Raw genomic sequence first — 57,434 nt, forward strand, 5'->3', positions numbered from 1 at the left:
CCCTGCCTTCATGCGCGTACCGCCGAAAGATCACCCGACCAGGAACTCTGTTCGATCCACACGCTCCAAGATCGGTTGAGATACGGCTTCTAAGGGCAGCGGCGAGACCAGTGTGGCCGTGGCGGAGCAGCAGTGCCACCTGTTCCGACAGCGCGTGGTCGATCCAATCCGGGCTGATCAGAATATCGGCCAGGGCGTGGGCATGACGGGCCAGGGCCGAGTTCCGTAGGATGCCGTCCGCCCTCGCCAGGGACTTCGCGGTCAACGTCAGTGCCTCCGCCTGGTCAGCCGCTCGTGGCAGGAGATCAAGGGCAGCCAGTGCGCGGGGAGTTGAACCGGCTTTCGCCCATACGGTGGCGATCGGCGCGGCAAGGCGCGCAGCACGCGGAGACGAAGCCAAGTGCCCCACGAGAGATAGTGCTTTGTCATCCTCCCCGCGCTCGGCGAGACCTCCCGCGATGGCCGCGAGGACCTCCGCCCGGATCCAGTTCTGCTCAACGGTGTCGGCTACGGCGTCCGCCGCGTCGTCCTGCCCGTCCTTGGTGAAGGCCTTGGCAAGTGCGGCAAGGGCTGCTACGCGGTGGTCGCTTGACACGAGGGTCATTGGCGGTAGACCGTTCTCGATCTCTCGCATCTCCTGGATCAGGCTGGCCGCCACGCCCATGGAACCACGCCGGGCCGCCGCCGCTGCCACCCAGCCGAGCGCTTGTGCCCGGCGCCAGGGGTCCTCGATCGCGCGGGCGATGTCCGCGCCCTGGTCCGGCTTGTCGGAAACTGCCGCGACGGCGGCCGCTTTCCTGAGAGCCATGGCCTGCCCGTCCGGCTCGTCAATCTTCCGGGCGGCCTCAACGGCAAGGCCCGGAGCGCCCGCCCGGGCAAGGACCACGGCCAGTTCGGCGACGTGATGGACGTCGCCCCACCCGGTGTTTCCCCGGGTCGCGTCCGAAGCTTCCTGCGCCAGGACCTGTGCCCGCGCACGGTCTCCGGCCGCGAGGTGGGCGGCCGCCAGGTACGCCAACGCCCGGCTACGGCTGCGGGGAGAGCTCAAGCTGTGGGCCAGTTCAGTGGCCCACTCGAGATCGTCCGACATCTCTGCCAGTCCCCTCACCATGTCCGCCGCAGCGTCTTCCCGTGCCGCAGTCGCCGTAAGGGGAGCCAGCAATTCGACAGCCGACTTGTACTGTTGGGCCAGAGCCAGAGCGAGTGCGGCCATCGTGAGACCGTCGGCGCGCTGGTTGTCCGCGGTCACCTCATCCGCGAGGGCAGCGGCCTCGTGGGCCAGGTCCGCTGCTTCGCCGACCTCGCCGGAGGTGACCAGCAACGCTGCGACGCGAGCCAGGGATGTCATTCGCTTGTACGGGTCGGACAGCGACCGGCAGATCTCGGCTGCCCGCCTCGGTTCACCGGCATAAGCGAGGACGAGAGCAGCTGGGACCAGGGCACGCTCTCCTCCCTCCGCGAGGGCTTCGGCGAGGGCTTCCTCGGCCACGACGAGCGCATCGGTATGCCCGTCCTCGACCATCGCCGAGGCGGCATTTGCCAGCAACTCAGCCCGCAGGCCGCGGTCACGCACCGTCCGGATGACTGCCACAGCCTGCGGACAGTCGCTGTCCAGCATCATGGCCTGCGCCGCTATGACCGGCACTGCGTCGGGAAGGCTGTACCGCCTGTACCACCAGCAGACGAAGAACATTCTGTGTAGCTACTCCCCCAAAAAGCTTGGATTCTTCTAGAGAGCCAGGTCCGGATCGGCTGGAAGCCAGGAAGGGCGGCGGCGGTTGCGACCACCGCCGCCCGTCACGGCCGGACCGTCAGGAGTCCTCGATGGTGATGAAGGGGTCCCATTGGAAGTACCCCTTCAACTGCCGGTGCCGGTCGAGGATCTGGAAGTAGAAGTGGTACACGACCTTGCCGACGCTCTTCACCGTGGTGCGCCAGTAGTGGTCCTGGTACTTCTGCGTCACGAAATCCGGACTGCCCTCGCTGCCCTCCTGTGGCAGCGGATAGACGCCGTCGACCACCTCGATCTCCGGTGTCCTGATGAGGGTGTGATCGCGGTCGCTGCTCACGTACCGGTACAGCAGCGCCTTGTAGTCGCTGCCCAGCGACAGCGTCGTCTCCCGCCACCGGACGGTGTCCCCGGGCTCGGCCCGCAGGTTCAGCTCGGCGCCCGAAGTGCCGACGATGTGGTCGTGCCGCGTCGTCATGTAGATCAGGCTCTGGTCGACGTAGGTCGGCGCGTCGGGATTCCGTGACGCGTTGGGATTCTGTTCGACGATCGTGGCCGCGTCGAATGCGATCAGGACGTTCAGATCAGCCATTGCATTCCCCCTGGGAATTCGAGATTGTCTGTTGCGAGGATTTCGGGCACGAGAATTCCGGTCACGAGGTTGTCGGTCACGAGGTTTTCGGCACCTTGTACGCCATGGCCCGCGGATAGTCGTGCCGGTGCAGTCGGACGCGGACCAGGAGGGGTCCGGCGTTGACCGGGTCGCGCGGGTCGCCGAGTCGGGCCAGCAGGTCGTCCAGCTCCGTGGGGCGGGCGACACTGAGGCCGCTCGCCGGGGTGTCCTGGCCGGCGAAGACCGCCGTGAGGCGGTCGTAGTGCCAGGGGTGCAGGACGTTGTAGAAGTCCGGCTCGGCGGGGCCCTGTCCGGCGTAGTAGGCCGGGTGCACCAACATCTGCTCGATGCCGTAGAAGGACTCGTTGTCCAGGACGAACACCACCGAGCGCAGCCCGAGCCGGGTGTGCGTGGAGATCTCCTGGCAGGTCTCCTGGAAGGCGCCGTCGCCGACGAACACCATCGGGCGGGCGCCCGCGCGTTCCGGGGCGAGCGCGGCGCCGGTGGCCGCGCCGACCGACCAGCCGATGGACAGCCAGCTGACCTGGGACAGGAATCCTCCCGCGGACAGGGACAGGTTCATCGAGCCGATGAGGGAGAACGCGGCGTCGGACACGACCGTCCAGTCGTCCGTGGTCTCCTGGCCCAGGAAGTGGTTGACCCGATCGAACACGCCGTCGTAGGTGAGCCGTTCGGCGTCCCGGGACCGCGCACCGCTGACGCTCAGCGAGGCGCGGTACTGCGCCAGGCCGGCGGGGCGGTCGTCCCGCGCACCCTGGTAGCTGTAGGACTCGGCGTAGTAGTCCGCAAACAGGCCCTCGGAGCCGTAGGCCTTCACCAGCGCATCCTGGAGGGCGGGCAGCAACCGGGCGAGTTGGACGTCGGGGAAGTAGGAGGTGCCGACGCTGACGCCGCCGTGCGCCGCCATCACCCAGTCGGTGCCGACGCTCTGCTCACCGCCGAGGTTCTTCGACGTGGACCAGGCCCCGAGCCCGATCCGGCAGGTGGCCCAGTCCTTGAAGATCGCGTTCACGTCCGGATGGCTGGCCTTGCCGTTGTATACGCCGTGGAACTGCGGCAGGTCCTCGTCCACGACGGCCTTGGCGCCGACGGTCGTGCAGAACGGGACGCCGGTTGCCTCCACCAGGTCGACGAGTTCCCGGCCGAGCCGGTACCGGTCGATCTCCTCGCCGGCCCACACGATCGGGCGGGGCCTGCCGTCCGGGCCCGGGTGCTGCTCGATCAGGGTGAGGATCGCGTGCACGGCCTGGTCCAGCATGGTCTGGTTGCGCTCACTGAAAGGCCGTTCGCGGCGGACGATCGGCTCCGTCGGCTCGGGGCAGGGCTCGTCCCACAGGTCCTCCATGACCTCCAGGTAGACCGGTCGGCGCTCGGAGACGCAGGCGGTGAGCGCGGCGTCGATCTGGGCGGGCGCCAAGCCCGGGTGGGAGATGACCTGTGCGTCCACGGTGACCTGCCGGTAGACGTCCAGATTGCTCTCGGCACGGGGGCTCATGTGCGAGGTGAGCAGCCCGACGGCACGGAAGTTCTGCCACTGCTCGTACGGCGGGCAGGCGTTGACGGCGATGAGCGGGACCTGCTCGACGTACGCGCCGCCGCAGGCGTTGAGCAGGTTGAACGCGCCCACGCTGTACGTCACCGCCGCGGCGCCCACGCCGTGGATGCGGGCGTAGGCGTCGGCGGCCTGGCCGGCGCCGCCCTCGGTCGGAGTGCCGACCCACTCGATGTCGCCCTCGGCCCGCAGTGTGGTGAGGAACGGGCCGAGGTGGTTGCCGGGGACGCCGAACAGATGGGTGATGCCCAGCTCGGCCAATCGCACGGCGAGATAGCGGGCGACCGTGCAGGCAGGGGTGGTCGCGCTCACGAGGACTCCCCTTCCCGGTCCGCACCCGGGACGTCCTGGTCCGGGCCCTTCCTGTCGGTGACCGGCGGGGCCTGATGGACGGCGAGGGCGGCGCGGACGGCGCTCTCCAGGGCTCCCTCGATCCAGGCGTGCTTGAGGGACGTGTGCTCGCCGGCGAAGTGCACCGGGCCCTCGGGCCGGGAGACGTCCAGGTGGAAGCTGGTCATCTGGTGGGCGGTGTAGATGGCGGCCTCGCCGAAGGCGTACGGGTCGCGGGCCCAGCTCTGGGTGGCGCCCCTGCCGGTGAAGAACACCTCCACGCGACGGCCGTGTACGGCCTGGAGGTTGCGCAGCGCGTAGAGGTAGCGCTCCGCCTTCGGCATGGAGTCCCACCGCGCGGCGTCGTCGGACCAGGAATACGAGGCGAGGACGACGCCGCCGCCCGTGCTGTCCGCGATCGGGTGTGAGGGGTAGTACATGAACCGGTTGGGGTTGTCGGCGGCGGAGCCCCCGCCGAAGCAGTGGGTGGCGGGCCGGACGGCGGGGCCACGCAGCGGCAGACTCCCGTCGATCCGCCGCATCTCCTCGGTGACGAGGCTGTCCTTGACCGCGGCGCCGAGCAGCCCGGCCTCCGGCTCGGGCAGCGTGGGCACGGACAAGGTCCCGGTCTCCGCCTCGTGCCCGCGCCGGTAGTACTCGTACAGGCCGGGCGCGATGCCGTCCAGCGTGTCGCGCCACTCGTCCTCGGTGAACTCCCACCAGCGGTGGCTGAATTCGAGCAGCACCTTGGTGGCCTGGTCATAGTGGGTCTCGATGATGGCGCGACGCTTCTTGTACGACATCGAGGGGACGATCTCCACGAAGCGCAGCGCGGAGAACGGGATGGTGACGACCGCCAGGTCCGCCGTCCACAGTCGGGGCAATTCCTTCGGGTCTTCCTCGTCTACGGTCTGTACGGCCACGCCCCACCCGTCGGGTCCGACCGCCCCGGTGCCTTCGGGGTCGGTGTCGCGGCTGGGGTCGTGGTACTCGAGGCGGATCATGCGCTGGCCGAGCCGCACCTCGTCGCGCAGGCCCTGGTACAGCGCGTGCGGCAGGCGCCAACTGCCGCCGGGGATCTCCCAGTAGCGGACGGCCGGGTTGATGTCGGTGCGGCTCAGGAAGCTGTGGAAGAAGGAGAGGTAGAGCCGCGAGGACATGTTCTCCAGGGTTCCGACCGCCTCCACGGCCTCGTCGCTGAGCCCGGCGCGGTCCCGCAGGAAGGACCCCATCGAGTAGCCGTCGAAGTCGCGGATCACCCGCGCCCAGCCCTCGACCCACTCGTCGAACGGCTTGTTGACCCGCTTGCCGTCGACGACGTCGGAGTAGTAGTCACGCACGCTCTCCAGCGCCTCGTCCACCATCCGCGCGACGGGGGCGCGGACCTCGTCGTCGGTGAGGTGAAAGCCCTCGTTGATCCGCTCGGGTCCGGCGGCGTAGTCGGCGCGCCGCACCTGGACGCGGTTGGCGCGGATCCAGGAGTTGCCGCGCTTGTCGGGTTCGGCGAAGTCCGGGCTGTCGTCGCCGTACGTCCACGTCCGGCCGGTGAAGGAGGTGTACGTCACCGGAGGGACGGGCACGTCGGGGCCGCTGCCGGTGTGGGGATCGATGTCCACGTTGTAGAACTGGCGCCGGCCGAGCCCCAGTTTGTCGACCAGGGCGAGAACGAGCGGGTGGAAGTCGGGCAGCCGCATGGCACCGGCCTCGGCGTACTGGGCCGGGTCGGCGAACGGCTGGTGGTGCTTGGTGGTGCGGAAGGTCTTGATGCGTCCGCCGACACGGTTGGCGTTCGCCTCGAGGATGGTGACGTCGTGCCCCGCGTCCTTGAGGAGGCGGCCGACGACGAGGCCGGTGATGCCGGCGCCGACCACGAGGACCTTCTTGCGGGGGTGCCGGGTGGTACCGAGGCTGCCCGCGTCTATCAAAGCGTGCAGGTATTCGAGTTTGAGGTCTTTTCCGTCGGGTCCGACGAGGAGGAGTTCACGGGCGAGCCGGAGACAGGTCTGCCAGCGGGCACGGGTGGCGGAGTTGTCCCGTGGAGTGACGGTCATAGTCTGCGATCGTAGATATGCCGAAACGATTTCTCGGTTCAGCCGGAGGACAAAGTCCTGAAAGCACCGAGAGGACTTGGTGGCGCGATTTCCACTTGCCCGACTTCTCGACGAGGAAGCGGAAAATTCAGGAGGGACGGAAGGGAAGTCAGACGCAACTGAGCCAGTAATTCATTATGGAATGTGACGCTCCTGGGACGAGGGGGTGCCGGCCTCGCCCACCGATCCGACGGTAAACCGCCACCCACTCCCCCGACTGACCGTCAAATCAGAGACGTTGACCTATGCATCCGGCCAACGTGTACCTGCCTCAGCGACATAAACACCGGTCGGGCGGCGTTCTCGGTATTGGACATACGTTCACCGAACTTATATTCCCAAGGGGTCGTCCCCATGAACGCCGGCCCGGTCGGCCCAAGGGCGACCGGATACAGTGCGCAGGACGGCAGCCTGGTCAGAGGGGAAGCGTGACCGACACCCGCAACACCCGACCCGCCGACAGCGAAGCGCGGTCTCCGCGGCAGAGCCGACTGCACCGCCTGATGCGCTACCTCCCCCTGATCGCGCCCGTACTTCTGTGGACCGTGCCCTGCTGGGTGCTCGTGTACAGCGGCCAGCGCTGGCCGCTGCCCGTCACGCTGGTCGGCACCGCCCTGTTCGTCATCGGCCTCGTCGGGATGCCGCTCGCGATGGTGCGCGGCCACGGCCGGCGTCAGCAGGACCGGGCGGCGATCGTCGGTGACACCCTGCTGGGCACGAGCTGGGTTCTGTTCACGTGGTCCGTTCTGCTGGGCGTCCTCTTGCGGCTCGCCCTGACCGTGGCCGGCGTCGGCGAGAGTCAGGACCGGGCCCGCATCGTCACGTGGGCCGTCCTCGGCATAACCGCCGTACTGCTCCCCTGGGGGTACGCCGAGGCCCGCCGCGTGCCACGCGTGCGCCGACTCGACGTACAACTCCCCCGCCTGGGCGCCGGGTTGGACGGCACCCGCGTCGTCCTCATCACCGACACCCACTACGGCCCCCTCGACCGCGCCCGCTGGTCGGCACGGGTGTGCGAGACGGTGAACACCCTGGAAGCCGACGTGGTCTGCCACACCGGGGACATCGCGGACGGCACGGCCGAACGCCGCCGCGCCCAGGCCGTCCCACTCGGGACTGTGCGGGCCACCCGGGCCCGTGTCTACGTCACCGGCAACCACGAGTACTACAGCGAGGCACAGGGCTGGGTCGACCTGATGGGCGAGCTGGGCTGGGAGCCGCTGCGCAACCGCCATCTGCTGCTCGAACGCGGAGGCGACACCCTCGTGGTCGCCGGCGTGGACGACGTCACCGCCGAGTCCTCCGGCCTGGCAGGCCACCGCGCCCACCTCGCCGGAGCCTTGAACGGCGCCGACCCCGAGCTGCCCGTCCTGCTCCTGGCACACCAGCCCACGTTCATCGACCGGGCGGCAGCCGCAGGCATCGACCTCCAACTCTCCGGCCACACCCACGGCGGCCAGATCTGGCCCTTCCACCACCTGGTCCGCCTCGACCAGCCCGCCCTCGCCGGCCTCAGCCGGCACGGCACCCGCACCCTCCTCTACACCAGCCGCGGCACCGGCTTCTGGGGCCCGCCGTTCCGTGTCTTCGCGCCCAGCGAGATCACCCTGCTCGTGCTCCGCTCCCCACACCTGGCCACCTCGCCCTAGCTCTGGGCGGGCCAAGCCATCCGCTGGGAGCAGTCCACGAGTTGAGGGCACGCACTGCTCCAGCGCGAAGGAGTCGGCCAGGGCGAGTGCCTCGTCCTCACCGAGACCGCGGAAGAGTCCGCCCTCGCCGACGACGGCTACACGCGGGAAGCGCCGGTGAAGGCAGCAAGGGGCGAAGACCCTAAAGGCGTAGGAGGAGCTTGCCGCGGGGGTGGCCGGACTCGCTCAGCTCCTGGGCCTTGGCGGCGTCGGTGAGGGGGAAGCTCTGGGCGATGCGGACGTTCAGACCTCCCTCGGCGGCGAGGCGGGCGTACTCGGCGAGTTCGGTCCCGAACGGGTCATCGGTGCCGACCATGGCCACGCCCAGCTTCGGGGCCCCGAAGTCGGCGATCGTGGCGACGCGGTCGGTGGCGCCGCCCACCAGCTCGATGGACAGCTCCAGCACGCCGTTGCCGGCGGCGTCGTAGACGGCGTCGACGCCCTGCGGAGCGGCCTCGCGCACCCGGTCGGCCAGCCCGTCGCCGTAGGTCACGGGGATCGCGCCGAGGGAGCGCAGGTAGTCGTGATTGTTCCCGGCGGCGGTGCCGATCACGGTGGCACCGCGGGCCACGGCGAGCTGGACGCCGACGGAGGCGACCACGCCGGAGGCACCGTGCACCAGCAGCGTGTCGCCGTCGGTCACCTTGAGCGTGTCCAGCACGTGCCTGGAGGTCCTGGCGGCCACGGGCAGGGCGGCCGCCGTCTCCCAGCCCAGTCCGGCCGGCTTGAGCGCGAAGTCCTCGGCCAGGGCGTACTCGGCGTAGGAACCGGAGACGATGTACCCCAGTACCTCGTCGCCCACCGAGGCACCGGTGACCCCCTCCCCCACCTCGTCGACGACGCCGGCTCCCTCGGTACCCGGAATGTGGGGGAAGGACACGGGGATGAACTGCTGCATGTAGCCGCGGCGCAGCTTGGAGTCGAACGGATTGACCGCCACCGCCTTGACCTTCAGCCGTATCTGTCCGGGCCCGGCATGCGGCTCCTCCCTCTCCGCGAGCCGGAGTACCTCCGGGCCGCCGTACTCCTCGTACTGGATCGCCTTCACGGCTGTCACTTCCTTTCCTGTGTCGGACAACGATGGACACCGACCACGTCGGTGGGTGCAGCTACTTGAGCAGGAGTTCTGCGTGCTCCTCCAGCCACTCCCGCAGGGTCCGCGGTTTGCGGCCGAGCATGCGCTCGACGAAGTCGTTGCGGGCCCAGACGACCTCGTTCGCCCGCTCGTACTCGAAGAAGTTCCAGATCTCCATGAGCTTCGGACCGAACTGGGCGCCGTACTCCTTGGTGAATGCCTCCAGGCTGCCGTCGTGAGTGATCTTCTCGCCGAAGACCTCACTCATCAGATCGGCGACGTCGCTGTAGCGCAGCAGATCATGACCGTTGTTGAGCGTGTGGAACTGCCCGATGTGCCGGTGGTTGTCGGAGAGGAACAGACGTCCCGCGACTTCGGCTATCTCCCGTGGGTCGATCAAGGGAATGAGGCGGTTGTGCCAGATCAGCTTGCGCTCGCGGACCAGGCCGCCCTTCATCCAGAGGAAGTTGTCCATGAAGGATGCGCCGAGGTTCATGTAGGTGACCGGCAGATCGCTCTCGTCGAGGATCTTCTTCACACCGGGATGCTGCATGGGGAGCCCGAATTTCGCCTCCCGCACGGCCGGGGGGAGGCGCCGGTAGTTGGCCTCGGGCTGCAGACCGACCGTACGCAGAAGGTGAACCAGAGTGCCCTCCTTCTTGAGGGCGGTCACCAGGTTCGTCATGGCGATCTGCTCGTCCATCTCGGGTGGGCTGTTGACGAAGACGCCCTCGATCCCCTCCACTGCGGCATCGAGCGAGGAGAGATCCATGTAGTTCGCGGTGACCACTTCGGCGTAGGGGCGATCGGCGCGGAGCTTTTCGAGGCCTTCGGGCCTGCTGCTCACCAGGCGCAGCTTGATCTGCGGTGCCTCTCGGTGAAGAAAGTCCGCGAGCGGTCCGCCGATGTGCCCGGCCGCGCCGAAAATGAGAACGCTGCGCGGGATGGGCTTGTGGTTGTCGCTGCCTGTCATTGAGCCTCCCATGTGAGGTGGTGTGGGTCGCGCTTGTGCCTGACGCGGTGTGCTCGGGAGCGGTCATCGGCTCACTGCGCGTCGGCACCGATTTCGGTGACGTGCAGGTCGGTGTATTCCTCCAGGCCCCACGGCCCGTTCTCGACGCCGACGCCGCTCCACTTGACGCCGCCGAAGGGGGCCTCCGGCGACGGCAGGCCACCCCCGTTGATCTTGACTCGGCCGACTTCGAGGCGGGCCGCGACAGCGCGGGCCCGGTCGAGGTCGGTCGACCAGACCGAGCCGGCCAGGCCGTACATCGTCGCGTTGGCGCGCCGGACGGCCTCGTCGACGTCCCTGTAGGCGATGACGGGCAGGGCGGGGCCGAACTGCTCCTCGTCGACGATTCGGACGCCGTCCTCGACGTCGCCGATGATCGTCGGCTCGAAGAAGTACCCGTCACCCGGGAGGCGGTGCCCGCCGGCCGCGATGGTCGCGCCCGCGGCCTTCGCGTCCTGGACCAGATCCTCCACGTGATCACGCTGGAAGTGGGTGGTCAACGGCCCCAGTTCGACACCGGCTTCGAGGCCGTGACCGACCCGGGCGGAGCGGGCGCGGTCGGCCAGCGCGTCAAGGAGCTTGCCGTACAGGCGATCGGGAACATAGACGCGTTTGGTCGCCTCGCAGATCTGGCCCGAGTTGGCGAACGCCGAGAAGAACAACGGCTCGACGATACGGTCGATATCGGCGTCGTCCAGGACGATGGCGGCGTCGTTCCCACCGAGTTCGAGCGTGACGCGTTTGAGGTCGTGGGCGGCGGCGACGGCCACTGCCTTGCCTGTCGGGATCGAGCCCGTGAAGGCGATCTTGCGGGGGGTCGAGTGTGACACGAGCTGCTGGCCCAGGGGTTCGAGGCCGCTGACGATGTTGAGTACGCCCGGCGGCAGCGCGGCGGAGAACACCTGACCCAGCGCGAGGGTGGTAAGGGGCGTGTAGGGGGACGGTTTGAGGACCATGGTGGCGCCCGCGGCCAACGCGGGTGCGATCTTCCACATCGCGAGCAGGACCGGTGCGTTCCACGGGGTGATCGCCGCGACCACGCCGACCGGGCGGCGGGAGACCTCGATCGTCCGGTCCGGATAGGTGCGCACGGTCTTCGCGGGCAGTTCCAGGTCGGCGAAGTAGTCGAGCCAGTCGGCGGAGATCATGAGTTGTCCGACGGCCGCCTGGACCGGGGAGCCCTGCTCCTGTGTGAACTGCGGACCGAGCTCCGGGGCGGCCCGTCGCATGAGCTCGGCGGCCTCGTGCATGGCCTTGCGCCGCGTCTCATGGTCGGACGCCCATGACGTCAGGGCGTGTTGGGCGGACTGCATGGCGAGGTCGAGCTGGGCCGGCGAGCACTGCGGCGCCGCCCCTGTGGGGGCGCCGGTGGCGGGGTCGATGACCTCGAACGTGCGGTCCCCGGTGACGGCCTCGCCGTTGATGGTCATCACTGATTCGGTCATGCTGTGCCCCTTTTGGTGGGTTGGGTCGGCCATGTCAGTAGCCGGCCACCAGGTCCGTGTCGACGCCGATCCGACCGATGTCGCCGGCACCGCCGGGCGCTCCGACAGCGGCATCGCGACCCGGTAGCGGCTCGTCGAAGAAGCGGGCGTTGTCCGCGATGAAGGCGCGTTGGTCACCGGTGAGGAGCCGGTCCAGGTCGATGGCCTGCTCGGGGCAGGCCGGCTTGCAGGCGCCGCAGTCGATGCACTCCGCCGGGTTGATGTAGAGCTTCCGCTTGCCTTCGTAGATGCAGTCCACGGGACACTCGTCGATACAGGACCTGTCCATGACGTCGATGCAGGCGGGGCCGATCACATAGGTCATGTCGTCTCCTCGGCCGGGCCGGCCGGCGTGTCGGTGGAGTGCCCGGGGAAGACGGTCTCCTCGGGGTTGATGTGGACCGCCGCGTGGTTGACGGCGGTGGCCGCTTCGCCGAAGCCGACGGCGAGCAGACGTACCTTGCCGCCGTAGTCGGTGATGTCACCGGCCGCGAACACGCCCGGCATGGTGGTCCGCATGGCGGCGTCGACGCGCAGGTAGCGGTTGTCGGCGAGCTGGAGTCCCCAGGTGCGCAGTGGTCCGAGGTTCGCCTTGAATCCCAGGGCGGCGATCACGGCGTCCGCCTCCCTCTCGGTCTGCGTGGCGTCCGCGCCGGTGATCGTGACGCTCTGGACGCGGCTGTCCCCGTGCACCTTGGTGATCTGGGCGTCGGTGATGACGTCGACCGTCGAGCGGGTCAGTTGGCTGACGGTGTGGGTGTGGGCGCGAAAGGCCGCGCGCCGGTGGACGAGCGTCACGGTGCGTGCGATCGGTTCGAGGGCGAGGGCCCAGTCGCATGCGCTGTCCCCGCCCCCGACCACGACGACGTGCTGATCCCGGTGCAGTTCGGGATCGGGTACGAAATAGGAGACGCCGGAGCCGACGAGGTGCTGTCCGGCCTCCAGCGGGCGGGGCGTGAAGGTTCCTATGCCGGCGGTGATGACGACCGCGCGGGTGCGGAACGTCGTGCCGGCGTCCGTGCGCACATGCAGAGTGCCGTCGGTCTGCGGGCTCAGTTCCGTCGCGCATTCGGCCAGCACGTACGTCGGATCGAAGGGGGCGGCCTGTTCCATGAGGTTCTCGACGAGGGTCCGGCCCCGTACCGAAGGGAAACCGGCGATGTCGTAGATCGGTTTCTCCGGGTAGAGGGCGGTGACCTGCCCGCCCGGCTCGGACAGGGAGTCGACGATGGCGGTGCTGAGGCCGCGGAAACCGGCGTAGTAGGCGGCGAACAGGCCGACCGGCCCGGCGCCGACGACGAGCAGGTCGCTTTCGATGGGTGTCACGGGGCGCTCTCAGTTCAGGGAATCAGGACGGGCTTGACGACTCGCCCGCTCTCGGAGGCCTCGGCGGCTTCGTTGATCTTGTGCAGGGGGAAGCGTTCGATCAGCTTGTCGAACGGAAACACGTCGGCCTGCCACCACTCGATCATCTGGGGGATGAAAACGTCGGGGACGGCGTTGCCCTCGAGGACTCCGGTCAGCCTGCGCCCGAACACGATCGGCCATCCGGGCAGCCGCAGTTCGTCGGCGATCGCGGCCAGGGCACACGTGCCGCCCTGGGCCAACGCGTTGACAGCGGTCGCGATCACCGATGGCCTGCCGGTGGTGTCGAAGGCACAGTCCGCACCCGAGGTGATCTGCTGGAGCTGGTCGAGCAGATCGGGAGCGGCGCCGTCGAGGGCGTGTGTCGCGCCGACCTCCCGGGCCAGCTCCCGGCGCCCCTCGACCAGGTCCACCGCGATCACCGCGCTCGCCCCGCAGATCCGGGCGGCCATCACGGCGGCGAGTCCGACCGCCCCGGCGCCGAACACCACGAAGGACTGACCGGGGCGTACCTGAAGGACGTTGACGACCGCTCCGGCACCGGTCTGGAAGCCGCAGCCCAAGGGGCCCAGAATCTCCAGGGGCAGATCCGCGGCGACCTTGACCACGTTGTTCTGACTCGCGACGGCGTAGTCCGCGAAGGACGACTGTCCGAACCAGGAGTTGTTGACCGCTCGGCCCGCGGGGTCGGTCAGCGCGGCATGCTGACGGGACAGGCCAGGGCCGTTGTTCCGGTCGAACCAGGTCGCGCAGAAGTAGGGACTGCCGCTGAGGCAGTTCTTACAGGCGCCGCAGCTGTCATAGCTGATGACGACCGGGTCTCCGGCGGTGACCTTGGTGACCTGTGAACCGACGGCGGCCACCACACCGGATCCCTCGTGCCCCAGGACGATCGGGCGGAACGCCTCCCCCATGGGCCCGCGGAGCACCAGATCGGTGTGGCACATGCCGACGCCGGCGATCTTCACGAGCACGTCGAGCGGACCGAGTGGTGACAGTTCGAGCTTCTCCAGCGTGAAGTCCTCGTTCGTGTCCCGGACCACCGCGGCTTCGACCTGAGGGGGCAACTGAAACTGAGCAGACACCGTCGTCTCCCAAGCATTGCGGGCCAGTTACCGACACCGTACTGGAATGCCGCTCTAATATGGAAGACGTTACTAGTGCTACGTTCTAGAATTATTCTCACCACGAAGGGCTTGCCGGGGAAAAGCGAACCGGCGGCCCCGCCCGGCTGTTCACACAGCTGGAAGCGGGACCGCCGGAAAGGGATCGGCGACCGGTGGAACTGTTATTCGGCGCTGCCCATCTTGAGGATGAGCTCGGCGAAGTAGTCGATGACCGCGTTGGCGGTGCGCCGGTCCTCGATGTTCACCAGCTGCGTCGCGGCGCCGTACAGCAGCCCGTACAGGGCATACCCCGTCGCCTCGGGCAACGGTGGCTCGCCGATGGTGATGCCGAGCGAGCCGCGCAGGAAACGCGCCCTGTGCTCGCGCGCGTGGGCGGCCTCCGGGGCCGGACCTTCGAGAAGAATGCCGACACGGTCGATGTCGCGCTGCTTCCAGGTGTCCAGGAGATAGCCCTTGGCGCCGGCGACGTAAATGCGGAGCGGGTCCGTCTCGCCCGCGGCGATCGCCTTCTTCGTCGCGCGTTCCGATACTTCTCTGTGGCGGTCGAGCGACGATTCGGCGAGCGCGCGGAAGACCTCTTTCTTGCCACCGAACTGGTGGTAGATGCTGCCGACGCTGACCCCGGACTCCCTGACGATGTCGTTGATGTTGGTGTCGTCGTAACCCTTCTCGTTGAAGAGCTGACGAGCAGCGTCGAGGACGGCCTTCTTCGTCCCGGCCGACCGGCGCCATTCGCCCTTTCGTTCCCCGTTCCTGTCGGCCAGCTCGCCGGACGTTCGGGAAGTCGATGCGGGGCTCACGGTGAGGTCAGTCCTCCTTCAGGGATGAGGCGGTCGGCCCTGCCACCTGGTCTGACCGCTGGCCACCAGTTTACCCGTGGGCCATGCCGCCGGGGGGTGCCGCTCGTGCCCGCGGGCCGCGCGCACGGGCGGCGATTTCGGTCCCACGCGCTCACACCGTGACGAACAGCCCGTCGGACAGGATCCGCTCCCCTCGTTGGTTGTCGACGACGAACGGGTGCTCGGGACCGTTGCCCCACACCGAGACGACGAGGTCGTCGCCGGGGTAGGCCGGCGCGGAGAACCGGCCACGCAGGGCGGTGAACGCGGCCGGGTCTCCCTCGGCGAATTCGTTCAGCAGCAGTCGCCCTACGATCCCGTAGCCGCACAGACCGTGCAGTATCGGCCGGGAGAAGCCCGCCGCGCGGGCGTAACCGGGGTCCGAGTGCAGCGGGTTGACATCACCGGTCAGCCGGTAGAGCAGTGCCTGGTCGGTGCGCGTGGAGGCGCGCACCGTGCGGTCCGGCTTGTCCTCGGGCAGCGGGGTGCGGCCGCTGGGTCCGCGCTCGCCGCCCCAGCCGCCGTAGCCGCGGAAGAAGAGGGACTGGCGGCAGGTGACGTAGGCCTGGCCGGTCACCGCGTCGGCGGTGACCGCCTCGGTTTCGATCACGGCGGCCTTGCCCTTGTCCCAGACCGCGGTGATCTTCCCCGACGTGATCACCTGTGCCGCCGTCGGCAGCTCCCGGTGCTGCTCGACCTCCTGCGTGCCGTGCAGCATCCGTGAGAAGTCCACGCCGTCGATCTTGGAGACGAGGCCGACCCCGACCCGGCAGCCCTCGATGACGCCGAAGGTCGGCAGGACCCGCTGGGTGACCCCCTTGGTGTTCTCCGTGGTGAACTGCAGTTCCCGGCCGGGGTCCTCTCCGCCCGCCCCTACGGCCACCGCGTAGAGGCGGGTGTCGCGGTCGGTCCAGGTTCCCTTGGCGGTCTTTTCGAGACCGACCAGGTCGTCGTTGATCGGCATGGTCAGCTCGCAGGTGTCGGCTGGGGAATACCGGGGATGAACCCGGGTTCGTAGCGGTCGGGCCAGCCGCGCAGCGCGGCCGCCACCGAATCGACGGTCCAGTCCTCGTCGGCGTGCGCGGACTCGGCCGGCGTCCAGGCCGTGTAGCGGTGGATCTCACGTCCGAAGACGCCGTATATCTGGGAGTTGGAAGTGCACTCCGGGCTGAGCAGCCACGCGACAAGGGGCGAGATGTGGGCCGGTGACAGCGAATCGCCCATGGCCTCGGCACTGCCGGGGCTGCCCGTGGTCAGACGCGTCCTGGCGATCGGCGAGATCGAGTTGACGCGGACGCCGTAGCGCGCGAGCTCGCGGGAGGCGGAGACGGTCATCAGCGCGATGGCCGCTTTGGCTCCTCCGTAGTTCACCTGTCCCACGTTGCTGTGGAGTCCGGAGATCGCGGTGGTGGTGACCACGGAGGCGTTGACCTCCTCCCCTGCCTTGTGCCGGCCACGCCAGTACTCGGCGGCGTGCCGCAGGATGTAGAAGGTGCCGTACTGGTGGACCTTGACGATGTCGTCCCACTCGGCCTCGGACATGTTGACCAGCATGCGGTCGCGCAGGAACCCCGCGTTGCACACGATCCCGTCGAGCCGGCCGTAGGTCGACAGCGCGGTGCCGACGATCTGGGCCGCCGAGTCCCAGGTGGTCACCGAGTGCGAGTCGGTGACGGCCTGACCGCCGAGCGCGCGGATCTCGTCGACGACGTCGTGTGCGGGGCCTTTACCGTCCTCGTCGAGGTCGTTGACGACCACCGACGCCCCTTCGCGGGCGAGTAGGAGCGCGTGTTCCCGGCCGAGCCCTCGCCCGGCCCCGGTCACGACGATGACTCGGTCCGCCAAACTGCCTGACATGCTGTTCCTCTCGTGCGCGAGCGATGCGCGCGGATGGGCTTGGTGGATGTGAGGACCTGTCCCGGCGCCGTCCTGCCGGGCACGGCGGGTCACTGGGGGTAGAGCCGGACGGGCAGGTCCTTGATGCCGTGGAAGAAGTTGCTCTCGTTGAACACCGGCTCGCCGACGACGCTGTAGTCGGGGAACCGCTGCAGCAGTTCCTCGAACAGGACCCGCAGTTGCAGGCGTGCCAGCGGGGCGCCGAGGCAGAAGTGCGGTCCGCCACCGCCGAAGGCGAGGTGCTCGTTCGGCTTGCGGTGGATGTCGAACCGGTCGGGGTCGGGGAAGACGCTCGGGTCGCGGTTGGCGGCGCTGTAGTAGATGACGACCCAGTCACCCTTGGCGATGCGCTTGCCGCCGATCACCGTGTCCTGGGTCGCGGTCCTGCGGAAGTGCGACACGACGGTTCCCCAGCGCAGCATCTCCTCCACGGCGTCCTTGAGGAGCTTCGGATTTTCTATCAACTCGCGTCGCTGGTCGGGGTGTTCGGCCAGCGCGCGAACACCCGCGGTGGTGGTGTTGCGGGTCGTTTCGTTGCCCGCGGTCGCGAGGAGGAAGAACGTCTCCCGTTGCTGCTGCCAGTTGAGCCGCTGTCCTTCGATCTCCGCGCCCATCAGCTTGGACACCAGGTCGTCGGTGGGCGCGTCGGCCCGCAGCCGCTGCATACGTTCCAGGTAGGCGAACATCTCGGCCGTTGCCGCGGTGGCCTTCGCCGAGTGTCCGGTGCCCTTCTCGAAGTCGATGGTCATGTCGGTGAGATCGGCGACGCCGTCGGTCCACTCCGTCAGGAGGTGCTGGTCGCTCCGGGGGACGCCGAGTACGTCGCCGATGACGCGGATCGGCGTTTTCGCCGAAACCTCGTACACGAAGTTGAACGGGTCACGGCGTCCGGCCACCTCGTCCAGTACGGCGACGGTGATCTCCCGGATGTGGGGCTCGGATTCGCGGACCAGCCTCGCGGTGAACGCGGTACTCACGAGCGCCCGCATCCACCCGTGGTACGGATCGTCGGCGCCGAGCATCGAGAACGTGTCGAATTCGCTGATCCCCACATCAAGCGTGCCCTCGCTTATTCCGTGGGCCGAGGAGAACAACTCCGGGTGGCGCGAGACGTGGACGATGTCGCTGTGGCGTGTCAACGCCCAGAACGAGTGGTTGGCGAACGGGTTCGCCGGGTCGGCCTCGTGCCAGTGCACCGGGTCGTGTTCACGAAGGTGGTGCAGTGCCGGATGCGGGTCGCTGGTCCAGAGGTCGATATCGGTGAGGTCGATCTGGTCGGTGTCGAAGGCGTGGGTGTCGGTCAACGGACGGTCTCCTCGGCTCGGCGCGCCGCGTAGGCGCGGAGGTTGACGGTCGGGTCGGCCAGCAGTTCGCGAGCGATCCGCTCGCCGCGAAGGCTGGATGAACTCAGGAGCCGACGTGCCGCCATGTGGTCGGCGGTCGCGTCGATCGATTCGGCGGCGACGAGAGCCCCGTCGCGCAGGTGGAACGCCGTGAACGGGCCGCCGGCCGGATCGCCGCGCGTCACGATCTCCTCACCGTCGCCGTCACCGCTGCCGACCAGCCCGGCGATGGTGAGACGCCGGCCGGCCTGCTCGCTCCAGAACCACGGCACAGCGGTGTAGGTGGGGGCCGGTCCGCCCGCCAGCCAGGCGCCGATCGCGCGCCCTTGGTCTGACGCGTTCTGCACGGATTCCAGCCGCACCGAGGTACGTGCGGCGACATCGACGAGGCGCGCGCAGTCGCCGGCCGCTGCGACACACGGATCGCTGGTCAACAGGTCCGGCCCGACGATGATCCCGTCGGATGTCGGCAGCCCCGCGTCCGAGGCCAGCGACACGTTCGGCCGCACCCCGACGGCGACGACCACCAGGTCCGCGCGCAGCGACCGCCCATCGGCGGTGACCACGCCGCCGACGCGGCCGTCGGGTCGGGTCTCCCAGGCGCGCACCGACTCGTCGAGCCTGAAGTGCACGCCGTCCTGCTGGTGCGCCCGTTCGAGCACGGCCGCGACCACACCCGACACGCCCCGGCCGAGCACGCGGTGAGCCGCCTCCAGCACGGTGACCTGCTTGCCCAGGGCCCGCATCGTGGACGCGACCTCGAGGCCGAGGAATCCGGCGCCCACGACGACCACGTGAGTCGCCTCGGCGGCGATGGCCCGCAGCCGGTTCGCGTCCCGGAGGTGGCGAAGGGTCATGACACCCGAGGACGGGGCGGCGACCGGGAGTTCTCGTGGAGTGGCTCCCGTGGCCAGGAGGAGGCGGTCGTAGCGCAGCCGTTCGCCGTCGGCCAGGAGTACGTCGCCGACCGTGCGGTCAAGGGCGGTCACCCGGACTCCGGTGCGGACCTCGATGGACGCGTCGGCGTAGAAGCGCGGTGGGCGCAACGCCAGCCGACCGTCGTCCAAGCCGTCGCGAAGGTGCTCTTTGGACAGCGGTGGCCGCTGGTAGGGCGGCTGGGGCTCGGCTCCGACAACGACCAGCCGACCGCGGTAGCCGTGCTCCCGGGCAGAGGCCGCGGCCTGGATGCCGGTCTGGCCGGCACCGACGATGACGACTGTCTCCATCAAGCCGCGCCTCCTGACTGACGTCCGGCCGTGCGCTCTGCTCCCGTCCTGGGTGCGGGTGGTTTCAGAGCAGGTTGTTTCAGAATTGAATACTAGAATAATGCTCTAGTCAATCCATCGGCTCCGGGGACTGGAGCAGCCGGATCGCCTGGGACGGGCAGATCCGCGCCGCATACTCGGCCGACTCCCGGAGCTCCTCGCCCGGGTCCGGCTGCTTGACCACCACGACGCCGTACTCGTCGTGGCCGAACAGCGCCGGCGCCACCGCCGAGCACTGCTGTGACGCGATGCAGCTGTCGGCGTCGCCCTCGACGCGGTACCCGTTCACCGGGCTCCCGCACACTTCCGAAGCACGCAGGGCACCCCCTTTCCTCACGACTGAGTCAGTATTACGTTCTAGAGAATAGTTCTAGTAACACTCGGACCGTACCAGCTCAGAGCCTTGGTCGACACCCGTTGACGGCCTCACTCCGGGATGTCAGTATCAGAGCATCGTTCTAAAACTGGCCGGAGGGTGCCAATGAAGCCGCTCGAAGGACTCCGCATTCTCGACCTCACCGCCGGTCTGGCCGGTCGCCTCGCCGGCGGGCTGCTGGCGGACTTCGGCGCCGAGGTCATCCGCTACGAGGCGCCCGGCGACGATGCCGTACCGCAGCCCGAGTCCGTCTTCGCGGACCATGCCAAGACCGTCAGGCACCTGACGTCGTCCGGCGCGGTGCCCGCCGACGAACTCGCCGGGGCCGACGTCCTGTTCGTCGACCGCCCGGACGACGTGCCGGCCGGGATTCACGACCGTCTGATCGTGACCGTCACACCGCCCTACACGTCCGACCGGACGCCGTGGGCGGGCGGCCTGGAGTCGGCGGACCTGCTCCATGCGCACTTCGGGTTCGCCGCCGTCCAGGCGTCCCATTCCGGCAGGCCGGTCGACCACGTCTACCCGTACATCACTGTCGTCCAAGGCGTGTGGGCGGCTACCTGCGCGACGGCCGCGCTCCTCGAACGCGAAACCTCCGGACGCGGCCAGACCGTGGAGGTCGGCGGTGCCCACGCGGCCAACGTCTTCCTCGGCTTTCTCTACGCCCGGGACGAGGGCCCGGACCCGTCGCGCGCGATCGGCCCGGGCGGGCTGAACCCGCTCTACACGCGCTACCAGGCCGCGGACGGGCGGTGGGTGTTCGTCGGCGCTCTGGGCCCCAAGTTCGCCCGGGCCACCCTGGAAGTGACCGGTTCGCTGCACCTTTTGGACGACGGCCGCGTGGGCGGACGGCTCGACGCACTGTGGGGCCAGGCCAACTACGCGTGGGTGCGCAGGCACTTCGCCGACTACTTCGCGTCGAAGCCGGCCGACGAGTGGATCGCCCTCCTCGAATCGGCCGACATCCCCTGCACGATCGTCCGCAGCCGGGAGGAGTGGTTCGCCGGCCCCCAGCTGGCGGCCATCGGTATGGTCCGGGAGATCGAGCACCCCCGGCTCGGCCGTGTCCGCATGCCCAGCGTGCCGATCAGCTCGCTCCGGGAGCGCCGCGCCGATCCGGTCCCGCAGGCGGCGGTGTCCGGACGCGGTCCGCTGGACGGCGTACGGATCACCTCGCTCGGCACGTTCGTGGCAGGCCCCTACGCCGCCGCGCTGCTGGCCGAACTGGGTGCCGACGTCGTCAAGGTGGAGCCGCCGGACGGCGATCCCTGGCGGATGACCGGCTTCGTCTACAACCGGGCCACCCGAAGCCTCGCCGTGGACCTGAGCACGGCCGCCGGCCGAGCCGCGTTCGACGACGTGGTGCGCGGCAGCGACGTCCTGATGAACAACTTCCGGCTCGGGGTCATGGAGCGTCTCGGACTGAGCTTCGACCGGTTGGCCTCGCTGAACCCGCGCACCATCAGCGTCGGCGTGACGGCCTACGGCGAGAGCGGACCGCTGGCCGCGCGACCGGGGTACGACACGGTCCTGCAGGCGGCGGCCGGAATCATGACCGCACAGGGCGGCGACGGTGAGCCCGTGGTTCTCTCGCTGCCGGTCTACGACCACACGACCGCCGTGGTCGGAGCGCTCACCACGGTCCTCGGCCTGCTCGACCGGGCCCGCTCCGGCACCGTCCGCCAGTTGTCCACGTCCCTGGCCGCGACGTCCGCCTTCCTTCAGCTGTCGGCGCTGACCGACTACGCCGGCCGGCCCGCGCCCGCCACGGGTGGCGAGGACTTCACCGGACCGGACGCCGTGAACCGCATCCATCCGACGAGCGACGGATTCGTGCGCGTCCAGGCCGATCCCCACACCGTCGACATCGCCCCGGCGTCCTTCACCTCGTCCCTGGCCGACCGGACGACCGACGAGGCCCTCGCCTGGTGCACGTCGCACGGCATCGCCGCGGTGAAGACGCGCACGCCGGGCGACGTGTGCGCCGACCCCTACCTGCACGAGCACGGTCTGATGCACCGCGCCGTCAGCGCCTCGGGGAAGACCTACACCCAGCCCGGCCGGTTCGCCGCGTTCTCCCGCACCCCCCAGAGTCCCCACCCCGACGCACCCGGGCTGGGCGAGCACACGCGGGAAGTACTCACCGAAGCCGGCTGTGCCCCCGAGCGGATCCGCGAGCTGGAGAGCGACGGAGTCGTCGTCACCGGGGGCCCGCTCGACCTCGTGTTCTCCCCCCTCTACCGCTGACCCGACCCCGAGGAAGCCATGCCCAAGGCCCTGCCCCAACCGACACCCGAGACCCAGCCGTTCTGGGACGCCGCCGCACGGGGCGAACTACGCATCCAGCGCTGCGTCACCACCGGAAAGTTCTTCTTCTATCCCCGGCCGTACTCGCCCTACGCCTTCGACGGAGAGGTGGAGTGGGTCACCGTCTCCGGCGACGCCACGCTGTACTCGTACAACATCAACCATCGCCCGGCACGAGGGTTCGAGGACGAGACGCCGTACGCCATCGCCGTCGTCGAACTCGCCGAGGGCCCCCGGATGATGACCAACATCGTCGGCGTCGAGAACACACCCGAGAACCTGGTCCTCGACATGCCGCTCAAGGTGCGGTTCCAGGAACGCGACGGAATCACGGTGCCGGTCTTCGCACCGGCGGAGGTGACCGCATGAAGCCCGGTTCGATCGCCATCGTCGGCGCCGCGGAGACCGACCGCCTCGGCGTCCTGCCGGACCACTCCGCGCTGCGCCTCAACCTGGAGGCCGCGCGCAACGCCCTGCACGATGCCGGGCTGACGCCGGCGGACATCGACGGGGTCGCCAGCACCGGAATGTGGGCCGGCGAGGTCGCCGACTCACTCGGCATCCGCACCCGCTGGATCGACACCACCCAGGTCGGCGGATGCTCCTACTTCCTGCACGTGCGCCACGCGGCCGCCGCCATCACCGCCGGCCACGCCTCGGCCGTGCTCATCACACACGGCGAGTCCGGCCGCTCCCGCGTCGGGGAACCGCGGCTGAGCTTCCCCGCGACCAGCGGGATGGGCCAGTTCGAGATGCCGTACGGGACCGCGGGCTTCGTCACGATGTTCACCGTGCCCGCGCTGCGGTTCATGAAGGAGTTCGGGGTCACCGACGAACAGCTGGCGAGCGTCGCGGTGGCGCAGCGCAAGTGGGCCCGGCCCAACGAGCGGGCGTTCCGCCGTGATCCGCTCACCGTCGAGGACGTCCTCGCCGCCGAGACGATCTCGTACCCCTTCCACCGGCCCGAGTGCTGCGTGGTGACGGACGGCGGCGGCGCTCTCATCGTGACCTCCGCCGAGCGCGCCGCCGACCTGCCCTCCCGGCCGGTGTACATCCTCGGCACCGGTGAGAGCTCGACGCATTCGTCCGTGTCGCAGATGGAGGACTTCACGTCGTCGAGGGCCTTCCGCGACTCCAGCGCCGACGCCTTCCGCGAGGCCGGCGTCGGCCCGGACGACATCGACCACCTGATGGTCTACGACGCGTTCGCCCACGTCCCCCTCTACGGACTGCAGGACCTGGGCTTCGTCAAACCCGGCGACGCGGGCGCGTTCGTCGCGGAGGGCAACACCGAACCCGGTGGCCGCCTGCCCATGAACACCAACGGCGGCGGCCTGTCGTACACCCACACCGGCATGTACGGGATGTTCGCCATACAGGAGGCGGTACGGCAGGTGCGGGGCACCGCAGCCGTACCCGTCCCGGACGTCGAGCTGAGCTTCGCCCAGGGCGTCGGCGGCATGTTCTCCGCCGCGGCGTCGCTGGTGCTGGCACCTGACCGACCCTGACGGCCGCAGCGAATGACGACGACAGAACGCGGTGAGTCGGACGGGCAAATGATCGGGTAGCGGGTCATGGCTCTCGACCGAGGGGCGCAACCGCACCCTAAGCGGACTGCTGTCCGATACCCTGGGAAACGCATTGGACAGCAGTCCGCTCAGCTAGCGACTCAGGGGGCTCGGGGTGTGAACCCTCAAGGAAAGGGAGTGGAGTCTTGAGGAACGATGGTCCTCAGCGTTCGGACGCCCAGCGCAACCGGGAGCGCATCCTGGAGGTGGCGCTGGTCGAGCTGTCGCGTTCGGTGGATGTGCCGCTGAGTGTCATCGCCAAGAAGGCGGGGGTGGGGCAGGGCACCTTCTACCGCAACTTCCCCAACCGCGAGGCACTCGTCCTGGAGGCGCACCGGCACGAGGTGCAGCAGCTCACCGAGAGTGCGACCGAGCTGCTCGAGACCAAGGCGCCGGACCAGGCCCTGCGCGAGTGGATGGACAGGCTGGCCCGCTTCGCCGTCGCCAAGGCGGGGCTGGCCGAGGCGATGCGCCAGACCATCGGCACGTCAACCGCCACGGCGCAGCCGGGGTATGCGCTGGTGTTCGCGGCGATCACAGCTCTCCTCGACGCCAATCACGATGCCGGCACCATCCGCCCCGGCGTGACTGCCGACGACTTCATCCTGGCCATCGCCGGCATCTGGCAGATCGACGTTCACGGGGACTGGCACACCCAGGCCGCCCGGCTCCTGGACCTCATCATGGACGGCCTGCGCACGGGAGCGCCCGGCCCACGCTGACGGCCGAGTGGGCGCCCGGCGTGCTTCTAGCGGATGTTCTACCTGGAACTTCGGGGGCGCTCGGAAGGGCCCTTTGGGGTGGATGTCGGCGGCGTTGCCGCCCGCGGCGCGGTCAGGACCTGTACCTCGGCGAGTGCGAGTTGGTTGGTCCCGGCGAGCTGGATGCGGACGTATCGACCGGTGCGCCCCACGTCGATCGTGCTCGGCCTGCCGGCCTGTTCGCTCTGGTGCGTCCACCACACTCCTGGCTGAGTGAGGGTGTCGCTGAGCGAGGTGGAGGTGAACGGGGTGTCGGACACGAGGACGTAGTAGTCCGCGAGCCGGTCGGCGCAGCAGTCCGCCCGGTTGTGGACGGCGATCTTGTCGATCGGATAGTAGGCTCCCGTGTCGACCTGCCACCAGGGCTGCGCCTCGGTTTTGGTGCCCGCGTAGTCACGCAGGTCGTCGTCCACGGCATAGCTCGCGGGATAGTTGGCGGAGATGGTCGAGGACTGCTCGGCGGGTTTGCCCAGCGCGACGTCGGGCGCCGGAACCACGCCGGACGCCACGCCGGCGGGTGTCGTGACGGTCACCGAGGTCACCGTCGTGCCGGCGGGTGGGGTGGCGGTCAGGAAGGCCGGCGAGTGCACCGTCACGGACGCGGCGGGCTTACCGGCGAAGCTCACCCGGGTGCGGGCCGTGAACCCGTCCCCCGCCACGAAGACCTTTCCGTCTGCGGCCTGGGCGTAGCTGACCTGCGGGGCCCGGTCGGTCACGAGGTCCCGGAAGCCTTCCTGCAGGCCGGCGTCACGTATCGTCCCCGACGGCAGGTCGCTCGCCGTCGGCCGTAGGGGTAGCGCCTTGTTGTCCGTGTAGGTGACGTCGATGCCGCCGGCAGGCGTGCAGTGGTACTGGCCGATGGGCTGCGCGGAGTAGTTGCCCGTCACGTCGAAGTGTCCGGTGGTCTGGCAGCCGCCCTGGGACAGCTTGCCGTTCCATTCGACATTGCCCTCCCAGTTGATCCACTTCGCTCCCGCGTCGTCGTACCAGGTGAAGTTGACGTTGCCCTGGTCGTAGGCGACGTTGCCGGTGGCGTGCAGTCCGTGCGCGATGCTCGCGGCGCGGTCGACGGAGCCGTCGGCGGCGAGGACGGTCCGGCCCTGGTGGCCCTCGGCGTAGATGGCGCCGCCGTCGCTGAGTACCTGCATGAAGCCGTGGATCAGGTTGGCGCTGATCGTGTTGTCGCTGTTGATGTTCGTGGTGTTGTCGGGGTGGTCGACGTTGTCGACGTGTCCCTGGATGACGCCCGCGCTGATCCCGGTGTACGGCACGCCCCGGATGTCGTTGTGTGTCACCGCGGTGTGCTGGGTGAAGAACAGCGTGATGGCCGCCGCGCTCGGGTAGTCGGTGCCGACGTGCTCGATCAGGTTGTTGTCGATCGTGTTGTACGCGTTGATCTCCCGGTCGTCCGCGCCCACGTCGGAGGGGTGCGGGTCGGTGGTGTCGCCGAGGATCACGCCGTTGCCGGCGATGCCGCTGAACACGTTGCCCTGAATCGTGTTGTGCCTGCTGCCGTACTCGAAGACCAGCCCCGCCGCCCCCAGGCCGGTGAACGTGTTCCGTTCGAAGGTCACGTCGTGCGCGGCACGCCACTGCACATTGCCGGGCTGGCGGGTCAACGAGCCGAACGGGCAGGTGCCCGGCGGGGTTCCGAACGTGCACGTCCCCTGCGGGTGAGCGGGGTCGTCGCCGGTGAGCCGCAGGTTGTCCTGCACGTCGGCGAACCCGGCGGCCGAGCTCGGCTCGTTCCATGTCGCGTACGCGAACCCCAGCCCCTTGAACGTGATGTCGTGCACCGGCTGGTCGAGTGTGCCGGCACCGGTGACCAGCGCGGTCAGCCGCGGCGCCTCGATGTCGAGGCGGTTCACGTCCTGCCCCGGCAGCGGAACGTAGTTGAGCACATGCCGCTTCGGGTCGAGGTACCACTGCCCGGCGTGCAGGAACGGGTAGGCGTTCTCCATGCGGGTCGGCGCGGTGCCCGGTTTCATGTTGGGAAGGCTTCCGGATGCCTGGGTGAACACCGGGCGGCTGGTGATGTTGCGCCAGCAGGGCTGCTGCATCAGCACGGTGGCCCCACTGACGGAATCGACGCGGCAGCGCGACTCGGTCCAGTCCCCGTTCTTCCCCGTGTAGGCGAACTCCACTCGCGACATCGCGGCGGCACCGATCCGGTCCCGCAGTCCGGCGGCCCAGTCCGACGAGGTGGTGTAACCGCCGTCGGCGGCCGCGAAGGTGACGCCCTGCTCATCCGGAGTGGTCTGCGCGATCGGCGCCTGCTTGCCGTCGACGTAGATCTGCCGGGTGGCGAGGCCCGTGGGAATCGGAGCGGACCAGACGTTCTTCGCCGGATCGGTCAGCCGCCAACCCCTCACCCTCAGCGCGCCGTTCAGCACCGGACGAGCACCGGGTGCGGAGGTCCAGGTCACCCGATGCCCGTTGCGGCCGGAGTCGGCCGGCCCGAACCGCAGGGGCGCGGTGAGCCGGTACGTGCCGTCGGACAGCTCTACGACCACGTCCCTGCCCGCGCCCTGGTTTCCGGCCAGCACCTGCCGCACACGTTGCTGTGCGCCGAGCAGGGAGCAGGGCCGCGACAGCATGCACGCCGATCCGGATCCATCCGGTGCCGCGCGGAGCAGCACAGGGGGCGCCGCGGGCGCCGCGGAGGAGGAGGTCGCGGTGCCGAGAGCGCCGACGAGCAGTGTTGCGGTCAGGCCGGACACCAAACGAACTAGTCTATTCATCGGATCTCCGAGCGTCCGGCTGGCAACCACATGACCAGGGGTGGAATGAGCTCCTGCCCCCGGCCGTCGCACATCAGCCGGGGTGTTCTCACCGTTCGGATAGGACGTCAAGCCAATGTAGCTGCGGTGACGGGGTACGACGGGTGGGCGACGTGGACCATTGATCGAGCCTTCCAACTTCGCGAAGGCATCCGATGTTTGCAGCCGGAGCGTAGGCGCACGCCGCAACGGGGGTCAAGACGTGCGACCGTTGCTCGTCCGTCTGACGCGACCAGGCACTCAGACCAGGGTGGAGATGCAGAACGGGTGGCCTGCGGGGTCCAGCAGGACCCGCCACCGGTCCGGGTCGGGCTGGGACTCGGGCTTGACGGCCCCAAGGGTCAGCAGGTGGGCTTCGGCGGCATCCAAGTCATCGACGCCCACCTCGATATGGGCCTGCTTCTCCTGGGACGGGTCCGGCCAGGTGGGACGGCGGTAGTCGTCCAGCCGGTTGAACCCCAGTCCGGCCCCGCCCTCCTGGCCGAGCAGGACGAAGTGGTCCGTGGAGAACACCACGGGCAGGCCGAGGACCTCACCGTAGAAACGGGCCAGTGCGGCGGGGTCGGGGCAGTCGAAGGTGACCGCCGAGTAGCGAAACGCGGGTGTGGACGTGTTGTTCGTGGTCATGAAGAGGACCGTATGACGGGACCAGGACAGATTCGGTCCTGGTCATGTGGAACACTTCAGCACGTGATCAGCGCCTCCGCCCGCCTGCTGCGACTGGTCGCCCTGCTGGCCGCCCGGCCGAGCTGGACCTGCGCCGAGCTGGCCGGGCGGATGACGGTCACCGACCGCACCGTGCGGCGGGACATCGCCAAGCTCCGGGAACTCGGCTACGCCATCGAATCCGACCCCGGGCCGTGGGGCGGTTACCGTCTCCGCGCCGGATCCCGGGTGCCGCCGCTGATCCTCGACGACGAGGAAGCGCTCGCCGTCGCCATCGGGCTGCGCGAAGCGGCACTGAGTGGCGCTCTCGGCGGCGACCAGGCCGCACTGTCGGCGCTGCTGAAACTGCGGCAGGTTCTGCCGCAGCGGATCGCCCACCGGCTGGGCGAGATGGACGCCGCCTTCGTGCACACCCCCAGAGCCGACAAGCCGCAGATCACGCCCGGCCTGCTGCTGGAGCTGGCCGCCGCGTGCCGCCAGGGCGAGCGCGCCCGTCTGTCGTACCGCGACTGGGAAGGGAACGCCACGGTCCGGGACGTCGACCCGTACCGCCTCGTGCACACCGGACGCCAGTGGTACTTCGTCGCCCGGGACGTGGCACAGGGGCAGTGGCGCACGTTCCGGGCCGACAGGGTCGAGCGACTGCACCTCACCGGGCACCCGGTGGAATTCACCGACCCACCCGACCCGGCACTGCTCGTCTCCCGCTCCGTCTCGACCGGCCCCTACCGGCTCCAGGCGACGGTCCGCCTCCCGATGCCCATGGACCAAGTCCTGCGGCTCATCCCATCGACAGTCGGCGCCCACCGTCCTGACGGCCCCGACGCCACGATCGTCGACATCGGCGGCCCGGACGCGGACGGGCTCGCCACGTACCTCCTCGGCCTGGCCACACCCCTGCGCGTCCTGTCGCCCGAGACGGTACGAGAGGCCTTGCTGCGCCGTACCCGGGAACTCCTCGCGTACAACGCGAACGACCAGCCCGAGCAGCGCAGTTGAGGGAGACGGCACGCGGCCGAGGCCGCCGCCCGGTCTCGCCCCCGGGTCACAGTGCCGTGAAGGTCCACAGCAGGTTGGTGCTGCTGCCGTACGTCCACTGCTTGGTGACGGAGCCGGAGGAGACGTTGCCGCCGCCGTCCAGGACGAGGCCCGAGGTGCGGTTGGCGATGGAGTAGCGGCCGTCTCCGCGGTGGGTGATCGTCCACTGCTGGTCGGCGTCGCCGTTCCAGGCGGCCTGGCGGGCGGCGGAGCCGTCGGTGGTGGCGCCCCAGCCGTCGGCGACCATGCCGTTGGCGCGGTTGACCAGCTTGTAGTAGCCGCCGCCGACCTCGATCGCCTGCCACTGCAGGTTGGGGCTGCCGTCCCAGGTCCACTGCTTCAGGTTGGATCCGGAGGCGACGTCGCCGCCGCCGTCCAGGGACAGGCCGTCGGTGACGTTGGTGATCCGCAGGTACGTCGAGGGGTTGAACTGCACCTTCAGCGACGCGATCGCGTCGTTGTTGCCGGTGACCCGCAGGTCGGGGTTGTCGGCTGTGAAGGTCCAGGAGGTGCCGGTGAAGTTGTCCCCGGAGTAGCCGATCACCTGGCAGCCCGCGGCCGGCCGGACGGAGGAAAGGGTCCGTGCGCCCAGTCCGGCTGACGTCAGGGCGCTCGCGGTGTAGTCGCCGAGGGCGAGCACGGCACCGGTGCCGGCGTAGTCGACGTCCGTGAAGGCAACGGCCCCGGTCAGTGGCCGCTGGCCGGGGATGTGTCCGGAGAAGGCGAGCTTCAGGACGTAGGCGTGGGCGCTGAACGGCGCCGAGGACGGCAGGGTCACCGTCAGACCGGTGGAGGTCTGTGTCGGCGCCGGCAGACTGATGTACTTGCCGGCGGTCGAGTCGAGCAGCTTCACCGAGGTCAGCGAGGAGAGATCGATCCGGTTCGAGTCGAGGCTCTTGATCGTCACCGAGCTGCCCGGCCAGCCGAGGACGGTGGCGTACAGGACGTTGTTCGCCTTGTTGCGGGTGAAGCGGATGTCCTGCGCGGTGCCGGCCGTCGGCTTGGTGAACGCTCCGCCGCCCATCTTGGTCGGGCCCTCGCCGTACGTGGTCCACGCCCGGGTGCCGTACACCGACTCACCGAAGCGCTTCAGGTGGTCCCCGATGCCGAGCAGGATGTCCTTCTGCGCCTGCGGGATCGTGCCGTCGGGCATCGGCGAGATGTTCAGCAACATGCTGCCGTTCTTGCTGATCCGGTCGAGGAACGAGTGCAGCATCTGCGGGATGGTGTAGTAGCCGATCCCTTGGGTGTAGCACCAACTGGTGCTGGAGATGCTGTCGTCGGTGAGCCAGTAGGGGGAGGTGAGGTCGGCCGGGCCGCCGCGTTCGTAGTCGAAGACCTCCCCCTTGCCGTTGAGGCCGTCCTTGTAGGTGGCGACGACCTCTTTGCCCCAGCTGTTGGCCTGGTTGTAGTAGTACGACAGGAAGTTCAGTCGCTGGGTCTCGTCGACGGCGTCCAGCTTGAAGTCCTGCCAGAGGATGTCGGGCCGGGCGCGGTCGATGACCTCCTTGAGCTTGTCGTACCAGAGCTGGTTCTCCGTCGCCGTGTCCAGCTGCCCGTAGAGCTTCTTCAGGCTGGGGTCGGTCTGGGCGGGGGCGTACTCGTAGTAGCCGTTGTAGTGGTACGCGTGGTGCATGGCCACCAGCAGCTTGAGGTTCTTGGCCCGGATGGCCCTGGCGAACAGCTGCAGCAGGTTCAGCCCCGGGCCCTTGTCGACCGAGTTCCACTCGTTGACCTGGCTGTCCCACATGGAGAAGCCGTCGTGGTGCTCGGCGACCGGGCCGGCGAACCTCGCACCGGCGTCGACGAACAGCTGCGCCCACTCGTCGGGGTCGAAGTTGCCGCCCGCCGACTTCAGTTTCGGGGCGAACTTGACCGGGTTGCCCGCGAGGTCCTGTGCTCCGTCGATGAAGTTGTGGAACGGCCACGCCGAGGGTTGGCCGTAGGTCGCGACGTGGTGCTTGTTGGCGTCGCTGCCGCTTTGGTACATGTTGCGCGGGTACCACTCGCTGTCGTAGGCGGGGACGCTGAAGGCGCCCCAGTGGAAGTAGACGCCGAACTTGGCGTCCTTGAACCATTCCGGGGCGGGCGGGTGCTGGTCCACCGAGTTCCAGTCGGGCGTGTACGTGCCGGGCGCGGCCTGGGCGGGGCCCGCGCCGAACACACCTCCGGCCACGGTCGCCGCGGCCACACAGGTGGCACCGGCCAGGAACTGACGTCTGTTGACCGAACTCGACATGGAGACATCCCTGATACGGAGTGGGGGGCAGCGCCACTCACCGAGCCCGAGGCGCCGGCGGTTAGCACGAAGATCGACCATGTAACCCGGGATGTCAACGGGTATCAAGGGATGAAAGAAGCCAAGCGACAGACGTTTTGCCGGTTTCTTCCCCTTGTTTGCACCTTGAGACCGTCCAGACATTCCATGTCTGCGAGACGCTTCATGGTCGTCCCTGTCGGATCATGAGGCACACGGCACCAGCCTGCCGACCGCCGTGGTCGCCTTCCTCCACACACGTCCGTCTATCATCGAGGTCACCCTCGGTATGCGGAATCCGGAACAGGTCAGGTCGGACATGCCCGAGTGGCACGCTGAGGGAGGGGGTCACGTTGTCTCTGACGGACAAGGCCATCGAGCAGATCCGTGAACTGATCCGGACCGGCGCCCTGCCCCCCGGCTCGAAGCTGCCGCCCGAGCCCGACCTCGCGGCCCAGTTGGGCCTGTCCCGCAATCTCGCGCGTGAAGCGGTCAAGGCGCTGGCCGTCGCCCGGGTCCTGGAGGTCCGCCGCGGCGACGGGACCTATGTCACCAGCCTGCAGCCGAGCCTGCTCCTGGAGGGCCTCAGCGGGGCGGTGGAGCTGCTGCAGGGCGATTCGGCAGCGCTGCAGGACCTCATGGAGGTACGGCGGCTGCTGGAACCGGTCGCCACCGCGCTGGCCGCCACCCGGATCACCGACGAGCAGTTGGCGGAGGTGGAACGGCACCTGGACGCCATGCGCGAGGCCCGCGAGGACGTCGAGCGGCTCAACGCCCACGACGCCGCCTTCCACCGCGCGGTCGTCTCGGCCACCGGCAACGAGTCGCTGCTCACCATCCTGGAAGGCATCTCCGGCCGTACCCTGCGCGCCCGTATCTGGCGCGGGCTGATCGACGCCCAGGCCGCGAGCCGCACCCTGGCGGAGCACGAGGCGATCTTCAACGCACTCCGCACCAGGGATGCCGCCCTCAGCCAGGCCGCCGCCCTGCTGCACGTGAGCAACACCGAGCACGGGTTGAGAGCACACCTCCGCTCAGGTGACGCGCACTCCTTCGGAGTGCCAGAGAGCGAATGAGGGTGCAACACCCCTCGGTCGACCGGCTCACGGCTCCGTGAGGAACAGTTCGACGACCGGCACCAGCACGTCGGGGCGGGTGACGGGGAGCGTCAGGGTCAGGGTGTCGGCGGCCTGCGGCAGGGGGGCGAGGTGGGCGTGCGGCTGCGGGGTGCTGTCGAGGAGGCTGAGCCCGACTTCGCTGCCGTCGTTCAGCAGTTGGGCGTATGCCACCCGGCCGGCCAGGCCGGACAGGTGGACGTGTTTGAACGGCCAGGAGAAGAGGTGCAGATAGAGGCGGTTGCCGCGAAGGGTGTAGACGCCGTGGGCGGGCGGCGCGAACGGCGCGGGACCGGCGCCGTGGACGGCGCGGGCGTGCAGCCGCATCCAGTCACCGACGCAGCGCAGGATGGCGCGGGCCCGGGGCTCGATGTTCCCGCGGCCGTCGGGACCCACGTTGAGGATCATGTTGCCGTTGTTCGAGACGGACTGGACGAGCATGCGCACCACGTCCCCGGGGTCCTTGAACTCCAGGTTGTCGCGGTGGTATCCCCACGATCCGTTGAGGGTCTGGCACGCCTCCCACATCACCTCGACGCCGTCCTGGGTCAGCGGACGGTCGGGCTGGTACTGCTCGGGGGTCACGTAGTCGCCCGGGACACCCAGGCGGTTGTTGACCAGGATGCCGGGCTGGAGGGCACGGGTCATCGCCAGGAGTCGCGGTGAGTCCCAGTCCTCGGGCCCCTTGCCGGGCATTCCGCCGCGCTCCCAAGGAAACGTGAAGTCGTAGAACATCAGGTCGACGGGGCCGTACGAGGTGAGCAGCTCCCGGACCTGGGCGTGCAGGTGGGTGCGGTATCTGCCCATGTCCCGGACCGAGTTGAGGGCTGACACGTCCGACGCGCCGCGCAGTGGGTGGATGCCGTCGATCACGTAGTCGGGATGGTGCCAGTCGATGAGCGAGTGGTAGAAGCCCACCTTCAGCCCCTCCGTGCGGACCGCGGTGACGAACTCGGCGACGAGGTCCCGGCCGCAGACCTTGGCCGAGGTGTAGTCCGTGACCGCCGAGTCCCACAGGCAGAAGCCGTCGTGGTGCTTGGTCGTCAGGACGACGTAGCGCATGCCGGCCGCGCGCGCCGTACGGGCGATGTCGGCGGCGTCGAACAGGTCGGGGTCGAAGTGGTCGACGTATCGCTGGTACTCGGCGTCCGGGATCTCCTCGTAGCTGCGCACCCATTCATGTCGCGCGGCCATGCTGTAGACGCCGAAGTGGACGAAGAGACCGAACCTGGCCTCGCGCATCCAGCCGGTCGCCGAGCGCGTCTCGTGCATCTCCGTCAATTCATTGCCCTCCGCTTCGACTGGAGGCCATTCTTGCCCTCCCCGGCACCGAATGAAAGACACCTACGACATACGAACCAGGTTCCATTATGTTGTGGAACCTGGTTCGTATGTCGAGGAATTCCACGCTTTCCTTGACAGCCGGCATTTTCCACTCACAGAATGCGGCATCCGAGAACGGGAGGTCAGTCGTGCGGCTCAGATGGTCCGTCAGAACCGGTCCGGCAGCGCTCGCCGTGGTGATGAGTCTGGCGCTCACCGCCTGCCAGGACAGCGGTTCCACGAGTTCAGGCAGCGGCTCGATGATGATCAATTACGCATCCGGAAAAACCGTGCTGCAGCGCAACTTCAATCCGCTGACCAGCACCGGTGACGCTTCTCCGGGAACCAGAATCTATATGTATCAATCGCTCATGGGGGTGAATGTCCTCAAGGGGGGCGCATTCGAACCGTGGCTCGCCTCCGGGCAGAAACTGTCGTCGGACGGTCGTACGCTGACCGTGGACATCGACAAGAAAGCCACCTGGAGCGACGGCAAACCGGTCACCGCGAAGGATGTCGTGTTCACCTTCCAACTGGTGAAGAAGACAGCGGCGCTCAACTCGTCCGGCATCTCGTTCGCATCGGTGGCCGCACAGGGCGAGAAGAAGGTCGTCTTCCATTTCGACAAACCCGCCTTCACCCAGGTCGCGTCGATTCTCCAGCAGTACATCGTCCCGGAGAAGTACTGGACGGGAAAGAACCCGGTCACCTTCACCAACCCCGATCCCGTGGCCAGTGGACCGTACACACTGAAGCGGTTCGACCCGCAGCAGATCTCGCTGGCCCTGCGCGGCGACTACTGGCGCGGCAGGATCCAGGTCAAACAGATACGGCTGCCCGTGGTGAACTCCGTCACCGAGATCTCCCAGCTGACGAGCGGCCAGGAGGATCTGAGCGGCGGCGCCATACCCAACCTGGAGAAGCAGTACGTAGACAAGGACCCGGCGAAGAACGGCTATTTCTATCCGACCTACGGATCTTTGATCCTGGTCTTCAACCACGACCGGGGCGCACTCAAGGACGTCCATCTCCGTAAGGCGGTCGAGCTGGCGATCGACCGCAAGCAGCTCATCCAACTCGTCACCCAGCTCGGCGCCAACCCGATCAGCCAGACCGGCCTGGACGCCACGACGCAGGGCAAATGGCTCGACCCCGCGTACAAGGAGCCCGTCCAGACCGATCTCACGGCCGCCAAGGCCCAGCTCCAGCAGGCCGGTTACACCCTGAGCGGCGGCAAGGCGGTCAAGGACGGCAAGCAGCTCACCCTCAACTACATCGAGGTCGCCGACTTCGCGGACTCCGTGCAGCGGGCCCGGATCATCGCCGACCAACTCGGCAAGATCGGTATCAAGGTGAACGTGCAGCCCCTGGCAAGCGGCACCTACACCGACACCCGGGCGAAGGGCGACTTCGACCTCGCCTCGTACGGACTCGCGTACGGCGCTGTGCCGTGGCAGATCTACAACCCCCTGCTGAACAGCGAGTTCGCCGGCAAGCCGAACGGCGGCACGGCGCAGACCAACAACTACCTGCGCTGGCGGGACAAGACCACCGACGACCTGCTGAACCAGCTCGCCAACACCGGCAGCGAGCAGACGCAGATCGATCTCACCCGGAAGCTGGAGAAGATCATCGTCGACCAGGTGCCGTACGTGACGCTGTCGAACATCACCGCCGGCTGCGCGTGGAGTGCCCGTAACTGGACCGGGTTCCCCAGCAAGGACGACCCGTACGACATCTGCGCGCCCTGGAACGGCGGGCCGGCGTTCGAGAACGTGCTCGCCCATCTGAAGCCGGCACAGAAATGATCACATCCAAGGAGTCCGCCCGATGACGGCGACGACGCTTCCGGCCGGTGAGACACGGCCGTCGACGGCCGCGGACCGTCCCGCGCGCCGTCGCGGCGGCCGGGCCCGGGTCCTGCTGCGCCGTCTCGGGTTCTACCTCGGGACGGCCGCCGTGGCCATCACGCTGAACTTCGTCATCCCCCGGCTCATGCCGGGGGACCCCGCCTCCGTCATCCTGAACAAGCTGGCCCAGCGCTCACAGGTCACCCCGGCCACCGAGAAGTCCATCAGGGCGTTGTTCGGCGTCCCCGACCAGAATCTGTGGCAGCAGTACCTGCACTACCTCTCCCAGCTCGCGCACCTCGACTTCGGGGTCTCCACCGCGTACTTTCCGCAGCCGGTACGTGAGTTGATCTCGCAGGGCCTGCCGTGGACGCTGGGCCTGGTGAGCCTGACCACCGTCCTGGCGTTCCTGCTCGGCACCGGACTCGGCATCGTCTCCGGCGCCCGGCCCGGCAGCCGCCTGGACAGCGTGCTGGCACCGCTCGCGACCTTCCTCGGCTCGATGCCGTACTTCTGGGTCGCCACCATGCTGCTTCTGCTGCTGTCGGTGAGCCTGCCGGTCTTCCCCTCGCAGAACGGCTACGACCTCAACGTCGAACCGGGCTTCGGCCTCTCGTTCGTCACCAGTGTGATCGCGCACGGCTTCCTGCCAGCCGCGACCATCGTCATCTCCTCGGTCGGCGGCTGGCTGCTCGGCATGCGCAACATGATGATCACCACCGTGGCCGAGGACTACGTCAGTCTCGCCGAGGCCAAGGGGCTCAGCCGCCGGCGGATCCTGCTGGCGTACGCCGCCCGCAACGCCATGCTGCCGCAGGTGGCGGGTCTGGCCATCTCGATCGGCACGGTCGTCGGCGGCTCGCTGCTCGCGGAGGCGGTCTTCGCCTATCCCGGCATCGGTTACCTCTTCTACCAGGCGGTGGTCAACCTCGACTATCCGCTGATGCAGGCACTGTTCCTGATCATCTCGCTGTCCGTGCTCGTGGCCAACTTCATCGCCGACTCCGTCTATGTCCTGCTCGACCCGCGTACCCGGGAGGACGCATGACGCTCGCCGTCCCGCCGACCGCGCCGCTGGCTCCCGTGGCCGGCCGGCTGACCTGGAGCACGGCGCTGCGCCGGCTGGTCCCCGCCAACCGCAAGGCACGCACCGGGCTCGCGATCATCGCCCTGTACGTCCTGGTGGCCGCCGTCGGACCGTGGATCGTGCAGTCGCTGATGGGCCTGTCCCCCACCGAAGTCACCGGGGCGGTCCTGCAACCCCCGTCCGGGGCCCACCCGTTGGGCACCACCCAGGACGCCACCGACGTCCTCGCCCAACTCGTCGTCGGCACCCGGACGTCCCTGCTCGTGGGGGCCCTGGCGGCCGTCGTCTCCACCACGCTGTCGGTGGCCGTCGGGCTGATCGGCGGCTACTACGGCGGCCTGGCCGACTCGGTGCTCGGCGCCCTCACCAATGCCTTCCTGGTCCTGCCCGGGCTGCCCCTGGTCATCATCCTCGCCGGGTATCTGCGGGGGCGGGGCGGGCCCTTCGCGGTGGCGCTGGTCATCGGACTGACCGGCTGGGCCTGGGGAGCCCGCTCCAAGCGCGTGCAGACCCTGTCGCTGCGCAACCGGGACTTCGTGGTGGGCGCCCGGCTGCTCGGTGAGAGCAATCTGCGGATCATGCTCGTGGAGGTGCTGCCCAACCTCCTGCCGGTGATCTCGGCGACGCTGATGCTCTCGCTCGTCACCTCCATCCTCGCCGTCTCCGGCCTGGACTTCCTGGGCATCGGCGACATCAACGCCGTCAGCTGGGGCACCATGCTCTACTTCGCGCAGCAGCGGCAGGCGATGATCTCCGGTGCGTGGTGGTGGTTCGTGCCGCCCGGGGTCGCCATCACCGTGCTCGGCGCCGCCGCCGGGCTCGTCAACTTCGGCATCGACGAACTGACCAATCCGCGGCTGCGCGGCGCCCGCCGCAAGGCCGTGCGGGAGGGGGCGTCATGAGCCCGGACACCACGGGAGACCTGCTGCTGGACGTGCGGAACCTCAGTGTCGACTACGGCTCGCAGGCCGAACCACTGCCGGCCGTGTCCGAGGTGTCACTGCGGCTGCGTCGCGGCGACATCCTCGGCATCGCGGGCGAGAGCGGCAGCGGCAAGACCACTCTCGTCAACGCCCTCCTTCGACTGCTGCGCCCGCCCGCTGTCGTCCTGTCCGGCAGCGCTACGCTCCACCCTCGCTCGGGTGGCCCCGTCGACCTGCTGCACGCCGACGCCCGCGAACTGCGCAGGACACGCTGGGAGCACACGGCCGTCGTCTTCCAGAGCGCCATGAACGCCCTCAACCCCGTCTCCCGGCTGGGCGCCCAGTTCACCGACGTCCTGCGCGCCCACCGCCGTATCCCCAAGTCCGGGGCCCGTGAACGGGCCGCGCACATGCTCGAACTCGTCGGCATTCCCGCCGCCCGGCTGGACAGCTATCCGCACGAGCTCTCCGGCGGGATGCGGCAGCGGGCCACCATCGCGCTCGCCCTGGTCTGCGAGCCGGACCTGCTGGTGATGGACGAGCCGACGACGGCCGTGGACGTGGTGATGCAGCGGCAGATCCTGCGTCAGGTGAGCAGACTGCAACGGGAGTTGGGCTTCTCGGTCGTCTTCATCACGCACGACCTGTCACTGCTGCTGGAGATCGCCGACCGCATCGCCGTGATGTACGGCGGGCGGATCGTCGAGAGCGGGCCGGCCTCGGACCTGTACCGGGACCCGAGGCACCCGTACACGCGCGGCCTGCGCGACTCGTTCCCGCCGCTGCGCGGACCGATGCGCCAACTGAGCGGTATTCCCGGCAACCCGCCCGACCTGCGCGGCCTTCCGCCGGGCTGTCCCTTCCAACCACGGTGCCCGCATGCGACACCGGAGTGCGGGACGGCGCCTCCCGCGCTCACCGGGCACGGCGCGGACCGCGCGGTGGCCTGCGTGCACGCCGGCGACCTGCCCACGCCGACCGCTGGAGGGCGAGTATGACCGACGAGCAGAACCCGGCGCGTACGACCGCGGAACCGGCCCCCGTACTCGAAGCGGTGGACGTCACCGTTCACTACCCGGTGCACCGCGCGGGCGGGGCGATCGTGCACGCGCTGGAGCATGCCTCACTGCGCCTGCGTCCGGGCCGCACCGTGGCCCTGGTCGGGGAGAGCGGCAGCGGCAAGTCCACCTTCGCCCGCACGCTCGCCCTCGCCCAACAGCCCACCAGTGGCAGCGTCCTGCTGTCCGGGGAGCCGGCCTCCGCGCGCGGCCGACGGGCCCGCCGCGACTACGCCCGCCGGGTCCAGATGGTGCTCCAGGACCCGTTCGGTTCCCTCAACCCCTTGCACCGCGTGCGGTACCTGCTCGAACGACCGCTGCGGCTGCACGGCTCGGTCACCGATCGTGACGACATGGAGCGGCGGCTGCGGGCCCTGCTGGAACGTGTACGGCTCACCCCGCCCGAGCGTTTCCTGGACGCCTTCCCCCATGAGCTCTCCGGCGGGCAGCGGCAGCGCGTCGCGATCGCCCGCGCGCTCGCCGTCGAACCCGAGGTGCTGCTCGGCGACGAACTGGTGAGCATGCTGGACGTCTCCATCCGGCTGGAGATCCTCAACCTCCTCGCCACCCTGCGCGACGAGGAGCAGCTGGCCATGCTCTACATCACCCACGACATGGCCGGCGCCCGGTACTTCGCCGACGAGATCGCGGTGATGTACGCCGGGGAGATCGTCGAGTACGGCACCGCGGAGGACGTCACCCAGTCCCCCGCCCATCCCTACACCCGGCTGCTGCTGGACTCGACGCCGGATCCCGACCGGATGGAGTTCCTGGCCGGACGCACCGACCGCGGTGACGGCCTGGTGCAGGACACCACTGAGGACGACTACGGGGAGCCCCCGGACCTGGTCCATCCCCCGTCCGGCTGCCGCTTCCACCCCCGCTGTCCGTTGGCACGCGCCGCCTGCCACACCGCGCAGCCCCCGCGCGTTCAGGTGACGGACCGGCAATGGGCGCGCTGCGTGCTGCTGTCGGACCCGACCGAGGAGGTGTCCTCCGAGGTCACGGCGCCTGGTGATACGACCGCTCCGGAGATGACCCCGTGACCGCGCTGCCCGGTGATCTGGTCGAGGCCGCAAACCGCTGCCTCGTTGTCGGTTTCGACGGCACGACGCTCCCCGGCGAGCTGAGACGACTGGCCGACAGCGGACTGGGCGGGGTCATCCTGCACACCCGCAACGTCGCCGGGCGCTCCCAACTGCGGGAGCTCACGGACGAGTTGCGCTCACTACGGCCCGGCCTGCTCGTCACCGTCGACCAGGAGGGCGGCGGCATCAGCCATCTGGCCCGGGCCGGGGCGCCTCAGACCCCGGGGGCCTGGGCGCTCGGTGTCGCCGACGACACGGAGCTGACCGCCGCTGTCGCGGGTGCGCTCGCCCGGCACCTGGCCGAGTGCGGGGTGGGCGTGAGCTTCGCCCCGGTGGCCGACGTGCACCGGCTTGCCGCCAACCCCATCGTGCGCACCCGCGCCTTCGGGGCCGACCCCGGCCACGCGGCTCGGCATGTCACCGCCTGGATCGAGGCCACCCTCGCCGCCGGCGTCGCTCCGTGCGTCAAGCACTTCCCGGGGCACGGCTCGACCGCCGTGGACAGTCACCTGAGCGCCGCGCTCGACAGGCGGGAAGAGCGAGTCCTGCGCGAGATCGATCTGCTGCCCTTCCAGGCCGCGGTCGCGGCGGGCGTTCCGCTCGTCATGACGGCGCATGTCGTCTACCCGGCGCTCGACGCCGCCGCTCCCGCCACCCTCAGCCGCCGCGTCGTCACCGACCTCCTGCGAGGCGAACTCGGTTTCCAGGGCGTTGTTGTGACCGATGCGCTGGAGATGAAGGCGATCGCCGACGGGGTGGGCGAGGCGGCCGGAGCGGTCGCGGCGATCGCCGCGGGAGCCGACCAGGTCATCATCGCGCGCCCGGATCCCGAACTGTGGCTGCGCTGCCGGGACGCCCTGCTCGACGCGATGGCGTGCGACGCGCTCGACCCCGCCCGGGTGCTCGACGCCGCCCGCCGCGTCGACGCCCTGGCGGAGCGGTTCTCCCAGCCACCCGCCGCCGGCCGCGGGCCCGGTCTCGATTCCCGCCTCGATTCCCGTCTCGGCTCCGGCCTCGATTCCCGTCTCGATCCCGGTTCAGGGGACGTGGGGCTGCTCGCCGCCCGCCGGGCCGTCCGGTGGAAGCCGCTGCCCGGTCCCGTCCTCGATCCGTTCGTCGTCGACCTCCACCGTCCCCCGCACCCCGCACTGGAATGGGCCCGCACGGACCTCGTCACTCTCCTGCGCGAGGCCATGCCCGGCACCGACGGCGTGGTGGCCACGCGGGGCCCCGTGGACGTGGCCGGCATCCTGCGGCGCGCCCAGGGGCGACCGCTGCTGATCGCCACCGAGGACCCGGACCTGCATCCATGGCAGGCCGCGGCCCGCACCGCCCTGCTCACCGGCCGCCCCGACGCGCTCCTCGTCGCCACCGGCATGCCGGACGCGGAGACGGAGGCGGCGGGCGGGCTGTGCGCGTACGGGCGGGGGCGGGCCAACCTGAGAGCCGTGGCGGAGGCGTTGCTCTGAGAGGGTCGGCTCCGGGGCTCACACGGTTTCCAGGGCGTGCCCGTCGGCGGAGCCGGTCAGCGCCGCGACGATCGCCAGGCGGTACAACCCTGTCGGCCGGCCCTTGCGGTGGGTCTGGGCCCATCCCTCGGAGGTGACCAGGCCGTGCGCGTGGAGCTTGCGGACCAGGCGCCTGCCGCTGGGATCGGTGACGGCCATGGCGTCGGCGAGTTCGCTCGGTGTGACGGCCCGTCCGGCCACATCGTGCTCGATCGCGGCCAGCCTGGACAGCGTCGCCGGACTCAGCCCGACGGTGCGGGCGAGTTCCCGCATACGGTCGCCCTGTTCGCGGTGCGGCCGGGCGGTCGGCGGCCCTGTCCACTGTCCCGCCGACCGGCCACCCGGTCCACCCGGTCCACCCAGCCCGCCCGGCCCGATGGGCCCGAGGACCAGGCCGCTGTCCTCCATCAGATAGCCGCACGGCCGGTTCTCCGACTCCGCCCGGACGGCCGCCCGTTCGGCCAGCACCACCGAGGTGCGGGCCGAAGATCCCACCCCGAAGCCGGCTGACACCGGCACGTTCAGCGACTCCTGGGCCCGGTCCAGCACCGGGGCGACGAGCCAGTCACGGCTGAGGCGCTCGAACAGTGTCCGGCGCCCGAGGACCACCACACCGCGCCGACCGCGGTTCTCGATCCAGGCGTCGGTGAGTTCGGGCGTGGCCCGCAGCAGGTGCAGCAGGTCCATCCGGCTGCGCTCCGGGTCACCGGGGCAGCCGTGTCTGCTGACGCAGAAGACGCCCGCGGCGAAGCCGGCGGCGCCCGCCCGCTCGGACCGGATGCGCAGCAACAGTTCGCGCAGTTCCGAGCGGATGCTGGACGGTGTGGGCGAACCGTTCAGCACCCGCAGGTCGCCGCGCGACTGCCGTAGCACCGCGGTGCGTGCGGTGATGACGTAACCGTCGCCGTCGTGGAGGGACCGCCGGTGGAACGCGCAGATCTCGTCGACGCTCTGGTCGTCGGCGTACGGGAGGCAGGTGACACGGGTGCGGTCGAGGTGCAGCGACTCCGTCACCTCGCAGACCACCTCGTGGTCGAAGGTGTCGATGCTGACCGGAACCGCCTGCCAGCCGCGGGCCTGCGCCTGGCCCAGCGCCAGCGCCAGGTCGAGGGCGGAGTTACGGGTGACCGCGACGGGGAGTGTGCGGGGCAGGACGTCGCGGCAGGCGCGATAGGGAACGGCACCCACCAGCAGTCCGTCCAGGGCATGCCCGTCGACGAGGCTCTGGACGTGCGGGCGGATGTCCCGCTCGTGCCCGTAGGTGACCCACTTCAGCGAGACTCCGGACACCGGCTCGACGGCCTCCTCGAAGACCCCGCGGCGGCTCGCGTGCACGACGAGTCCGATGGACAGACTCACGACGCCCCCACGACCGTGACGGCGATCGGGTAGCTGCCGACCCGGATCGGCGGGCCCGTCTCACCGTCGGCGGTCAGGACAGGTACCACGGTGCCGTCGGCGCCCACCGCGGCATACGCCACCGTCCCGTCGGGGGTGTAGGCGAGCTGAGTGGGCTGCTGGCCGAGCAGGACGCTGTCGCGGACCTTGCCGGTCGCGAGGTCGACGAAGGCGGCGGTGTAGGTGTCGTTCACGCCCACCGCGAGGGTCTTGCCGTCCGGGCTGACGGTCAGCCCGAAGGGTGAGCCGCCGACGTCGATCGGGGTGCCCGGGGTGTGCGTGGCGGTGTCGATCGGCAGGATCGTCTTCGCCGTCTGCTGCCCCACGTACACCGTGCCGCCGTCCTGGCTGACGGCGATGCCGAACGGGCTGTTCGGCACCGGCACCGCGGTGCCGGCCGTACGGGCGGCGGTGTCCACGGGGACGACCTGGTTGCCGGTGCGGCAGGCGACCCACAGGGTGGTGCCGTCCGGGCTGACGGCGAGGTTCTCGGGTCCGGCGCCGACGGGGATCTCCGGGCCCGCCGTCAGGGTGACCAGATCCACCGGCTGCACGGCGTTGTCGCTGTACGCGGAGACCCACAGGGTTGTGCCGTCCGGCGACAGCGCCAGGCCCGCCGGGGTGGTGCCGACCGGCACCGTGGCGGTGACCTTGCGGGTGGCGGTGTCGATGACACTGACCGAGGCCGAGCCCTGGTTGGCGACGTACAGGGTCGCGCCGGAAGGGTCGGCGACCATCGTGCCGGGCAGCTTGCCGACGGTGATGGGGTCCTGCGGGGTGCCGGTGGCCAGGTCTATCGGGGTGACGGTGCCGGAGACGAAGTCGGCGTCGAAGGCGGTGGCGCCCTTCAGGCTCGTCGCCGTGGTCATCACCGAGCCGGTGGCGCCCTGGGTGGCGGAGACCGCCCGCAGTTGGGCGAAGCCGGTGGCCGCGTCCGGCGGGGCCGTCGCGGTCCACTTCAGGGTGGCGGTGGCACCCGCGTCCAGCCGGGCCGGTGGCGTGCCCTGGGGCTCGGCCGTCCAGCCGTCGGGGGTGTGCAGCGACACGTCCGGCAGGGCGACCGGGTGGCTGGAGTGGTTGGTGAGCGACACGGTGACGCCGGTCCGTCCGCCGGCCGGGACGACCGGGGCGCCGATGGTCAGGGCCCCCGTCAGCTGTGAGGCTGCGGGCGCCGCCGTCCACCGCTGGCCCGTGCCGCCGGTGTCGTACCGCTGGACGAGCGCCGTCCCCGCCCCGCCGGAAGGCGCGGTGAGCACGCGTCCGCTGAGGGCGGAGCGCACCACCAGCCCGTCCGCCGTCGGTTCGGCCAGCCACTTCTGGGCGTCCGAGTCGGTCGCGCAGTCCGCGGTGACGATGCGGGCGTTCTGCGCGTACGACTGACCGGAGACCTCGGCGCAGCGTCCGTCCGCCTGCGCACGCAGGGTGTACACACCGTCGGTGTCCTCCTTCAGCAGCCAGCCCCCGCCGGCGTCCGCACCGGTGCCGGTGACGAGCGATCCCGTACGATCCCCGGCCCCGGCGGCGACGGCGTACACGCCGTTGCCCGCCCGCAGGGTGTACACGCGGTCCCCGGGAAGCGCGCCCGCGCTGTCGTAGCCGGGGGCGTGGCCGACGGCCTGCTCGACGGGCTGGAAGTCCGCGTACGAGGAGACGAGCGCGGTGCCACCCCAGTTCTTCTGGGCGAGCGCTCGCAGTGGCCCGAACAGGCCCTGCTCGACGGAGTGTTGGGTGTCCCCGTAGGCGGCGGGCCACACGCCCATGGCGGAACCCAGCAGATGGGGGTCGTCGGCGGGCAGGGTGAGGCCGCCACTGAACAGGGACGGGGTGAACGTCTCGTAGATCCACTGGGCGTTGGGCGGGCCGCCGCTCGCGTAGTACAGGGAGTCGGAGACGTTGACGAGGGCGTTGCCGTTGGCGGCGATCTCGGTCGGGGTCGTCCGGCCGTCCTGGTGGATCCAGTAGTCGACGACGACACCCGGGTCGAGCTTGGTGGGCAGCCCCTCGTAGAGCTGGTCGTTCCAGACGTGCAGGGTGCGGCCCTTGCTCGCGACGTAGTCGTGGACGCGGTTCTGCCACAGCACCCAGGAGTCGGCGGCGGGAGCGTTTGAACCGGCCTGCTCCTGGGCCCACTTCACCAGTGAGGGGTACTGCTCGTAGCCCGCCGCGGAGCTCAGGTACTCGTCACCGCCGCCGTACCAGACGCCGCCCGGGAACTGCGGCATCTGCTCGTCGAGGAGGGACTTGACGTACGGCAGGGCCTTCGGGTCAGCCATGTCGAGGTTCGACCCACTGGCGGCCCCGGAGGAGTCGACGGCCCGCAGCTCCGGGTGGGCGGCGAGATAGTAGTCCATGTGTCCCGGCGTGCCGACCTGTTGGACGACCTGTACGTGGTAGCGCTTCCCCGCGCTGACGATCTGGCGCACCTGCGCGGGCGAGTACACCGGGTCGGTGGCGGAGTTGTTCTCCGGGTGCGCGGTACTGGCGATCCGCATCTCCAGGTGCAGCTGGTTGTACTTGAGGTACGACATGTCCTTGATGAGCCGGACCAGCCAGGGCACCGAGAAGAACTTCGCGCAGTTGCACAGGGAGATGCCGCGGTACGGGTAGTCCGGCCAGTCCTTGCCGGTTCCGGCCGGGAGCGTGCGTTTCTGGGTGAGCATCTGGAGCACGGAGCGGGTGCCCCAGAACACCCCGGTGCCGGTGGCGCCGCTGACCACGGTGGTGGCGGCGACGGACAGGCGGTATCCCTCGGCCTCGGGCCGCACGGACGGGTCGGTGCGCAGGACGACGTCGTGCGGCCTGGCGGGACCCGTGACGACATCGATGTCACGGCCGAGCAGGGCGCCGAGGTCGGTGGCGAAGGTGCGGGCTGTGGCGGTGAGTTGGGGATCCCCGGTCACCACGCGGGTCGAGGCGTCGGCGGTGAAGGCAGGGCCGGCCGCGGTGGTCCACTGCTTCAGTGCGGGAATCGTCCAGGGTCTGCCGGCGCCCGCCGCCACCGCGGGCGGCGCGGCTGACAACACGCCCAGTACCAGCCCGGAGGCGACGAGCAGTGGCAGCAAAACACGGCGGATCGTGCTCATGCGGAACTCCTGCCCGAGGGTGACCTCTGGTTCTCGACCGGCGTCCTGATGATAGAAGCCACCCATTCGCGATAACAAGATGAATCGTTGAACCAGCACAAGACATGAACCGGCTCAGGGACAAGTCAGGGACATCTCCGATCGGCCGCCGTCCCCCGCTGCCTATAATCGCGGGGACCGCACGCGGCGGAGGAACTCCAGGGAGACCCGGGTGATTGACCGATACGTCGCAGAGCTGGAGCAGGCCTTGCGCGGCCCACGGTCGGTCAAGGCGGACATGCTCGCGGAGGCTCGCGACAGCCTCCTGGACGCGAGCGATGCGTACGAGGAGAACGGTCTCGACCGCGTGCGGGCCGAGCGGTGCGCCGTGGACGACTTCGGCCCCGTACGGGTCATCGCCCCCGAGTACCAGGTGGAGTTGGGCCTCGCGCAGGGCCGCCGTACGGCCCTATTGATCTGTGCCGTCCTGACCATCCAGCCGGTGGCGTGGTGGGGACTGCTGCGCTTCGCCGGACAGGGCGCGGACGACTCCGGAAACACCGGCTACGAACTCATCAACTCCTTGGTGCGGTTGGCCGGCGCCGGCGCCATCGCCATGGCGCTGGCGGTGGTGATCGCCACCGGCGCCGGGGGACGCCGCCTGGGACCGCGCCCTCGCCTCGTGCGGGTCGTCGGCGTGTTCGCCTACGCCGTCAGCGTCGTGTTCGCCGTTCTCGGGCTACTGCTGACCCTCTACAGCCCGGCCACGGGCTCGCTCCTGGGGCTCACCGGGCTGCCGAGTACCGCGCTCCTGCTCGGCGTGCCCCTGATCGGTGTCGCCCTGGCGGGGCGCCGCTGCCTGAGCTCGGCGTAACCGCCGGGCGAGGCGGGCCAGTTCACGCCCCGCCCGCCGCCACTCGTCCCGGCCGTCGCAAGCGGGGCGGGGTCCCGGCCGTCAGGCCGTCGCGGGGCCCGGGCGCAGGACGCCCTCGACCATCGTGGCGAAATCCCGCCACTTCGTACGCTCGGTGGCCAGCGCGCGACTTCCCGCGGCGGTGAGCTGGTACGTGCGCCGCCTGCGGCCGCTCACCGTGCTCCACTCACTCTCCACGAGCCCGGCCCGCTCCAGTCGACGCAACGCGGGATACAGCGAGCCCGTCGGCAGGTCCAGCGCCCCGCCGCTGCTCACCTGAAGAGCCTCCATGACCGCGTACCCGTGCAGGGGCTCCCGTTCGAGCACCGCGAGGATCAACGCGCCCAGATGGCCTCGCAGCGCTTCAGACATCATGTAGGCAATCTACATCAGGTGCGGTTTGCCGCATCCGAACATGTTGCCTTTCTACATGTAGGCTATCTATATTCAAAAGGCGGTGATTCTGGTCCCGACGTCGGCCGATTCGGCGCTCGCACCGCGCGCCAGAAATGGGGAGCAAGCGTATGGCCATCAAGGAGCCGACTCCGAATGACCTGCGCGAACTACCGTGGATCACGATCGTCGCACTGGGCGCCTTCGCTCTCCTCCGCCCCGTGCTGAGCATCGTCGAGGCCTATGACGACGGACCGCTGAAGAAGCCGACAGGCCCGTTGATCTTCACCGCGCTGATCATCGTCGGGTGGATCGCCACCGCCGTGGTACGCCGGTTCCCCCGCCCGGTGGAGACGCTGACGTTCACCGGCGTGGCCTACGCCGTGCTGGCACTCCTGCTGAACATCTCGCTGCAACCGTTCCTGGACAGCGCGGAGTTACCTCCGGTGCCCGGCATGATCGGCATGATCATCTTCAACGCCGCGCAGGGTGCCGTCTGCGGTCTGATCGCTCTGGCGCTGCTGCGTCTGCGGCCTCGCTCCAACGGGGCATGATGACCGGATGCCCGGCGTTGTGCGTGCGACGTGATGACGCGGTGGTTCAGAGGTAGCCGGGGAAGGCCTGTTCCATTCCCAGCAGGCTGAGGGCACCGGTGGGCTCATCGGCCGACGCGTGGTCCAGCAGCACGTCGAGCGTCTCCTCGTGAGCAGTCTGCTGCCGGCCCAGACACACAACTACACGGAAGCGCTGCACCGTCCGCAGCCTCCCGCCCACCCGCGGACGGCACGCAAGGCCGTCGAACTGATCGACACCCGGCCCGAGACCCCCTTCACCGTCGGGGACCTGGCCCAGGCGGCGGGCGTCAGCGCCCGACGCCTCCAGGACGGCTTCAGCGAGTACGTCGGCGTGACCCCGATGACCCATCTCCGCAACGTCCGACTGGACCGAGTCCACGCCGAACTCCTGACGGGCGCCACGGCGGTCACCGAAACGGCCGGGACGGGCTGCGGGTGCGGACCCGGGTCAACGGCCAGACCGTAGCGGCACCTGTTCGGCGTCGTAGCCGTAGATCCAGCCGTTGCCCACCAGAGGGTCGGACCCGGCGAGTGACGTGTCGCGGGCCTGTTGTTCGGGGCCGTCGGGCAGGTGGTTGATGTCGCGGCGGGCATGGCTGATCTGCTGGAGGCGCGTGGTGCGTTCGATGCGCGCCGCCTCGTACCGCTTCAGCGCCTGCTCGGGGTCGTCAATGGACTCGGCCAGGCAGCGCGCCAGCACCGCGGCGTCCTCGATGGACTGGGCCGCGCCCTGGGCGAAGAAGGGGAACATGGGATGGGCGGCGTCCCCGAGCAGGGTGGCCCGGCCATGGCTCCAGTGCCGCAGCGGCGCCCGCTCCAGCAGCGCCCAGCGGCCGGGCAGACCACCGGCGTCGATGAGGTCCGTCACCCTCGGGTCCCAGCCGGCGAACTCGGCGTGGAACTCCTCGATGGTGGCCGTCGCGCTCCATGACTCGTCGGTGTAGTCCCCGGCGGGGGCGAACGCGACGACGTTGACGGCCTGTCCGCCGTTGATCGGGTAGTGCACGAAGTGCCGTCCGGGTCCCAGCCAGAGGGTCTGCGCGGGTCGCAGGGCGAACTCGGGTGCGACGTCGGCGGGCACGACGGTGCGGAAGGCGCAGATGCCGGAGTACTCCGGCGGTGCGGGTTCGGCGACCGCGCCCCGCACCACGGAATGCACGCCGTCGGCGCCGATGACGATGTCCGCCTCCACGCTGCTGCCGTCGGCGAAGCGCAGCCGCAGGCCGTGCGGGGTCTCGTCCATCGAGGTGCAGCGGGCGCCCAGGCGGATCCAGTCGCCGGGCACGGCCGACTTGACGGTGTCCAGCAGGGCGGCCCGGTGGACGGCGTAGGTGCGCTCGCCGTAGAGCCGCTCGCACACGTCGCTCAGCTTCTCCACCGACAGCACGCTGCCATCCGCCCAGCGGCGGAACTCCCAGCCCCAGTCCAACGGCACCGCCCAGCGCAGGAGTTGCTCCACGACGCCGAGACGGCGCAGCAGCCGCACGGCGTTCGGAGCCACCACGAGTCCGGCGCCGACCTCGCCGAGCGCGGGCGCCTGCTCGTGGACGGTGGCGGTCAGCCCCGCGCGGTGCAGGAAGGCCGCGGCGGCCAGACCGCCGATGCCGCCCCCGATGACGGCGATCCGCGGACCGGACACATGGGTGGGCTTGGACTGGGTGGGCATGTGTCCACTCCTCTGCTTCAAGGGAGAGCGTCCTGCTGATCCGGATCCTCGCCGAGGCTCCGAGAGCACCGAAAGTGCTACGTTCATTCAATGGACAGGCCGTTCCGTGGCCACGTACGGGAGAGGGCCGATGCCGCGCACCAGTCAGCCCGGTCGCAGCGTGAGTTCGCGGCTGCTCGACGTTCTCTTCGCGTTCCGGCCCGGCCGGTCCCGCCTGTCCCTGGCCGAGCTGACCAGGAAGACCGGCCTGCCTCATGCCACGGTGCGCCGACTGGCCCTGGAACTCGTCGAGTCCGGGGCGCTGGAGCGGGCACCGGACGGCTCCTTCAGCGTGGGTATCCGGCTGTGGCAGTTGGGCACACTGGCGCCGCTGAGCGTCCCGCTGCGCACCCTCGCCCTCCCGTTCATGGGCGACCTGCACACCGCGCTGCGCCAGCACGTCCAGCTCGCGGTGCTGGAAGGCAACGAGGCCGTGCTGGTGGAGCGGCTGTCGGCGGGCAACGCGGTGGACGTCATGTCGAAGATCGGCGGGAGGCTGCCTCTGCACTGCTCCGGCGTGGGCAAGGTGCTGCTCGCGCACGCCGGCCCCGAGCTGATCGAGCAGGTCGTCGCGCGGGGTCTGCCCGCGTACACCGAACGCACGGTCACCGATCCGGCGCGGTTGCTGGAACAGCTGGACGAGTGCCGCGAGACCGGCGTGGCCGTCGTCCTCCAGGAGGCGACACCCGGCGCCGACTCGGTGGCCACCCGGGTCCTCGACGACGAGGGCAGGGTCGTCGCGGCCCTGTCGGTCGTGGTGAGCGCCGGTTCGGTCGATCTGCGGACGGTACGGCCGGCGGTCATCGCCTCCGGTCTGGCCGTGTCCCGCCGACTTGGCTGGCATCCCTCGGCGGGAGTCGGGCACGCGGGGTGGTCCGGGTCCGCATGACGGACCTGTCAGGGATCCGTGCGGAGCTGAGTACGAGGTAGGCGGCGCGGAGTTCGCGCGGGTGGGGCAGCAGGACGATCCCGCCGTCGCGTGGGGCACGGCCGCAATCGCTGGTGCCGCCGACATTCCGAGCCGCGCGGGCGTTGGATGCGCTCAGGTGGTCAGTCCCGCGTCGCGGGCCAACAGGGCCGCCTGGACCCGGTTGGTGACTTCCATCGTGGCCAGGATGCGGCTGACGTGGGCCTTGACCGTGCTTTCCCGCATGGTGAGTTGGGTGGCGATGTCCGCGTTGGTGTCGCCTCGGGCCAGCAGGGTCAGCACATCCCGTTCGCGGGGGGTGAGCCGGTCCAGTCGGGCCCGGGCTGCCGTGGCCTGCGGCTGGTTGGTGGCGTGGTAGCGGTCGATGAGGCGGCGCGCCGCGGTGGGGTGGAGCATGGCCGAGCCGGCGGCCACCAGGTGGACGGCGCGCACGATTTCGGCCGGGTCGGTGTCCTTGAGCAAGAACCCGTCGGCTCCGGCGGCGAGGGCGTCGTAGACGTATTCGTCGAGGTCGAAGGTGGTCAGGGTGATCACCTTCGGGGGGTGGGAGAGGGACCGCAGCCGGGTGGTGGCGGTGATGCCGTCCATGCGGGGCATGCGCACATCGACGAGCGCGACGTCGATGCGGTGTGCGGTGGCTTGCTCGATGGCCTGGAGACCGTCGGCGGCCTGAGCGACGACCTCGATGCCCTGGTCGCCGTCGAGGAGATCGGTCAGGCCGAGACGGACCAGGGCGTCATCGTCGACGATCATGGCGCGGATCATGTGCTGGTGCCGTTCTGTTCGGTGCCGACCGGGTGGGGGATGCGAGCGGTCAGTCTCCAGGTCCCCGCTCCGACGGGTCCGGCATCCAGATGGCCGCCGAGGGCGGTGACGCGTTCGCGTAGACCTACGAGCCCGTAGCCGGCACCGACCGTGTCCGTGCGCGCGGCGCCAGGGGAGTTGGTGACCTCGACCAGTGTCGCGGGCGGCCGGTAGTCGACGCGAACGGTCACCGCCCCGCCATCGGCGTGCTTGCGGGCGTTGGTCAACGCTTCCTGGACGATGCGGTACACGCCCAGACGATGGGTGGTGGGCGCCCGCTCGGGAGGGCCGTCGACCGTCAGCTCTATGCGTTGCCCGGCTGCACGGGCCTCGTCGACCAGTTCCCCCACCTCTCTCAGGACGGGTGCGAGGCTGCCATCCGTCGGTGTGGAGTCAGGGGCGCGCAGAACACCGAGAACGTCACGCAGGTCGGCCAGAGCCTCGGTGGATGTCGTTCGCAGCAGGCCCAGGCGTTCGGCGACCGGCGCCGGCAGTGTGTCGCTCTTAGTGGCCAGGACACCGCTGTGCAGAGCGATCAGGCTCAGGCGGTGGGCGAGCACGTCGTGCATCTCCGCGGCGATACGGGACCGCTGCGTGGCACGAGCGGCTTCCACCCGCAGGTCCGACTCGACCCGCAGGTGCTCCACCTGGGCGGCCAGCGCCCGAACAAGACGCCGCCGATTGCCCCGCCACAGGCCGACGACCACGGCCAGCAACGGCACGAGCACGGTGGAGGCGTACCGCTGCGCTCCCCACAACGCGGTTGCCGGGTAGCTGAACAGGTTGGCGCCCAGCGCGGCGACGGCACATCCAGCCGCCACCCGCGCCCGGCCGTCCACGGCCAGATCGAACAGGGCGACCGCCAGCAGCGGCAGCAGGGGCCACCCCAGCCACGCGGTGGCCACGGTCACCAGCAGCGGCGCGACCGTCTCGCGCAGCCCGGGCACCAGCAGGCCGACTCCGCACACCAGGGCCGCGCCGGTGACCGGGGCCAGATGGTGACCGCCGCGGATCGCCGCACCGTTCAACACGGCGACCAGCACGAGTACCGCGACGAGCGTCACACGCCCCCAGGCAGCCCACCTCGGGCCTTCGCTCCAACTCACCCTGGCCATCCTAGGCAGGCCGGGCTGTCTCCTGACCCGACGATCCGCTACGCCGACCCCCTACTTTCGTAGGGGGAAGCCGTCGTACAACGACGGATTCGATGGTGGGCGCGGATTTCTAGCGTCGAACCATGAACGACTGGACCACCTCCCCCGACCCTGTCCTGGCGCGGCGCCGTACCGAAGGCTGGATGTTCCTGACCGAAGCGGCCCGCGATCTGCGGACCACCGGAGCGATCGCCCCCAGCGGCAAGGCACTTGCCCGCGCTCTGACCGACCCCCTCCGGGCCACGGCCCGCCCGTCGGCCGTCCTGGAAGCGGGCGCCGGAACCGGCGCGGTCACCCGTGTCCTGATACCCCAGCTGTCCCGGGGCAGCCGTCTGGACGTCGTCGAGGCGAACCCGCGCTTCGCCGGGCGACTGCGCCACCTCGTCGCCACGCACCCCCACCTGGAGGGCCTGCCCGGGCGGGCTGCCGTGCACCAGACGTACGTCGAACACCTCAGCAGCGAGCAGCGCTACGACGTGATCGTCTCCGGGCTTCCCCTGACCAACTTCACCCCGGTGCGGGTCGAGCGCATCATGGCCCGGTACATGGAGATGCTGCACCCCGGGGGCACCCTGACCTACTTCGCGTACCTCGGCACCCGCGCCGCCCGTGCGCTGACCGCGTCACGAGCGGAGGCACGCCGGCACGCCGAGGTGAACGAGGTCATGGCCGCATATCAGCGCCGCTACGCCACCGGCCGCTGGACCGTGTGGACCAACCTGCCCCCGGCGCACGTCTGGCACCTGCGGCGCCCCCTCGCCCCTCCCCACGGCCGGGAGAGCCCCCGGGTCGTGGCGGGTCGGTGAACGCGCTCTCCGACATCCTGGGCCGCCTGTCCCCTGCCGCTGTCTACGCGGTGGTGGCCCTGGCCGTGCTGGCCGAGTCGATCCTTCTCATCGGTGCCTTCGTCCCCACGCTCACGCTGCTGCTGACCGCGGGCGCGCTGGCCCGCACGGGCCACGTCAGCCTCCCTGCCGTCGTCGGGGCCGCGGCCGTCGCCGTGGTCACGGGTGACCTCCTCGCCCACCGCACCGGAAGGCTCCTGGGGCATCGATTGCGTTCGGGGCGCGCAGGGCGTCGTGTCCCCGGCGTGGCCTGGCGCCAGGCCGAGGCGCTGATGACTCGCCATGGTGGTCGCGCCGTCCTCCTGGCTCGCTTCCTGCCCGTGGTCCGCACCCTCGCCCCTCACTTCGCGGGGGCCACCCGGCTGCCGTACCACCGCATCGCTCCCTACAGCGCCACCGCCGCCTGCCTGTGGGCCACGGCCGAAGTCGGCGCCGGATACGCCGCCGCGACCTTTCTTCAGCGCGTTCTTTTCCTGGGTGGCCCCGCCATCGCCCTGCTCTGCCTGTGCGCGATCGGTGCCGCAGTCCCCTGGGTGAGGAAGCGCCATGCCTCCTCATCACGCTGAAGCGGTCCACCAGCGCTCTCCCTCGAAGTGCCGGCGCCGACGGAGACAACAACAGCCTCGGGCAGGTGGCGCTCACCGTGGGTGCCGGGGACTGGACGCGTGACGGCCGTCGGCCCGTCCGGCGGCCTCCGGCGGCCGTGGCGTGCCGGAGGCCCCTTCCTGCCTGCCGCGGTCCTCAGGCCTCGGGTGTCTGCTCGAGCATCGCGAGGGTCAGGACGTTGCCGCCGATGCCCCAGCCGCCGTCGGCCACCTCCTCGACCAGGACCATGGTGTTGGCGCGGGCTCGTTCCCCGTAGATCTCCACGTAGAGCTCGGTGGTGCGGGTGACGATCTTCTCCTTCTGCTTCTCGTCGAGGGTGCCGGCGATGACCTTGAAGTTGGCGAACGGCATGGTGGTTCTCTTTCCTGGAATGGCGGGAGTTGTGTGCGGTGTCGGCGGCGTCCACGCCTCGGTCAGACGATGCCGCCGTTGGCGCGGATGACCTGGCCGTTGACCCAGTGGCCGGCCGGCGAGGCGAGGAAGGCGACGACCTCGGCGATGTCGGCGGGGGTGCCGAGCCGTTCCAGCGGGGGCTGGGCCGCCAGGCGGGCGACGGTCTCCTCGTCCTTGCCGTCGAGGAACAGGTCGGTGGCGGTGGGACCGGGGGCGACGGCGTTGACGGTGACGTCCCGGCCGCGCAGTTCGCGGGCGAGGATCATCGTGAGCGCCTCGACGGCTCCCTTGCTGGCGCTGTAGGCGCCGTAGCCCGGAAAGGCGAGGCCGACCACGGACGTGGAGAAGGTGACCATCGCCCCGCCGCTGCGGATCTTCCGAGCGGTCTGCCGGGCGACGACGAAGCTGCCGCGGATGTTGGTGCGGTGCACTGCGTCCAACTCGGCGAGGTCCAGGTCGGCGACCGGGGACAGGTACAGTCGGCCGGCCGCGTGGACGACCACGTCGACGCCGCCGAACTCGGACTCGGCGGTGTCGAACAGCGCGGCGACCTGCTGCTCGTCGGCGACGTCGGCCTGGACGGCGACCGCCCGGCCACCGCCGGCGGTGACCTCCTTGACGGCGGCCTCGGCCAGATCACGGTTGCCCGCGTAACCGACCACCACGGCGAATCCGTCGGCGGCCAGCCGACTCACCGTCTCGCGACCGATGCCGCGGGAGCCGCCGGTGACGATGGCGACGCGGGCGTGGTCAGCGCGATGGTCGGAAGGATGGCCTTCGGGGTGCGTGAGCGCCGTGTGACTCGGCGCGGTGTGACTGGGCGCCGTGTGACGGGGCGCCGTGTGACTGGGCGAGGTTTCCTGGGCTGACATGGGGGCTCCCGCGAGAGATGCCGGACAGGGACTGCCACGACGGGTCGTTCGTGGCGGCAGGGGGCGGTCGGCGTCCTCACCGGCCGCTCCCTGGCGTACGGCTCCAGCGTGGTCCTGCTCTGCCGCGCCAACCAGGGCTGCCTCTACCCAGGGGTTGCCACCCCCTGGCTCAGGCCACCGGCACGAGCGACGATGGGGAGCGTGAACCACTCCGAACTCGCCGCCTTCCTGAAGTCGCGACGCGCCCGCATCCGCCCGTCCGACGTCGGCCTGCCCTCCGGCCCGCGACGCCGGGTGCCGGGACTGCGACGTGAGGAGGTCTCCCAACTGGCGGGCCTGTCCGCCGACTACTACACCGAGTTGGAACGGGGACGCGGCGCCCAGCCCTCCGCTCAGGTGCTGGCCGCCCTGTCCCGGGCGCTGCGTCTGAACGGCGATGAGCGGGACCACCTGTTCCATCTCGCCGGCCGTCTCGTCCCCCCGGCCACGCACGGCCCGACCGCGCACGTGCAGCCGGCCCTTCTCGGCCTGCTGGACCAGCTCACCACCACCCCCGCCCAGGTCATCACCGACCTGCACGAAATCCTGGTCCAGAACCACCTGGCCGCCGCGCTGATCGGCCGGCCCCCGACGGCGAGCGGTCCCGAAGCCAGCCTCGTCCACCGCTGGTTCACCGACCCGGGCGCCCGCGGCATCTACCCGGTGGAGGACCACCCCCACCACTCGCGGGTCTTGGTCGCCGACCTCCAGGCGGTCGCCGCACGACGCGGCGGTGACACCGAGGTGCAGCGGATGGTGGCCGCGCTACGACGACGCAGCCAGGAATTCGCCGACCTGTGGGACACCCACGACGTCGCCCTGAGACGAACCGACCACAAACGCATCGTGCACGCCACGTTGGGCGTCATCGAGCTGGACTGCCACAGCCTGTTCAGCGAGGACGGACGTCAGCGTCTGCTGTGGTTCAGCGCCCCACCCGGCACCGAAGGCGCCGCCCAGCTGCAGCTTCTCTCTGTGATCGGCGCCCAGGACATGACGCCCAGCGCTCCCGAACTCGGACGCCCACAGGCCTGAGTCCGACGAGCGTAGGAGTATCGCGGCCACCTTGCGCCGCCGCGTCGGGTGTGGTGCGGGGCTACTGTCGAACGCATGGACAGCGACAACCTTCTGGGACAGTTCCTGCGAGCTCGGCGCGGACTTGTGCAGCCCGAGGATCAGGGCGTCCCCGTGATCGGCCACCGCCGTGTGGCGGGCCTGCGCCGGGAGGAAGTCGCCATGCTGTCCGGACTGAGCACCGACTACTACGTACGCCTGGAACAGGGCCGTGAGCGCAACCCCTCGGTGCAGGTGGTCGACGCGCTGGCCGGCGCGCTGTTGCTGGACGACGAGGCGACGACCCATCTGCACCGGCTGGCCCGGCCCGTGCCGGGGCGTTCCCGCAGGCACACCTCGCGTCAGCGGGTGAGCCCCGCCCTGGTGCGGATGATGAACAGCTGGGACGGCACACCTGCCGTGATTCTGGGGCGCTGCATGGACGTGCTGGCGCACAACCCCCTGGGCGGCGCCCTGTTCGCCGGCCACACCTACAGCGGGGACCTGATGCGGCTCGTCTTCCTCGACCCCGACGCCCGGGATTTCTACCCTGACTGGGACCAGGTCGCCGCCAACACCGTCGGCGGTCTGCGCGAGGCAGCGGGTACCGACCACGACGACCCGCGGATGGTCGAGCTGGTGGGCGAGTTGTCGCTCAAGAGCGAGGCGTTCCGCACGTTGTGGTCGCGTCATGACATCCGCCAGAAGAGACACGAGACCAAACGCTTCCGGCACCCGGTCGTCGGGGAACTCACCCTGGACTACGAGTCCTTGACCATCAACAGCGCGCCGGGTCAACAACTCGTCGTCTACCAGGCCGAGTCCGGCAGCCCCTCCGCCCACGCACTGTCCCTGCTCGGCAGCATCACCGCGACTGAAACGGCGCGGGCCTCGGATTCCGTGCAGCAGGACATCGCCACGGGCGACTGAATTCACCGCGGCCGTTCCCTTCCCTGGACTCCGATCCCAGGATCGCCGCGCCCACATCCGTGGCGTCTCACCCCATGCCCTATCCCATGCCCTATCCCATGCCGCACACCCCATGAAGGGACATATCCCCTATGTCTGTCGACGCGATACCCGTCTGGTTCATCACCGGCTGCTCGACCGGACTCGGCCGCGCCCTGGCCGACGCGGTGCTCGACCGGGGCTGGCGGGCCGTGGTCACCGCCCGCGATCCGAAGAGCGTGGCGGACATCGTCGCCCGCCACGGGAATCGGGCGCTCGGCCTGGCGCTCGATGTCACCGATACCCAGCAGATCGAGAAGGCCGTCGAGGCCGCTCAGGAGGCCTTCGGCCACATCGACGTGCTGGTCAACAACGCGGGCTACGGCTATCTCGCCGCTCTCGAGGAGGGCGAGGACGACGAGGTCCGCGCCCTGTTCGACACCAACGTCTTCGGCCTCGTCGATGTCACGCGCGGCGTCCTGCCGGGAATGCGCGCCCGCCGCAGCGGGCACATCGTCAACATCTCCTCGGAGGCCTGGCCGCGTTCGGCGCCACGGGTTACTACCACGCCACCAAGTTCGCCGTCGAAGGACTCTCCGAGTCACTCGC

At 69.7% G+C, this 57,434-nt stretch carries 48 protein-coding genes and 2 pseudogenes (1 of these 50 running past the window's edge); 22 read left to right on the forward strand and 28 right to left on the reverse strand.

Annotated elements, in window-relative coordinates; genetic code table 11:
* The 4 genes and pseudogenes from ABZ027_RS15830 to ABZ027_RS15845 all read right to left on the reverse strand — a co-directional run.
* Nucleotides 1-1,693, reverse strand: a pseudogene (locus tag ABZ027_RS15830) (hypothetical protein); the annotation flags it as partial.
* 118 nt (nt 1,694-1,811) lie between these two features.
* Nucleotides 1,812-2,321 carry an inclusion body family protein gene (locus tag ABZ027_RS15835; protein WP_356768474.1) on the reverse strand — a complete coding sequence of 170 codons (510 nt, stop codon included), beginning with the start codon at nt 2,319-2,321 and terminating at the stop codon, nt 1,812-1,814.
* 76 nt (nt 2,322-2,397) lie between these two features.
* Nucleotides 2,398-4,227, reverse strand: a complete 1,830-nt coding sequence (locus ABZ027_RS15840; RefSeq protein ID WP_356768476.1) for a thiamine pyrophosphate-binding protein — start codon at nt 4,225-4,227, stop codon at nt 2,398-2,400.
* On the reverse strand, nt 4,224-6,296 hold the full coding sequence (locus ABZ027_RS15845; RefSeq protein ID WP_356768478.1) for an FAD-dependent oxidoreductase: 2,073 nt from the start codon (nt 6,294-6,296) through the stop codon (nt 4,224-4,226). Before ABZ027_RS15845 ends, ABZ027_RS15840 begins: the two co-directional genes overlap by 4 nt.
* 467 nt (nt 6,297-6,763) lie before the next feature.
* On the opposite strand from ABZ027_RS15845, the gene ABZ027_RS15850 reads away from it, so the two are divergent.
* Entirely contained in the window at nt 6,764-7,984 is a 1,221-nt protein-coding gene (locus tag ABZ027_RS15850) for a metallophosphoesterase (RefSeq protein ID WP_356768480.1), read from the forward strand.
* 181 nt (nt 7,985-8,165) lie between these two features.
* Here ABZ027_RS15850 and ABZ027_RS15855 read toward each other — a convergent pair whose 3' ends face one another.
* The 12 genes from ABZ027_RS15855 to ABZ027_RS15910 form a co-directional block, all read right to left on the reverse strand.
* On the reverse strand, nt 8,166-9,071 hold the full coding sequence (locus tag ABZ027_RS15855) for an NADP-dependent oxidoreductase (protein WP_356768762.1): 906 nt from the start codon (nt 9,069-9,071) through the stop codon (nt 8,166-8,168).
* Between the two features lie 61 nt (nt 9,072-9,132).
* A complete protein-coding gene (locus ABZ027_RS15860; RefSeq protein WP_356768482.1) occupies nt 9,133-10,071 on the reverse strand; it encodes an NmrA family NAD(P)-binding protein in 939 nt (312 codons plus the stop codon).
* 71 nt (nt 10,072-10,142) lie between these two features.
* Nucleotides 10,143-11,555, reverse strand: a complete 1,413-nt coding sequence (locus ABZ027_RS15865) for an aldehyde dehydrogenase family protein (RefSeq protein WP_356768484.1) — start codon at nt 11,553-11,555, stop codon at nt 10,143-10,145.
* A gap of 34 nt (nt 11,556-11,589) precedes the next feature.
* Nucleotides 11,590-11,919 (reverse strand): ferredoxin, encoded by a 330-nt coding sequence (gene fdxA / locus ABZ027_RS15870; RefSeq protein WP_356768486.1) that lies wholly within the window; start codon nt 11,917-11,919, stop codon nt 11,590-11,592.
* The gene (locus ABZ027_RS15875) at nt 11,916-12,920 is read right to left on the reverse strand and encodes an NAD(P)/FAD-dependent oxidoreductase (protein WP_356768488.1); all 1,005 of its coding nucleotides are present in this window, start codon (nt 12,918-12,920) and stop codon (nt 11,916-11,918) included. The genes fdxA and ABZ027_RS15875 overlap by 4 nt, the downstream gene beginning before the upstream one ends.
* Nucleotides 12,921-12,934: 14 nt before the next feature.
* Nucleotides 12,935-14,044 carry an NAD(P)-dependent alcohol dehydrogenase gene (locus tag ABZ027_RS15880; protein WP_356768490.1) on the reverse strand — a complete coding sequence of 370 codons (1,110 nt, stop codon included), beginning with the start codon at nt 14,042-14,044 and terminating at the stop codon, nt 12,935-12,937.
* A gap of 203 nt (nt 14,045-14,247) precedes the next feature.
* Entirely contained in the window at nt 14,248-14,886 is a 639-nt protein-coding gene (locus tag ABZ027_RS15885) for a TetR/AcrR family transcriptional regulator (protein ID WP_356768492.1), read from the reverse strand.
* A gap of 151 nt (nt 14,887-15,037) precedes the next feature.
* Entirely contained in the window at nt 15,038-15,889 is an 852-nt protein-coding gene (locus ABZ027_RS15890; RefSeq protein WP_356768494.1) for a MaoC/PaaZ C-terminal domain-containing protein, read from the reverse strand.
* Between the two features lie 2 nt (nt 15,890-15,891).
* Complete coding sequence (locus tag ABZ027_RS15895; RefSeq protein WP_356768496.1) at nt 15,892-16,782, reverse strand: SDR family NAD(P)-dependent oxidoreductase; 891 nt, start codon at nt 16,780-16,782, stop codon at nt 15,892-15,894.
* An 89-nt stretch (nt 16,783-16,871) separates the two neighbouring features.
* A complete protein-coding gene (locus tag ABZ027_RS15900; RefSeq protein WP_356768498.1) occupies nt 16,872-18,125 on the reverse strand; it encodes a cytochrome P450 in 1,254 nt (417 codons plus the stop codon).
* Nucleotides 18,122-19,390, reverse strand: a complete 1,269-nt coding sequence (locus tag ABZ027_RS15905) for an FAD-dependent oxidoreductase (RefSeq protein WP_356768501.1) — start codon at nt 19,388-19,390, stop codon at nt 18,122-18,124. Before ABZ027_RS15905 ends, ABZ027_RS15900 begins: the two co-directional genes overlap by 4 nt.
* Nucleotides 19,391-19,499: 109 nt before the next feature.
* On the reverse strand, nt 19,500-19,718 hold the full coding sequence (locus tag ABZ027_RS15910) for a ferredoxin (RefSeq protein ID WP_356768503.1): 219 nt from the start codon (nt 19,716-19,718) through the stop codon (nt 19,500-19,502).
* A gap of 192 nt (nt 19,719-19,910) precedes the next feature.
* Here ABZ027_RS15910 and ABZ027_RS15915 point away from each other — a divergent pair, with 192 nt between their 5' ends.
* The 4 genes from ABZ027_RS15915 to ABZ027_RS15930 all read left to right on the forward strand — a co-directional run bounded on the left by ABZ027_RS15915 (nt 19,911) and on the right by ABZ027_RS15930 (nt 24,405).
* Entirely contained in the window at nt 19,911-22,055 is a 2,145-nt protein-coding gene (locus ABZ027_RS15915) for a CoA transferase (RefSeq protein ID WP_356768505.1), read from the forward strand.
* Between the two features lie 18 nt (nt 22,056-22,073).
* Nucleotides 22,074-22,484, forward strand: coding sequence for an OB-fold domain-containing protein (locus ABZ027_RS15920; RefSeq protein ID WP_356768507.1), 411 nt, complete (start codon nt 22,074-22,076; stop codon nt 22,482-22,484).
* Nucleotides 22,481-23,623: a thiolase gene (locus tag ABZ027_RS15925; RefSeq protein ID WP_356768509.1), complete on the forward strand. Its 1,143-nt coding sequence runs from the start codon at nt 22,481-22,483 to the stop codon at nt 23,621-23,623. Before ABZ027_RS15920 ends, ABZ027_RS15925 begins: the two co-directional genes overlap by 4 nt.
* A gap of 206 nt (nt 23,624-23,829) precedes the next feature.
* Complete coding sequence (locus tag ABZ027_RS15930; RefSeq protein WP_356768511.1) at nt 23,830-24,405, forward strand: TetR/AcrR family transcriptional regulator; 576 nt, start codon at nt 23,830-23,832, stop codon at nt 24,403-24,405.
* Nucleotides 24,406-24,443: 38 nt separating this feature from the next.
* On the opposite strand, the gene ABZ027_RS15935 is transcribed toward ABZ027_RS15930, so the two are convergent.
* Complete coding sequence (locus tag ABZ027_RS15935; RefSeq protein ID WP_356768513.1) at nt 24,444-27,164, reverse strand: discoidin domain-containing protein; 2,721 nt, start codon at nt 27,162-27,164, stop codon at nt 24,444-24,446.
* Between the two features lie 300 nt (nt 27,165-27,464).
* Nucleotides 27,465-27,851, reverse strand: a complete 387-nt coding sequence (locus ABZ027_RS15940) for a VOC family protein (protein WP_356768515.1) — start codon at nt 27,849-27,851, stop codon at nt 27,465-27,467.
* A gap of 63 nt (nt 27,852-27,914) precedes the next feature.
* On the opposite strand from ABZ027_RS15940, the gene ABZ027_RS15945 reads away from it, so the two are divergent.
* Complete coding sequence (locus ABZ027_RS15945; protein ID WP_356768517.1) at nt 27,915-28,889, forward strand: YafY family protein; 975 nt, start codon at nt 27,915-27,917, stop codon at nt 28,887-28,889.
* Between the two features lie 46 nt (nt 28,890-28,935).
* Here the strand turns inward: ABZ027_RS15945 and ABZ027_RS15950 are convergent, their stop codons facing one another.
* On the reverse strand, nt 28,936-31,167 hold the full coding sequence (locus ABZ027_RS15950; protein WP_356768518.1) for an alpha-L-fucosidase: 2,232 nt from the start codon (nt 31,165-31,167) through the stop codon (nt 28,936-28,938).
* A 371-nt stretch (nt 31,168-31,538) separates the two neighbouring features.
* On the opposite strand from ABZ027_RS15950, the gene ABZ027_RS15955 reads away from it, so the two are divergent.
* Nucleotides 31,539-32,261, forward strand: a complete 723-nt coding sequence (locus ABZ027_RS15955) for a FadR/GntR family transcriptional regulator (RefSeq protein ID WP_356768520.1) — start codon at nt 31,539-31,541, stop codon at nt 32,259-32,261.
* 27 nt (nt 32,262-32,288) lie between these two features.
* Here ABZ027_RS15955 and ABZ027_RS15960 read toward each other — a convergent pair whose 3' ends face one another.
* Nucleotides 32,289-33,572 carry an alpha-L-fucosidase gene (locus ABZ027_RS15960; protein WP_356768522.1) on the reverse strand — a complete coding sequence of 428 codons (1,284 nt, stop codon included), beginning with the start codon at nt 33,570-33,572 and terminating at the stop codon, nt 32,289-32,291.
* 422 nt (nt 33,573-33,994) lie between these two features.
* Here ABZ027_RS15960 and ABZ027_RS15965 point away from each other — a divergent pair, with 422 nt between their 5' ends.
* From ABZ027_RS15965 to ABZ027_RS15990, 6 genes are read left to right on the forward strand one after another with little or no spacing between them, the layout of a single operon-like run.
* Nucleotides 33,995-35,431, forward strand: coding sequence for an ABC transporter substrate-binding protein (locus ABZ027_RS15965; protein WP_356768524.1), 1,437 nt, complete (start codon nt 33,995-33,997; stop codon nt 35,429-35,431).
* Nucleotides 35,432-35,453: 22 nt separating this feature from the next.
* Entirely contained in the window at nt 35,454-36,521 is a 1,068-nt protein-coding gene (locus ABZ027_RS15970) for an ABC transporter permease (RefSeq protein ID WP_356768526.1), read from the forward strand.
* The gene (locus ABZ027_RS15975) at nt 36,518-37,462 is read left to right on the forward strand and encodes an ABC transporter permease (protein WP_356768528.1); all 945 of its coding nucleotides are present in this window, start codon (nt 36,518-36,520) and stop codon (nt 37,460-37,462) included. Before ABZ027_RS15970 ends, ABZ027_RS15975 begins: the two co-directional genes overlap by 4 nt.
* On the forward strand, nt 37,459-38,481 hold the full coding sequence (locus ABZ027_RS15980; RefSeq protein WP_356768530.1) for an ABC transporter ATP-binding protein: 1,023 nt from the start codon (nt 37,459-37,461) through the stop codon (nt 38,479-38,481). Before ABZ027_RS15975 ends, ABZ027_RS15980 begins: the two co-directional genes overlap by 4 nt.
* Nucleotides 38,478-39,587 (forward strand): ABC transporter ATP-binding protein, encoded by a 1,110-nt coding sequence (locus tag ABZ027_RS15985; RefSeq protein ID WP_356768532.1) that lies wholly within the window; start codon nt 38,478-38,480, stop codon nt 39,585-39,587. Before ABZ027_RS15980 ends, ABZ027_RS15985 begins: the two co-directional genes overlap by 4 nt.
* A complete protein-coding gene (locus ABZ027_RS15990) occupies nt 39,584-41,098 on the forward strand; it encodes a glycoside hydrolase family 3 N-terminal domain-containing protein (RefSeq protein ID WP_356768534.1) in 1,515 nt (504 codons plus the stop codon). The genes ABZ027_RS15985 and ABZ027_RS15990 overlap by 4 nt, the downstream gene beginning before the upstream one ends.
* Nucleotides 41,099-41,116: 18 nt before the next feature.
* Here the strand turns inward: ABZ027_RS15990 and ABZ027_RS15995 are convergent, their stop codons facing one another.
* Complete coding sequence (locus tag ABZ027_RS15995; protein WP_356768536.1) at nt 41,117-42,496, reverse strand: hypothetical protein; 1,380 nt, start codon at nt 42,494-42,496, stop codon at nt 41,117-41,119.
* Nucleotides 42,493-45,618: a family 20 glycosylhydrolase gene (locus ABZ027_RS16000; RefSeq protein ID WP_356768538.1), complete on the reverse strand. Its 3,126-nt coding sequence runs from the start codon at nt 45,616-45,618 to the stop codon at nt 42,493-42,495. The genes ABZ027_RS15995 and ABZ027_RS16000 overlap by 4 nt, the downstream gene beginning before the upstream one ends.
* A gap of 211 nt (nt 45,619-45,829) precedes the next feature.
* On the opposite strand from ABZ027_RS16000, the gene ABZ027_RS16005 reads away from it, so the two are divergent.
* Nucleotides 45,830-46,471: a permease prefix domain 1-containing protein gene (locus ABZ027_RS16005; RefSeq protein ID WP_356768540.1), complete on the forward strand. Its 642-nt coding sequence runs from the start codon at nt 45,830-45,832 to the stop codon at nt 46,469-46,471.
* 81 nt (nt 46,472-46,552) lie between these two features.
* Here the strand turns inward: ABZ027_RS16005 and ABZ027_RS16010 are convergent, their stop codons facing one another.
* Nucleotides 46,553-46,885 (reverse strand): helix-turn-helix transcriptional regulator, encoded by a 333-nt coding sequence (locus ABZ027_RS16010; RefSeq protein WP_356768542.1) that lies wholly within the window; start codon nt 46,883-46,885, stop codon nt 46,553-46,555.
* Between the two features lie 149 nt (nt 46,886-47,034).
* Here ABZ027_RS16010 and ABZ027_RS16015 point away from each other — a divergent pair, with 149 nt between their 5' ends.
* Both ABZ027_RS16015 and ABZ027_RS16020 read left to right on the forward strand, forming a co-directional pair.
* Nucleotides 47,035-47,457: a hypothetical protein gene (locus ABZ027_RS16015; RefSeq protein ID WP_356768544.1), complete on the forward strand. Its 423-nt coding sequence runs from the start codon at nt 47,035-47,037 to the stop codon at nt 47,455-47,457.
* A gap of 148 nt (nt 47,458-47,605) precedes the next feature.
* On the forward strand, nt 47,606-47,944 hold the full coding sequence (locus ABZ027_RS16020) for a helix-turn-helix domain-containing protein (RefSeq protein ID WP_356768546.1): 339 nt from the start codon (nt 47,606-47,608) through the stop codon (nt 47,942-47,944).
* Here the strand turns inward: ABZ027_RS16020 and ABZ027_RS16025 are convergent.
* Nucleotides 47,927-49,144, reverse strand: a complete 1,218-nt coding sequence (locus ABZ027_RS16025; protein WP_356768548.1) for an FAD-dependent monooxygenase — start codon at nt 49,142-49,144, stop codon at nt 47,927-47,929. The genes ABZ027_RS16020 and ABZ027_RS16025 overlap by 18 nt on opposite strands.
* Before the next feature lie 130 nt (nt 49,145-49,274).
* Here ABZ027_RS16025 and ABZ027_RS16030 point away from each other — a divergent pair, with 130 nt between their 5' ends.
* Nucleotides 49,275-50,072, forward strand: a complete 798-nt coding sequence (locus ABZ027_RS16030) for an IclR family transcriptional regulator (protein ID WP_356768550.1) — start codon at nt 49,275-49,277, stop codon at nt 50,070-50,072.
* A 153-nt stretch (nt 50,073-50,225) separates the two neighbouring features.
* On the opposite strand, the gene ABZ027_RS16035 is transcribed toward ABZ027_RS16030, so the two are convergent.
* Both ABZ027_RS16035 and ABZ027_RS16040 read right to left on the reverse strand, forming a co-directional pair.
* Nucleotides 50,226-50,876: a response regulator transcription factor gene (locus ABZ027_RS16035; protein WP_356768552.1), complete on the reverse strand. Its 651-nt coding sequence runs from the start codon at nt 50,874-50,876 to the stop codon at nt 50,226-50,228.
* Nucleotides 50,873-52,021 (reverse strand): histidine kinase, encoded by a 1,149-nt coding sequence (locus ABZ027_RS16040; RefSeq protein WP_356768554.1) that lies wholly within the window; start codon nt 52,019-52,021, stop codon nt 50,873-50,875. Before ABZ027_RS16040 ends, ABZ027_RS16035 begins: the two co-directional genes overlap by 4 nt.
* Nucleotides 52,022-52,152: 131 nt before the next feature.
* Between ABZ027_RS16040 and ABZ027_RS16045 the strand changes: the two genes are divergently transcribed.
* Together ABZ027_RS16045 and ABZ027_RS16050 are read left to right on the forward strand one after the other, a co-directional pair.
* On the forward strand, nt 52,153-52,875 hold the full coding sequence (locus tag ABZ027_RS16045) for a methyltransferase domain-containing protein (RefSeq protein WP_356768556.1): 723 nt from the start codon (nt 52,153-52,155) through the stop codon (nt 52,873-52,875).
* Nucleotides 52,872-53,480: a VTT domain-containing protein gene (locus tag ABZ027_RS16050; RefSeq protein ID WP_356768559.1), complete on the forward strand. Its 609-nt coding sequence runs from the start codon at nt 52,872-52,874 to the stop codon at nt 53,478-53,480. Before ABZ027_RS16045 ends, ABZ027_RS16050 begins: the two co-directional genes overlap by 4 nt.
* A 175-nt stretch (nt 53,481-53,655) precedes the next feature.
* On the opposite strand, the gene ABZ027_RS16055 is transcribed toward ABZ027_RS16050, so the two are convergent.
* Both ABZ027_RS16055 and ABZ027_RS16060 read right to left on the reverse strand, forming a co-directional pair.
* On the reverse strand, nt 53,656-53,871 hold the full coding sequence (locus ABZ027_RS16055) for a 4-oxalocrotonate tautomerase family protein (protein ID WP_356768561.1): 216 nt from the start codon (nt 53,869-53,871) through the stop codon (nt 53,656-53,658).
* 62 nt (nt 53,872-53,933) lie between these two features.
* A complete protein-coding gene (locus tag ABZ027_RS16060; protein ID WP_356768563.1) occupies nt 53,934-54,785 on the reverse strand; it encodes an SDR family oxidoreductase in 852 nt (283 codons plus the stop codon).
* Nucleotides 54,786-54,986: 201 nt separating this feature from the next.
* Here ABZ027_RS16060 and ABZ027_RS16065 point away from each other — a divergent pair, with 201 nt between their 5' ends.
* The 3 genes and pseudogenes from ABZ027_RS16065 to ABZ027_RS16075 all read left to right on the forward strand — a co-directional run.
* Nucleotides 54,987-55,859: a helix-turn-helix transcriptional regulator gene (locus ABZ027_RS16065; RefSeq protein WP_356768565.1), complete on the forward strand. Its 873-nt coding sequence runs from the start codon at nt 54,987-54,989 to the stop codon at nt 55,857-55,859.
* 75 nt (nt 55,860-55,934) lie between these two features.
* Nucleotides 55,935-56,807, forward strand: coding sequence for a helix-turn-helix transcriptional regulator (locus ABZ027_RS16070; protein WP_356768567.1), 873 nt, complete (start codon nt 55,935-55,937; stop codon nt 56,805-56,807).
* 131 nt (nt 56,808-56,938) lie between these two features.
* Nucleotides 56,939-57,434: pseudogene (locus ABZ027_RS16075) on the forward strand (SDR family NAD(P)-dependent oxidoreductase) (its annotated part continues 7 nt past the right edge of the window); the annotation flags it as partial.

This window comes from Streptomyces sp. NPDC006332 (assembly GCF_040612855.1).
GTDB lineage: Bacteria > Actinomycetota > Actinomycetes > Streptomycetales > Streptomycetaceae > Streptomyces.

What these genes read in the sequence shown, in the direction of transcription:
- ABZ027_RS15985 (WP_356768532.1), top strand. Translation starts at nt 38,478, where the DNA reads ATGACCGACGAGCAGAACCCGGCGCGTACGACCGCGGAACCGGCCCCC.
- ABZ027_RS15845 (WP_356768478.1), bottom strand. Translation starts at nt 6,296, where the DNA reads ATGACCGTCACTCCACGGGACAACTCCGCCACCCGTGCCCGCTGGCAG.
- ABZ027_RS15865 (WP_356768484.1), bottom strand. Translation starts at nt 11,555, where the DNA reads ATGACCGAATCAGTGATGACCATCAACGGCGAGGCCGTCACCGGGGAC.
- ABZ027_RS15970 (WP_356768526.1), top strand. Translation starts at nt 35,454, where the DNA reads ATGACGGCGACGACGCTTCCGGCCGGTGAGACACGGCCGTCGACGGCC.
- ABZ027_RS15965 (WP_356768524.1), top strand. Translation starts at nt 33,995, where the DNA reads ATGGGGGTGAATGTCCTCAAGGGGGGCGCATTCGAACCGTGGCTCGCC.
- ABZ027_RS16035 (WP_356768552.1), bottom strand. Translation starts at nt 50,876, where the DNA reads ATGATCCGCGCCATGATCGTCGACGATGACGCCCTGGTCCGTCTCGGC.
- ABZ027_RS15905 (WP_356768501.1), bottom strand. Translation starts at nt 19,390, where the DNA reads ATGGAGACAGTCGTCATCGTCGGTGCCGGCCAGACCGGCATCCAGGCC.
- ABZ027_RS16045 (WP_356768556.1), top strand. Translation starts at nt 52,153, where the DNA reads ATGAACGACTGGACCACCTCCCCCGACCCTGTCCTGGCGCGGCGCCGT.
- ABZ027_RS15950 (WP_356768518.1), bottom strand. Translation starts at nt 31,167, where the DNA reads ATGTCGAGTTCGGTCAACAGACGTCAGTTCCTGGCCGGTGCCACCTGT.
- ABZ027_RS15915 (WP_356768505.1), top strand. Translation starts at nt 19,911, where the DNA reads ATGAAGCCGCTCGAAGGACTCCGCATTCTCGACCTCACCGCCGGTCTG.
- ABZ027_RS16055 (WP_356768561.1), bottom strand. Translation starts at nt 53,871, where the DNA reads ATGCCGTTCGCCAACTTCAAGGTCATCGCCGGCACCCTCGACGAGAAG.
- ABZ027_RS16070 (WP_356768567.1), top strand. Translation starts at nt 55,935, where the DNA reads ATGGACAGCGACAACCTTCTGGGACAGTTCCTGCGAGCTCGGCGCGGA.
- ABZ027_RS15975 (WP_356768528.1), top strand. Translation starts at nt 36,518, where the DNA reads ATGACGCTCGCCGTCCCGCCGACCGCGCCGCTGGCTCCCGTGGCCGGC.
- ABZ027_RS16025 (WP_356768548.1), bottom strand. Translation starts at nt 49,144, where the DNA reads ATGCCCACCCAGTCCAAGCCCACCCATGTGTCCGGTCCGCGGATCGCC.
- ABZ027_RS15860 (WP_356768482.1), bottom strand. Translation starts at nt 10,071, where the DNA reads ATGACAGGCAGCGACAACCACAAGCCCATCCCGCGCAGCGTTCTCATT.
- ABZ027_RS16060 (WP_356768563.1), bottom strand. Translation starts at nt 54,785, where the DNA reads ATGTCAGCCCAGGAAACCTCGCCCAGTCACACGGCGCCCCGTCACACG.
- ABZ027_RS15920 (WP_356768507.1), top strand. Translation starts at nt 22,074, where the DNA reads ATGCCCAAGGCCCTGCCCCAACCGACACCCGAGACCCAGCCGTTCTGG.
- ABZ027_RS15895 (WP_356768496.1), bottom strand. Translation starts at nt 16,782, where the DNA reads ATGTCAGGCAGTTTGGCGGACCGAGTCATCGTCGTGACCGGGGCCGGG.
- ABZ027_RS15980 (WP_356768530.1), top strand. Translation starts at nt 37,459, where the DNA reads ATGAGCCCGGACACCACGGGAGACCTGCTGCTGGACGTGCGGAACCTC.
- ABZ027_RS16015 (WP_356768544.1), top strand. Translation starts at nt 47,035, where the DNA reads ATGGCCATCAAGGAGCCGACTCCGAATGACCTGCGCGAACTACCGTGG.
- ABZ027_RS16000 (WP_356768538.1), bottom strand. Translation starts at nt 45,618, where the DNA reads ATGAGCACGATCCGCCGTGTTTTGCTGCCACTGCTCGTCGCCTCCGGG.
- ABZ027_RS15960 (WP_356768522.1), bottom strand. Translation starts at nt 33,572, where the DNA reads ATGCACGAGACGCGCTCGGCGACCGGCTGGATGCGCGAGGCCAGGTTC.
- ABZ027_RS16010 (WP_356768542.1), bottom strand. Translation starts at nt 46,885, where the DNA reads ATGATGTCTGAAGCGCTGCGAGGCCATCTGGGCGCGTTGATCCTCGCG.
- ABZ027_RS15835 (WP_356768474.1), bottom strand. Translation starts at nt 2,321, where the DNA reads ATGGCTGATCTGAACGTCCTGATCGCATTCGACGCGGCCACGATCGTC.
- ABZ027_RS16030 (WP_356768550.1), top strand. Translation starts at nt 49,275, where the DNA reads ATGCCGCGCACCAGTCAGCCCGGTCGCAGCGTGAGTTCGCGGCTGCTC.
- fdxA (WP_356768486.1), bottom strand. Translation starts at nt 11,919, where the DNA reads ATGACCTATGTGATCGGCCCCGCCTGCATCGACGTCATGGACAGGTCC.
- ABZ027_RS15925 (WP_356768509.1), top strand. Translation starts at nt 22,481, where the DNA reads ATGAAGCCCGGTTCGATCGCCATCGTCGGCGCCGCGGAGACCGACCGC.
- ABZ027_RS15890 (WP_356768494.1), bottom strand. Translation starts at nt 15,889, where the DNA reads ATGCCGATCAACGACGACCTGGTCGGTCTCGAAAAGACCGCCAAGGGA.
- ABZ027_RS15940 (WP_356768515.1), bottom strand. Translation starts at nt 27,851, where the DNA reads ATGACCACGAACAACACGTCCACACCCGCGTTTCGCTACTCGGCGGTC.